Below are 57,493 nucleotides of genomic sequence, written 5' to 3'. Positions count from 1 at the left end.
AGGCGGAGCGGAGCTGCGTCCTGCGGGAGAAGGGGCAGCGGTGCGGGAAGCCGGTGCGGCCGGTGCAGGCGCAGCAGCGCGCGCAACCGGCGCCGCGGGCGCAGCAGTTGCAGCGGGAGCAGCCGGCGCAGCAGCAACGGGAGCTGGTGCAGCAGTCTCGACAGGTGCGGGAGCAGCAGTTGCTGGTGCGGCGACAGGCGCAGCCGCGGGCGCATCGCCGGGCATACGGCGCTTGCCGCGCTTCTCGACCACCACCTGCTTGGTGCGGCCATGGCTGAAGCTCTGGCGCACAGTGCCCTGCTCGACGCGCGGCTTGAGCGTCAAGGTCTTGCTGGGAACGCTCAGAGTCTTGTCACCAGGCGTTTTCGTATCAACCATTCAGCAGTCCTAATCTTGTTGCGTTGTGCGCGGTCGCACAGTCGTCGAAGTTTCGATCAGCGAGATCGTTGGCGTCAGCGGCTCCGTCTCCGGCGCAGCAGTTGTCAGCGAAGCTTTGGCGCTTGCGTTGATGTCGTCGTCAGCCAGCCGGTATTGGACCAGAGTCTGGCTGCGCGACAGGAACGTTTTGCCCGCCGGGCCCGTAAGCACGGCAGCATGTATCACATTTGACCGCCCCAATGCCAAATCCAATTCATCGGAGCTTAAAACCGTAATGATCGGCAGTTTCGGCGCGTCGTCGCCGGATTCCGCGTCAAATTCCACGCGTTGCCGGGCAACGCTGTCCAGTTTACGGATTCCGTCGGGGGCGCCGTTGGAGGCGTGGAGAAGAACACCGACCGTTCCGCGGCGCAGGGCGTCTTCGACCTTGGTGAAGCCGGAAACCACCTGACCGGCCTTGGCAGTTATGGCCAGCGCCTCGATGACGCCGCGCACCATGAGCTTGTCGGTGTCGTCGGCCAGGGTCGGCGACGCCTTGACCGCTTTCTTGAAGCCCTTGGCAAAAAGATTGCGCTTCGCCGCCTCGGTCACCGCCTTGCGGGAGGCCGTGACCCAGAGGCCGCGGCCGGGAAGCTTGCGCTTCAGATCCGGGATCGCCTCGCCCGTGGGCGCGACGACGAACCGGATCAGATCATCGATCGGGCGCACGCTCCGCGTGACCACGCACATCCGCTCGGTCCCGGGCTTGGTGCTCCGGGGGCCGTTATCCAGATCTGCTTGGTCAGCAATGGCGAGCATGCGCGTGGCATTGTCCTTACGCTTCTTCGGTGGCGTCGAGCGGCGCACCCTTGTCGAGATCGGCCTGGGTGATCCAGCCGGCCACGACGCGGGCCTGCATGATCAGATGCTCGGCGTCCTCACGCGAAATTTCGCTGGCATCGAGAATGCCCGGGTGCTTGGTCGGCTCGGAGCCTTCCTTGCGTTCGGTCCAGCCCACCAGATCGTCAGTGGCGCAGCCGGCAAGATCCTCGACGGTCTTGATGTCGTTTTCGCCGAACTTGACCATCATCTTGAGGGTCACGCCCGGAACGTCCTTCAAAGCGTCTTCCACACCCAGTTCCTTACGTTTGCCTTCGAGTTCAGCTTCGAGCTGCTCAAGGTATTCACGTGCACGGCTCTGCAATTCAGCCGCTGTTTCGTCGTCGAAGCCCTCGATGCCCGACAATTCCTTGGCATCGACCATCGAAAGTTCTTCCACCGAGGTGAAACCTTCCGACGCGAGCAGCTGACCGACGACTTCGTCGACGTTCAGCGCTTCCATGAAGACGCGCGTGGAATTTTCGAAATCGGCCTGGCGACGTTCGGATTCTTCCTGCTCGGTCAGGATGTCGATATCCCAGCCGGTCAGCTGCGAAGCCAGGCGCACATTCTGGCCGCGACGACCGATCGCAAGGGATAGCTGGTTATTCGTGTCGGGAACGACAACCTCGATGCGCTCACGATCTTCATCGATCACGACTTTCGAGACTTCCGCCGGCGCCAGCGCGTTCACCACGAAAGTGGCGATATCCGGCGACCATGGAATGATGTCGATCTTCTCGCCCTGCAGCTCGTTGACCACGGCCTGCACGCGGGAACCACGCATACCGACGCAGGCGCCGACCGGATCCACCGACGAGTCGCGCGAGATCACGCCAATTTTCGCACGCGAACCGGGATCGCGGGCCACGGCCTTGATTTCAACGATACCGTCATAGATTTCAGGCACTTCCTGCGCGAACAACTTGGCCATGAACTGCGGATGGGTGCGCGACAGGAAGATCTGCGGACCGCGTGTTTCGCGGCGCACATCAAAGACATAGGCGCGAACGCGGTCGCCGTTGCGGAACACTTCGCGCGGCAGCATCTCGTCGCGGCGCACGATGGCTTCGCTGCGGCCAAGATCGACGATCACTGAACCGTATTCGACGCGCTTGACGATGCCGTTGACGATCTCGCCGATGCGATCCTTGAATTCCTGGTACTGCCGGTCACGCTCGGCTTCGCGCACCTTCTGCACGATGACCTGCTTGGCGGACTGCGCGGCGATACGGCCGTATTCCAGCGGCGGAAGCGTGTCGGCGATGGTGTCGCCGATCTGCGCTCCCGGATTGGCGCGCTGCGCGTCAAACAGCGAGGTCTGGAAAGACGAATTCTCGACGTCCTCTACCACCAGCATGTGGCGGGTCAGAGAGAGCTGGCCGGTCTTGGGATGAATCTCGGCATGCACATCGGTCTCGGAACCGTAACGCGCGCGGGCCGCTTTCGCGATCGCCTCTTCCATCGCCTGGATGACGATGTTGCGGTCGATCGATTTTTCGCGCGCGACGGCGTCGGCGATCTGCAGCAGTTCGAGTTTATTGGCGCTGACAGCGGCCATAGCTCATTCTCCTTCGATGGGATCGATTTCGCCTCGGCGCGCACGATCGGCGGCCAGACGATGTTCTTTGGTATTCTTCGGCAAAGGCTTCTTGGCAGCTTTCGCGACCTTGAGTTTCGGCTTCGGCGCAAAGCTCTTTTTCGGATCGCTGCGCTTGGCATGCGGTGCCGGCGGCGGCGCGAGACCGAGCTCCCGCTTGAGATCAAGCTCGGCGTGCTTGCCGCGGCGCATGGACTCGGCGATCAGCTCGTCGGTCAACACCAGGCTGGCATTGGAGATATCTTCCAGCGGCAACCGCGTGATGGGGTCCTCGCCGTCGCGGGCGCCTTCGCGGTCGATCAGGACGACATCGCCTTCGATAGCGCCGAGCAGGCCACGGAAGCGTTTGCGGCCGCCGACGGCGACAGCCATCTCGATCTTAACCAGATAGCCATGATAGCGCTCGAAATCGGAGCGTCGGACCAGCGGACGATCGATGCCGGGCGAGGAAATTTCGAGGCGATAGGCGCGCTGGATCGGATCGGCGACGTCCATCACCGGCGACAGCGCGTGTGAGATCGCCTCGCAGTCCTCGACCAGCATGGTGCCATCCGGCCGCTCCGCCATGATCTGCACGGTGCAGCCGAGCTCGCCGGAAATTTTGATCCGCACCAGCCGGTAACCGAGGTTTTCAAGCACGGGCGTGGCGACTGCCGATACCCGCGCCGCAGCACCCGGCTCGATCACCAGGCGCGGCTCGGAAAGCAGCTCGGTATCAACGGTTTCTGGGTTTTGGTCGGTCATGTCCAGGATCGAAGTATTCCGGTTGAAGGATGTCTGAATGCGCGTGCAGCCTGCAGAAGTGTATCGCGTCGGGCTTTCGGCCCTTTTGGACCCGGGCGAGCCCCGCCGGATTATGGCCAAGGTCCGTTCAGGTAATAAAAAAGAGCGGGTCCCGAGGGGCCCACTCTCAAACGCGATCGTATGAGAACACCTAATAAGTTGTGGGCGATATAGCCCTTTTCGGGCGCCCCGGCAAGGCCGCAGTGGCTGCCCCGCAATATTTCTGCAACCCGCGGTAGCCCAATCCTGCGGACTAACCGTTCCTTCATCAACCCCATCTAGGGTGCCCCAGCCTTTCCGTATGGTGGTGTTGAGTATTTTTTGATGGCTGAGGCGAAATCGCTCATTCCCGGGCTGGAGAACATCGTCAGAGATGGCGATCCCAAGCGGCGCGGCGAAGCGGTGCGTAAGATTTCCGAGCTTTTCCTAAGGGGCGCATCCCGTTTTCAACCGGCACATGTCGATCTGTTCGACGGCGTTCTGACGAGTCTGGTTCCACAAACCGAGGTCGAAGCACGCACAGAGCTGGCCGAACGGCTGTCCGATCTCGTCAACGCACCGCCGCAACTGGTGGCCTTGCTCGTCCGCGATGACGAGATCCTGATCGCCGGGCCGCTGTTGCGCCGCTCACCCTTGATCGACGAACCGACACTGGTCGACATCGCCAAGGCCCAGGGCCAGTCGCATCTGCTGGCGATCTCCGATCGCTCGACGCTGACCCCGCGCATTACCGACGTGATCGTCCGCCGCGGCGACCGCGACGTGATCCGCCGCGTGGCCGGCAACGCCGGTGCGGCTTTCTCGCAGCTCGGCTATACCGGCCTCATTCGCCGCGCCAGCGATGATGGCGCCCTCGCCGTCACGGTCGGGCAACGCGACGATCTCGCGCCGGAACAGCTCAAACACCTGTTGGCGCAGTCGGTCGAGGTGGTTCGCCGCCGGCTGTTCGATGCCGCCGCCCCCCAACTGCGCAACGCGATCAACCGCGCGATGCAAGACATCACCGGTACGCCGACGCATCTGGCCGTCACCCGCGACTTCGCCACCGCGCAGCGTGCCATTCGCAAGCTCCACCAGGCCGACGAGCTGGACGAAGGCGCTTTGTTGCGCTTTGCCCGCGCCCATCAATATGAGGAAACCGCCGCCGCCCTCGCCGCTCTGTCGGGCGTGCGGATCGGGACCATCGACCAGCTCCTCAAGGGCGACCGCGACGATCCGATGCTGATCCTCGGCAAATCGATCGGGATTTCCTGGGCCACCGTCCGCGCCCTGATGACGCTACGTCTCGGCCCCGGCCGTTCGCCTGCCGCCGCCGATGTCGAGGAAGCCCGACAGAATTTCGAGCGCCTGGTGCCTGCCACGGCACAGCGCGTGCTGACCTTCTGGCAGACCCGCGAGACCGCCTCAGCGATCCCCCTGCCGCTCTGATCCGCTGGGGTTCCCCGGGGCGGCTGCCCGTCGCTCCCGTTTGCGCCACTCCGCCACAAAACTCACGAACGCCGCCAAAGCCGGCGGTGGCTGCCGACGGCTTGGATAATACAGGAACGGGCCCGGGAATGGCGGCAACCAGTCCTCCAGAACGCTGACCAACCTCCCGGTCGCGAGGTCGTCCCGCACATAGCCCTCAAACACCGCGTAAAAGCCGAGCCCATCCCGTGCCGCTTCCAGCCCGAGCCGGGAATAGCTCGCCAGCAGAGGCCCCCGGGGCGGTATCCGGACCACCTGGCCGTCCTTTTCGAACTCCCATTCCGGGATAGAACCGTTGTCGAAACGCGTTCTGATGCAGCAATGCTGCAGCAATTGCTGCGGTGCAATAGGTCGTCCATGCTGCGCAATATATTGCGAAGAAGCCACCATCACGAAGCGTTGCGGCGGCCCCAGCGAGACCGCGATCATGTCCTGCGCGAGATCCTCGCCATAGCGAATGCCGGCGTCGAAACCCTTGGCGACGATGTCGATCAATGACGTCTCGGCAACGATCTCAAGCTCAACCTGCGGATATTGCTGCAAAAATGGCGTAACCATCGGCGCCACCACGATATCGATGGCTGGTGCTGGACCGTTGATCCTCAGTCGGCCAGACGGCACATCACCGAAATCGCGAACTTGCTGCAGCGCAGCATGGACATCACCCATGGCCGGAGCGATTTTGCGCTGCAGCAATTCTCCTGCCTCGGTAAGCGCAACACTACGCGTTGTGCGATGCAGCAAACGAACGCCAAGCCGCTCTTCCATGTCGCGCAACCGCTGACTCAGGCTGGACACCGACACATGGGTCTCCACCGCCGCCCGCCGGAAATTCCGGGTCCGTGCCACTGCCAGAAAGGCCGCCAGATCGCGCAGATCGAGATCGCTCATTGTTCGACAGAGTGAACAAGCCTTTCGGGATTGTCCAGCTTATCGGATCAATGGAGCGGGCTCATATCGGGGCGGCAGCGGCGGAGGATCGGTCCGGCCGCCTTCTGGGAGAACCACCATGAACCACCTTCAACTCGGAAAGACTGGCCCCACAGTGGCCGCGCTCGGCCTCGGCTGCATGGGCATGTCGGATGTCTACGGCCCGGCCGACCGAGGCGAAAGCATCGCCACCATCCACGCCGCGCTGGAGGCCGGCGTCACCCTGATCGACACCGGTGACTTCTACGCCATGGGCCACAACGAACTCCTGATCGCCGAAGCCCTGCGCGGCCGCAGCCGCGACAGCCTGCAGCTTTCGGTCAAATTCGGCGGTATGCGCGATCCCGCCGGTGCCTTCATGGGCTTCGACAACCGCCCGATAGCGATCAAGAATTTCGTGGCCTATTCGCTGGTGCGGCTCGGCGTCGAGGTCATCGACATCTACCGCCCCGCGCGGCTCGACCCCAATGTGCCCATCGAGGACACCGTCGGCGCCATCGCCGACCTGATCAAGGCCGGCTACGTCAAACATATCGGCCTCTCCGAAGTCGGCTCCGAGACCATCCGCCGTGCCCACAAGGTGCATCCCATCACCGACCTGCAGATCGAATATTCGCTGATCTCGCGCGGTATCGAGGATGACATCCTGCCGACCTGCCGCGAACTTGGCATCGGCATCACGGCTTACGGTGTGCTCTCGCGCGGCCTGATCGGTGGCCACTTCACCAAGAGCGGGATGAACGCAAAGGACTATCGCAGCCACAGCCCGCGCTTCAGCGCTGCGAATATCGATCAGAATCTGGCTCTGGTTGAAAAAATCCGCGCCATCGCCAACGAGATCGGCGCCTCGGTCGCACAGGTCGCGATCGCCTGGGTGGCCGCACAGGGCCACGACATCCTGCCCGTGGTCGGCGCCCGGCGACGGGATCGGCTCACTGAAGCGCTGGGATCGCTGGAGGTGAAACTCACGCCCGCGCATCTCAGGGCGCTGGCGGAGGCGATCCCGGCCGATGCGGCAGCCGGCGGCCGTTATCCGGACGAGCATCTCGCGCATATGGACAGTGAAAAGAAGCGGGCGTGAGACGCGAAGACGCTAGTGGCCTCCCTCCCCCAAGCGCAGCGCAGTGGGGAGGGACAAGAAGCGCCTCACAAATACGCGCTCAAATCCCTGATGCTCGGTGCATCCCCGTTCAGCGGATTCGCCGGATCGCGCCCGTAACGCAGCGTCTCGAAGCGCATGTTGCGGGCGTCGATCATCAGCAGACGCCCGACCAGCCCTTCACCAAAGCCCACGATCTCGCGGATCGCTTCCAGCGCCATCATCGAGCCAACCATACCGGCCAGCGCACCCATGACGCCGGCTTCCTGGCAGCTCGGCACAGTGCCCGGCGGCGGCGCTTCGGAAAACAGACAGCGATAGGTCGGGTTCAATGCGCCCGATGCATTGGCCTCATGGGCACGGATCGTGGTCAGCGAGGCATCGAAAGTGCCGAGAGCCGCGGAGATCAACGGCTTCTTTGCAAGATAGCAAGCATCCGACAGCAGATAGCGCGTGGTGAAATTGTCGGAACCATCGAGCACGATGTCGTAGCCCGACAACAGCGTCATCGCATTAGCTGCATTGAGCCTGACGGCATGGCCGATAAATCTGACATGCGGATTGAGCGCATGGATTTTTGCTGCGGCGCTGTCGGTCTTCAATGCGCCGATATCCGGCGTTGCGTGAATGACCTGCCGCTGCAGGTTCGACAGCGACACCGTGTCGTCATCGACCACACCGAGCGTGCCGATGCCCGCGGCCGCGAGATACATCAGTGCCGGTGCGCCGAGCCCGCCGGCGCCGATCACAAGCACTTTCGCGCCCTGCAGCGCGGTCTGGCCGGGACCGCCGACCTCGCGCAACACGATATGGCGCGCATAGCGCTCGAGTTCATCGGCATTCAGCATCGCAATAGTCGCTCCAAACTCCGACCTTCATGGTGAGGAGCGCGCTTCTTGCGCGCGTCTCGAACCATGAGATGAACAGCTCATCCTTCGAGACGGCGCTGAAGAAGCGCCTCCTCAGGATGAGGCCACAGATCAGGTCCCGCATTGTCGTGAACCCTTCCCGCGCTGTCACCGACCCACGAGATGTGCTTAATTCCACCGAAATCAATCACCAGCTTCAAGACCGGACATGTCATGAGATCGATGCTTTCAGCAACATTGATGATCGTGGCAGCCTCTGCGGCTCACGCACAGGTGCAGGCGACGCCTCCCGCGGTGCAAGGCATCAAGCCGAAGCCGGTCACCACCACACCGATCCGCCCGGCGCTGCAGACCCCTGCCGACACCGCCAATGCCATGGCGCAGGCCGAGCGGCTCGGCATTCAATCGGATCTGGCGTGGACCGGACAGTATAACGGCGCCATTACCGGCGAGGTCTCGGATCGCATGGTCAATGCGATCAAGACGTTCCAGAAGGACAACGGCGCCAAGCAGACAGGCGTTCTGAACCCGCAGGAGCGCGATCTGCTGCGCGCGGCCGCGAGGAAACTTCAGGACAATGTCGGCTGGAAAATGGTCACCGACATGGTGACCGGCGCACGGCTTGGCATTCCCGGCAAGCTGGTGCCGCAGCAGGCCTCCGACGCGAACGGCAGCAAATGGTCGTCCCCCACCGGCACGGTCCAGATCACGCTGGCGCGCCGCAAGGAGGACACGCCCTCCACCGCGAAACTCGCCGAGGCCGAGCGCAAGGAGCCCGGCCGCAAGATCGACTATCAGGTCGTCAAGCCGGATTTCTTCGTGCTGTCCGGCCTGCAGAACCAGAAGAAGTTCTACATCCGCGGCCAGTTCAAGGACTCGGAAGTCCGCATCCTCTCGATCTTCTATGATCAGGCTACCGAAGGCACGATGGAGCCAGTGGTGATCGCGATGTCGTCGGCCTTCAACGCATTCCCCGCGGGTTCGCAGGCCATGGGCCCGCCGCCCCGCAAGAAGGTCGAATATGCCAGCGGCATCGTGGTGAGCGATGACGGCGCCATCGTCACTGATCGCCAGGCCGTCGATGGCTGCATGTCCATTGTCGTCGCTGGTTACGGCAATGCCGACAAAGTCGCCGAAGATAAAGTGCGCGATCTCGCATTGCTGCGCATCTATGGCGCGCGCGAGCTGAAGCCGCTGTCGCTTGGCGCTGGCGCAGCGAAGCCCAATCTCGATCTCGTAGGGATCGCCGATCCGCAAAACCAGGGCGGCGGCGCAGCCGTCACCAGCGTGAAGGCGTCCACCACGCCGGTCGGCACCGGCAGCGAACTGGCCCTCTCACCCGCACCGGGGTTCGGTTTTTCCGGCGCAGCCGCCATCGACAGCGACGGCAAATTTGCGGGCCTCGCGCAGTTGAAGCCACTGCTCGTTGCCGGCCCGCCGAATGCGGCACCGCTGGCGGCGCTGGTGCCCGCGGAACTCGTGCTGAATTTCGTGAAAGCGAATGGCGTGAACGCGAACGGCAGCTCGGCCGATGCGAAGGCTGCGATGGTGCGTGTGATCTGCGTGCGGAAGTAGTTTTCGCTGGAAATTAGCTCTCTTTTGGCCTATGCTCAAGCATATGCCACGGAGGTGCCGATGACCGACTCCCGTCACGTCAGGCTGTTTCGTAACGGTCGCAATCAGGCGGTCCGCATTCCCGTTGAATTCGAGTTACCGGGCAACGAAGCCGTCATGCACCGCGACGGCGACAGGCTCGTAATCGAGCCCGTACGCAAGCGCGGCCTGCTGGCATTGCTTGATACGATGGAGCCCTTCACGGAAGAATTTCCGGACGTCGATGCAGGCTTGCGCCCGCTACGGGACATCAAGCTGTGAGCACACCACGCTACATGCTTGATACAAACGTCGTCTCGGATCTGATCCGAAATCCAGCGGGTCGTGTAGCCAAGAGAATTCGTAAACTCGGCGCCGAGGGACTTTGCGTCAGCATCATTACGTCCGCCGAATTGCGGTTCGGATGCGCCAAACGTAATTCACCGCGGCTCACGCAACTCGTAGAGCAGGTGCTGAATGAGCTCGATATCCTGCCACTGGAAAGTCCGGCCGACACCGAATACGCCCGCATTCGCCACGACCTTGAAAAGAAGGGCGTCCCCATCGGCCCGAATGACCTGCTGATCGCGGCTCACGCTTGCGCCGTCGATGCCACGCTGGTGACTGCGAATGCGAAAGAATTCAAACGGGTGAGCGGTCTGAAAGTCGAGAACTGGCTGTCATAGGCAACCGCCTGTCCGATGCTCTAATCCACTTCCTCGTACATCGCATCCATCTGCGCCGCGAACGGCGTTGCGCGCGGCGGCGGCGCGGCAGGGGCGCGGATGATCCGGCGTTCGAGCTGTTCGCGGTTCTGCTGCTCGACGAATTTCACTGCGAAACCGCCCTGGAGATGGCGCACCACGCGGCCGACGCAGGCGCCGACGGCGAGCGGCGTGCCGACCTCCGGCTGCACATCGGCAGAGACTGCAGCGCCGGACACCGACATGTCGATCACAAAGCAGCTTTTCATGCTGCCGTCAGCGAAGGTGAGCATGGAATGCGGGCTCGCGGGAATGAGGCGCGCCTGCTTGCGCTCTTCCCGCACCGTGGGGTCTTTCTGGAATTTCTCCAGCCAGGTCAGCTTGTCGGAGAGCTTCTGACGCATCGGCGGCGTCATGTTGAGTTCGAGCAGGAAGCTGCCGGAGATGGTGTCGCTGATGCGGCCTTCGAGCTGACCGAAGTCGCCGAAATAGGGCGTGATGCGATCGCCGATCCGACCGACCACCGGCACATCGACAATCATCCGGAACGGCGAGACGCGGCTGGTCCGGCAGGCAAAGCTGCGCGGATTGCCTGCGGAATCCAGCCAGTTCGACAGCGTATATTGCCCGCTGACAACGACGTTGACGGCGCGCTGCTTGAGGAATTTTTCGACGGACACAGGTTCATCCTCTACGGTACATTTCCACCACCATAGAAAACCCAACCACGCCAGCATTTGCGCCCGCCTTGGTTATTGCGTTACTTATATACCCTTTCAAGTTGAGGAAATATTACCGGCAAAATCCCGGCGATTGAGGCCAGGGAGGCCGGAGGATGCTCTGCCTCAACCGGGCACCCGCCCCTTGATGGCATTGGCGCGGGCACTGCAGGTGATACGGCCGGTTGCATCCTCCGAAAGTCCCGTCCGGACGCGCGATTTGAGCTGCACAATCTCCTCCGGCGTCATCGCCGTCAGAGCTGCCTTCACCGATGGCCCTGCAGACGAGGCCGACCAGAAGTCGTCGAAATCGGTGAAGGCACGGGTGACATCGATCACGCGGGTTTCGACGTCCACCAGGCCGGCGGAGGTCCACAGCGACTGCATCACGTCGAGGCGCGATGCATCCACGCTCGGCGGAAGCGACGGCATCTGGCCCATCTTCAGCAATTCACCAAGGATCGGCTGCAGCGGAAAGCCGCCGCCATCCATATCCCACGCATAGGCGGCCACCGTGCCGCCGGGTGACACGACACGCACCATCTCCGCAACGCCCTTCGACGGCTCCGGCACGAAGAAGATCACCAGCGCCATCACGGCGACATCGAAGGACTTGTCGGAAAACGGCAGTGCCATTGCGTCGCCCAGATGAAACGCCGCCATCGCGGCGCCCGGCCGTGTCCGCGCATAGGCAAGCTGCGGCTCCGAGGGATCGATGCCGTCGATCACCGAGGGCGCATGACGCTCGGCGATCAGCTGCGTGAAGGCGCCGTTGCCGCAGCCGACATCGACCCAGGCAAGACCCGGCTTTGGCGCCACCCAATCCAGAAAGACCTCGCCGGCGCTGCGACTCCAGACGCCCATCATCCGCTCATAGGACGCGCCGTCATTGAAGCGGATGGAGGGAGACGATGCGTCGGTCATGGGGAGTCCTCAATACGGTGTTGGCAGCAGATCATGGCCGGAAATGCCGGGCGCGCAACCACGTTGCCTTCACGGTGGGATCGGCGCGATGCGCACGCATCGGCACGGTTGTTGCTTGGTTTATCGCAAGCAGAACAGTTCGCGACGTCCCGAGGCGTCACCCTGTTACAGAGGAGAGCGAGATGAAGGTCGGCGTATTCATTCCAATCGGGAACAATGGCTGGTTGCTCTCTGAAAATGCCCCGCAATACATGCCGACTTTCGACCTCAACAAGGAGGTGACGCTAAAGGCCGAACATTACGGACTCGATTTTGTGCTCTCGATGATCAAATTGCGTGGCTTCGGTGGGAAAACCGAATTCTGGGATCACAATCTGGAATCCTTCACCTTGATGGCCGGGTTGGCCGCAGTGACCAAGCGAATAAAACTGTTCGCCACGGCAGCGACGCTCGTGATGCCTCCCGCGATTGCCGCACGCATGGCTGTGACCATCGATTCGATTTCACATGGCCGCTTCGGCCTCAATCTCATCACCGGCTGGCAACGTCCCGAATATTCGCAGATGGGGCTTTGGCCGGGCGATGAATATTTCGCACGCCGTTACGAATATCTTTCGGAATATGTCGAGATCCTCCGCGAGCTTTGGCAGACCGGCGCCTCGGATCGCAAAGGTGAATTTTTCCAGATGGAGGACTGCCGCGTCAGCCCGCGGCCGCAAGCCGATATGAAGATCATTTGCGCCGGCCAGAGCGGCGCCGGAATGGCCTTCTCCGCAAAATACGCCGACTACAATTTCTGCTTCGGCAAAGGCATCAACTCCCCGACCGATTTCGCACCCGCCGCCGAACGGCTGGCCGAGGCTACGCATGACACCGGCCGGCACGTGACGACCTATGTGCTGTTCATGGTGATCGCGGCCGAGACCGATGAAGCCGCGTTCGCAAAGTGGGAGCACTACAAAGCCGGCGTGGATCACGAAGCGGTCGCCTGGCTGGGCGTACAGGGTGCCGTCGACACCAAGTCAGGCAAGGACACCAACATCCGCCAGATGGCGGACCCCACATCAGCGGTCAATATCAATATGGGGACCTTCGTCGGCTCTTTCGCCAATGTCGCCCGCATGCTCGACGACGTCGCCACTGTGCCGGGGACCGAGGGCGTGTTGCTCACCTTCGACGATTTCGTTCAGGGCGTCGAAGACTTCGGACAGCGCATTCAGCCGCTGATGACGTCGCGTGCGGGGGTGGCAGAGGCCGCTGCTGCCGCATTGAAAGACATGTGAGGATCGATATTCAACGACGACGTGCCGGCAAGGCCGCCCGACGCGGTGTCACCTCTGACACTTCGGGCACCAGAAGGTCGACCGCCCGTTCTGCACGAAACGTTTCACGATGCCTGAGCAGCCATCGGTCTGGCACGGTTCGCCTTCGCGGTCATAGACCTGAAACGAATGCTGGAAATAACCGAGCTCGCCGTCGGTCTGGCGATGATCGCGCAGCGACGAGCCGCCGGCCTTGATCGCCTGGTTCAGCACCTCGTGGATCGCGATGACCAGTCGTTTGGAATGATCGGTCGGCTCGCCCTTCTTGGTCGCGAGTGTCGCGGCCAGTCGCCGCGGCGACAGATGCGAGCGAAACAGCGCCTCACAGACATAGATGTTGCCGAGGCCGGCGACGACGCGCTGATCCAGCAGCGCGGCCTTGAGGCTGGTCTTCTTGCCTGCGGTGGCGCCGGCCAGCATCGCCGCATCGAAGGCGTTGCCCAGCGGCTCGGGCCCGATGTCCTTCAGGAACGGCTCGTTCTCGATCTCGCTACGCGCGAAGATCTTCATGAAACCAAAACGGCGCGGATCGTTGTAGATCACCGACGGACCCGACGACATATGGAAGACGACGTGATCATGGGCCCGCTCGTCGCTGCGCGGATGATGGAAGGCGCCTGGCATCACATTTTCTTCATCACCTGCGACAGCAGCGGGCGCATCGGACACCACCCGGAACGAACCGGACATGCCCAGATGCATCAGCAGCACGTCGCCGGAATCCAGATCCGCCAGCAGATATTTGGCGCGGCGGCCGAGACTGGTGATCATTCGGCCCTGCAACCTCCCGGCAAAATCCGGCTGAAACGGAAAACGCAGGTCTTTTCGCCGCAGCTCCAGACGGGTGATCTTCGACCCCTCCATGGCCGGCTGCAGGCCGCGGCGGACGGTCTCGACTTCGGGTAATTCAGGCATGATTCACGTCATTCACCTTGAGGTGCTGACGTGATAGCCCCATTGCCGCAGGCGCGCTATGGTCCGCCGCGATGAGGCTTTTGAGATGAAAACGATGGATCAGCCGGGCGAAACCACCCATTTCGGCTTCAGGGACGTCCCCGTGGGCGACAAGCAGACGCTGGTGAACGATGTGTTCCACAGCGTGGCCCGACGCTACGACTTGATGAACGATCTGATGTCCGGCGGCATGCATCGCGTCTGGAAGGACGTGATGATCAACGCACTCAACCCGCCGCGCTCGGACGCGCCTTTCGCCCTGCTGGACGTTGCCGGTGGCACCGGCGACATTTCCTTCCGCGCTGCCAAGGCGTCGGGCCTCGGCTTCTCGGCGACGGTCTGCGACATCAACACCGGCATGCTCGATGTCGGCCGCGAGCGCGCCATTACCCACCATCTCGAACATCAGGTCTCCTTCGTCGAGGGCAATGCAGAAGAGTTGCCATTCGCCGACAAGAGCTATGACGCCTATACGATCGCCTTCGGCATCCGTAACGTGCCGCGCATCGACCGCGCGCTCGCTGAGGCCTATCGCGTGCTGAAGCCGGGCAGCCGTTTTCTCTGCCTCGAATTCTCGACCGTCGATGTGCCGGGCCTCGACAAGATCTATGACCTGTTCTCGTTCAAGGTGATCCCGCCGCTCGGCAAGGCCGTCACCGGCGATTCCGAATCCTATCAGTATCTCGTCGAATCGATCCGCAAGTTTCCGAAGCCGCCAATTTTCGCCGACATGATCCGCGAGGCCGGCTTCTCCCGCGTGAAGTATGAACTCCTCTCGGGCGGCATCGTCGCGCTGCATTCGGGCTGGCGTTTGTGATCTCGGCACTCAATCATATGGCGCGGCTGGCCCGCGCCGGTTTCGTGTTTGCGCGCGAAGGCGTGTTCGGCGTCGTCGATCCCTCGCTGGTGCCGCCGCCGGGACAGCTCGCTCTGCGCATGGCGCGGCTCATTGAGCGGCCCGGCGCGAAATCGGGCGCGCGGCTGTCGCGCGCGCTGACCCGGCTGGGACCTGCCTATCTCAAGCTCGGCCAGTTTCTCGCGACGCGGCCCGACGTGGTCGGCGTCGCCATGGCGCGCGATCTCGAAAGCCTGCAGGACCGGTTGCCGCCGTTCTCCCTGACCGAAGCCGAAGGCGTCGTCGCCGCTTCGCTGGAACGCCCTGTGGCGCAGCTCTATGCGAGCTTCAGTCCGCCGGTCGCCGCCGCCTCGATCGCACAGGTGCATCGCGCCGAGATAGACAAGGATGGTGTCCGCAAGGTCTACGCCGTGAAAGTGCTGCGCCCGAATGTCGCCGCGCAATTCCGCCGCGACCTCGGCGATTTCGCTTACGTCGCCCACAAGGCCGAAGAGCATTTTTCCGAAGCGCGGCGCCTGCGCTTGATCGAGATCATCACCACCATGTCGCGCTCGGTGGCGATGGAGATGGATCTTCGGCTCGAAGCCGCAGCACTCTCCGAGATGGCGGAGAACACCCGCAACGATTCGGATTTCCGCGTGCCGGAAGTGGACTGGGATCGTACCTCGCACAATGTGCTAACGATGGAATGGATCGACGGCATCGCGCTGAACGATCACAAGGGCCTGGAAGAATCCAATGTCGATCTGCCGGACCTTGGCCGCAAGGTGATCCAGAGCTTCCTGCGCCATGCGCTGCGTGACGGCTTCTTCCATGCCGACATGCATCCGGGCAATCTGTTCCTCGATCCTGACGGCCGCCTCGTCGCCGTCGACTTCGGCATCATGGGCCGGCTCGGTCTGAAGGAGCGCCGCTTCCTCGCGGAGATTCTGCTGGGCTTCATCACCCGCAACTATCGCCGCGTCGCCGAAGTCCACTTCGAGGCCGGCTATGTGCCCGGTCACCATTCAGTAGAAAATTTCGCGCAGGCGATCCGTGCCATCGGCGAGCCGATTCACAATCGCACGGCCGAAGAAATCTCGATGGCCAAGCTGCTGACGCTGCTGCTTGAGGTCACCGGCCTCTTTGATATGCGCACGCGGCCAGAATTGATCCTGCTACAGAAGACCATGGTCGTGGTCGAAGGTGTCGCACGAAGCTTCGATCCCAAGCTCGACATCTGGAAGGTCGCCGATCCCGTTGTCCGCGAATGGATCGAGCGCAATCTCGGCCCATTGGGCAAGATTCAGGGTGCGCTCGCCGGCGCCGGCGAACTCGGCAAGGTCGCTAGCAGTCTGCCGGCCCTGGCAACACGGGCGCTGACGGTGCTGGAACAGTTGGAGACCATGACCCGGGATGGCGTCAGGCTCGACGACGCAACCATCGCCGCCATCGCGCGGGCACGCGCGAAGCAGCTCCGCTGGCGCACGGTTGGCGTCTGGGTGATCGCGTTGTCATTCCTTGGGCTACTGCTGTCGATCCGCTAGAGTGATTGCAATGCTGGCACTTTGTGATAGCATTGCTGTCAAAATAGCGCGAGACGCCTCATGGCCAGCCTGACGATCCGCAAGCTCGACGACGCCATTCGCGACGAATTGCGACTGCGTGCTGCCCGCAACGGACGGTCGGTCGAGGACGAGGTGCGGGTCATTTTGCGTGAGGCGTCGCAAGACGGCCTCAAGACTGACGCAAGATTTCCGCAAGACGCGCCAAACCCGGAAAACCCATCCAAGCCATTGAAATACATCGGCGATCAGCTCCGCGTCACGCTGATCATCGGCGGCGGAATCGCGGCCTATAAAGCGCTCGATCTGATCCGCCGGCTGAAGGAGCGGCAGATCCATGTCCGCGTGGTACTGACCCGCGCCGCGCAGCAATTCGTCACGCCGCTGGCCGCCAGCGCCCTGTCCAACGAGCGCGCCTATACCGACCTGTTCGATCCACAGAGCGAATTCGATGCCGGGCATATTCGCCTTGCGCGTGAATGCGATCTCATTGTTGTGGCACCTGCGACGGCGGACTTGATGGCGAAGATGGCCAATGGCCTTGCCGATGATCTGGCCTCTGCGATTCTACTCGCGGCCGACAAACCGATCCTGATCGCGCCGGCGATGAATCCGCTGATGTGGAATAACGCCGCGACGCGCCGCAATGTCGCGCAGTTGCAGCGTGACGGCATCAGGATGATCGGGCCGAATGCCGGCGAGATGGCCGAACGCAACGAAGCCGGTGTCGGTCGCATGGCCGAACCGACGGAGATTGCGATTGCGGCTCACACATTCCTGCGGCCACCCATGCCGAAGCCACTGGCCGGCAAGCGCGTGCTGATCACTGCGGGCCCGACGCATGAGCCGATTGATCCGGTGCGCTACATCGCCAATCGCTCGTCCGGCAAGCAGGGTTATGCGATTGCCGCGGCGGCACGGGCCGCGGGCGCTGACGTCATTCTCGTCTCGGGTCCTGTCGATCTCGACGAGGTGCCGGACGTGATGATGACGCATGTCGAATCCGCGCGCGACATGCTCGCGGCGGTCCAGTCCGCATTGCCGGTCGACATCGCGATCTTCGCGGCGGCCGTGGCCGATTGGCGCGTCGTCAACGAGGGCGCCCAGAAGCTCAAGAAGACCGCCGGCGCTGCGATGGCGCCGCTGCAGCTCACGGAGAATCCCGATATCCTCGCGACGATCTCAAAACTCCCCGAACATCGTCCACCCCTGGTGATCGGTTTCGCCGCCGAGACCGAACACCTGATCGACAACGCCAAAGCCAAGATCGCGCGCAAGGGCTGCGACTGGATCGTCGCCAATGACGTATCGCCCGCCACCGGCATCATGGGTGGCGACAACAATACCGTGCATCTGCTGACGCGCAGCACGGACAGCGCGGATATCGCCGTTGATTCGTGGGCGCCGATGAGCAAGGAACAGGTCGCGACGACCCTGGTCGCGCGAATCGCCGACGCGGCGACATCAAATAAATGGACGCAATCCACGAAAGACCAATCATGAGCGCTGCCATCCCCGTTCAGGTCGACGTCCAGCAGCTCCCGCATGGCGCTGGCCTCGCGCTACCGGCCTATCAGACCGCGCATGCTGCCGGCCTCGATCTGCTCGCCGCGGTTCCCGAAGACCAACCGATGATTCTCGCCCGCGGCAAATATGCGCTGGTGCCGACCGCGCTGACCATCGCGCTGCCGCCGGGCTATGAGGCGCAGGTGCGCCCACGCTCCGGCCTTGCCGCCAAGCACGGCATCACCGTGCTGAACTCACCAGGCACCATCGACGCCGATTACCGGGGCGAGATTGGCGTGCTGCTGATCAATCACGGCCCCGCGGATTTCACGATCAAGCGCGGTGAGCGAATCGCCCAGATGGTGATCGCGCCGGTCACGCATGCGGAACTTGTGGTAGTCGCGGCGCTCAGCGAGACCGAACGCGGCAGCGGTGGCTTCGGATCCACCGGCCGCTAGCGCGTATTTCGTCACATCGTGCAGCATTTGAATCAAATCCGCCTGCATTTTTTAACCGGGGACTTTGCGTTCACGGTCTGGACTCTTACCCGGCGACTCCCGAAGCGGATATTGTCGAACGATTCGCGATCGGGAGGGGCTGGTCGGGAAGACGTGCGGTTTGGGGCGAATGATGTCAGGCGTGATCGCGGCGATGCGTCGGACCTTGCTGTCGTGCACTTCTATGGTGCGCGACGGGCTTGTCGGCATCAGTGCGTCTGCACTTCTGGCCACCTCCTCGGCGTCGGCCGCTGACGAACCCTTCATTACCCAGACGCTCGCCAATCTGCTCGATCTCGATCGCCAGGAAATCGCCGCGCTGACGACCGCCACAGCGGTGCTCGGCTTCTCCGTCGTTTCCGCCATCCTGTTGATGCACAATCGTATTCGCTCGGCCAAGACCGAGGCGAAGCTGCGCGCGGAGCTGCATACGCTGCAGGTCGAATCCGACCGCTTTCGCGCCTTGCTGTTCACTGAGCCGCAGGTTCTGATCGCCTGGGCCGCAGGCGAAACCCGTCCCGATATCTCCGGCGACACCGCATTGATGATGTCGCAGGACCCGCAGCAGCATCAGCCGCAGCGCATTCTCGCGTTCGGAACATGGCTGCCGCCGGAACCCGCGCTGCGGATGGATCATGCCGTCGACGCACTGCTCGATGCCGGCGAAGGTTTCCTGCTCAATCTGACGACCTCCAGTGGCCGCGCCATCGAGGCGATGGGCCGCGCCATCGGCGGTCAGGCCATTGTCCGGATTCGCGAATTGAGCGGTTTACGCCGCGAGCTCGCCGAAGTCTCGCTGCGTCACAAGGAACTGGCCGAGGAAGCCGAGATTCTCCGCGGCTTCGCCAATGCCGCGCCATGGCCGATCTGGGCCAAGCATGCCGATGGCCGATTGAGCTTTGTCAATGCCGCCTATGCGCGTGCGACTGAAGCGGCTGATACGGGCGATGCGGTCGGTCGCAATCTGGAACTGCTGGACAGCGACGACCGCAGCAGCCTGGCGCGTGCGCTGAACGACAACCAGCCATTTGCCGCGCGCGTGCCGATCGTGATTTCCGGCGAGCGCCGCATCTTCGACGTCCACGCCGCCAAGGTCGCCAGCGGCAGCGCCGGCATGGCGATCGACGCCAGCGAAGCTGCCGCGCTATCAGCCGCCTTGGTGCGGATGGCCGAGGCGCATCGCCGCACGCTCGACCAGCTGTCATCGGGCGTCGCCGTATTCGACGGCCAGCGCCGCCTTGCCTTCTACAACGACTCCTATCGCCGGCTGTGGGATCTCGACCGCACCTTCCTCGACGGCAATCCCGACGATTCCAGTGTGCTCGACCGTCTCCGTGCTGCGCGAAAACTGCCGGAGCAGCCCGACTTCCGCGCCTGGAAGGCCAAGCTGCACGAAGCCTATCGTGCCGTCGAAGCTCATAAGGATGTCTGGTATCTGCCGGATGGCCGCGCGCTCTCGATCGTCACCACGCCGAATCCCGAAGGCGGCGTCACCTATCTGTTCGACGATGTGACCGAGAGCCTCGAACTGGCGCGGCGCTTCGATGGCCTGATCCGCGTTCAGCGCGAGACGCTCGACAATCTTGCCGAGGCCGTCGCGGTGTTTGGCAGCAACGGCCGCGCGCAACTGTTCAATCCGGCTTTCGCCAAGATGTGGAAGCTGTCGGACGAAGCGCTGGAGCAGCGTCCGCATATCGAAATGGTCGAGACCTGGTGCCGGCCATTGTTCGACGACACTCCGACATGGCAGGCGATCCGCAGCGCGATTACCGGGATCGACAATCGCAAGTCTGTTCCGCTCAAGCTCGAGCGCAAGGACGGCAGTGTGCTGGCCTGCATGACCATGCCGCTGCCTGATGGCGCGACCATGCTCACCTTCCAGGACATTTCGGACGCCGAGAATGTCGAGCGCGCGCTGCGCGAGCGCAACGAGGCGCTCGAGACCGCCGACCAGATGAAGGTCGACTTCGTCCACCACGTCTCCTACGAGCTGCGCTCGCCGCTGACCACCATCATCGGCTTCGCGCATCTGCTCAGCGATCCCGTGACCGGCCCGCTGATGCCGAAGCAGGCCGAATATCTCGATTACATCACCACCTCGACCGGCGCGTTGCTGGCGATCATCAATAACATCCTGGATCTCGCCACCATCGATGCCGGCGCGATGACGCTGAATCTCGGCCCGATCGATATCCGCAAGACCATCTCTGCGGCGGCCGAAGGCATTCAGGATCGCCTGGTGCGCGACCGCATCGCACTGCAGATCGACGTTGATCCTGCCATCGGCAGCTTTACCGGCGACGAAAGCCGCGTCGTGCAGGTGCTGTATAATCTGCTCGCCAATGCCGTCGGCTTTTCACCGCATGATGCCGCAATCACGCTGACCGCGCGACGATCCGAGCATACCATCACCTTCACCGTCACTGATCGCGGCCCGGGCATTCCGCCCGAGGTGAAGGACAAGGTGTTCGACTGGTTCGAGAGCCACGCCAATGGCTCGCGTCATCGCGGCGCAGGACTCGGCCTGTCGCTGGTGCGCTCCTTCGTCGAGCTGCACGGCGGCAAGGTCCGCGTCGATTCCGCGGTCGGCAAGGGCACCACCGTCAGCTGCGACTTCCCCATCGACCAGACCGCGCATCGCAACGCTGCCGAATGAGCGAACCCATCATAAACGAGCCCTGCACATTTTCGCTGGCGCTCGCAAATGAGACCGCCACTGCGCAATTGATGGCCGACCTCGCTCTGCTGATCGGACCCGGCGATGTCATCACCCTCTCGGGCGATCTCGGCGCCGGCAAGACGGCCGCGGCACGCGCGATGATCCGCTATCTCGCCAGCGATTCTGAACTCGAAGTGCCGAGCCCGACCTTCACGCTGGCGCAGAACTATGACCTGCCGTCGTTTCCTCTCATCCATGCCGATCTCTATCGTATCAACGACGCGAGCGAACTCGAGGAGATCGGCCTATCGCCGTTGCCGGACGACGTGGTGGCGCTGATCGAATGGCCGGAGCGCGCCGATGGTACGCTGCCGCCGGATCGTATCGATATTGCGCTCAGCCATCGTCCGGCACTGGGCTCCGTGGCGCGTGCTGCGGAGATCACCGGTCACGGCAAGGCCGCATCGGTCGTTCTGCGCCTGAAAGCACTGCGTGAATTTCTCGAAGAGGCGCGCTATCTCGATGCTATCAGACAGCGCATGGCCGGCGATGCGTCGACGCGCTCCTATGCGCGGTTGATCCGCGGTGATGACGTCTTCATCCTGATGAATGCGCCGAAGCGGCCGGATGGTGCGCCGGTCTATGACGGCAAGTCCTACAGCGCGGCGGTGCATCTGGCGGAGGACGTCAGACCGTTCGTCGCCATTGCGAACGGACTACGCGCGCAGGGGATCTCCGCGCCGGCGATTCATCACGCCGATCTCGATGCGGGCTTTCTCATTACCGAGGATTTCGGCACAGCGCCGGTGACCGACGGCGAGCCGCCGACACCGATCGCCGAGCGCTATCAGGTCGCGACCGACATGCTGGCCCTGCTGCACAGCAAGTCGCTGCCGGAAACGCTGCCGCTGTCGCCGCATGTCGATTACGCCATTCCCGTCTTCGACACCGACGCATTGCTGGTCGAGATCGGCCTGATGCCGGAATGGTATCTGCCGGACCGCGACGCGCCGCTCGCAGATGACGCACGCACTGAATTTGTCACGATGTGGCGCGAGCTGCTGGCGAAACCCGCTGCGGCGCCAAAGACCTGGGTACTGCGCGACTTCCATTCGCCGAATATCATCTGGCTCGGTGACCGCGAGGGCATCAATAAGGTCGGCGTAATCGATTTCCAGGACACGGTGCTCGGCCCCGCCGCCTATGATCTCGTCTCGCTGCTGCAGGACGCGCGTATCGACGTGCCCGAGCATCTGGAGCTGACCATGCTGACGCGCTATATCAAGGCGCGGCGCGCGACCGATCCCGCTTTCGATGCCGCGGCTTTTGCCGAACTCTATGCAATCATGTCGGCACAGCGGAATACACGACTGCTTGGCACATTTGCTCGGCTCAACCGCCGCGACGGCAAGCCGCATTATCTCAAGCACCAACCGCGGATCTGGACCTATCTCAACCGCTCGCTGGCGCATCCGACGCTGGCGCCGTTCCAGCAGTGGTATGCAGCGCATGTACCACCGCCCCGCGGTTAGAGGCCCCTCCTTCCGAGACGAATCACGACCTCTGCGTCGTCATTGCGAGGAGCCCTTGCGACGAAGCAATCCAGCCCTCGCTTGTTGCCTTCTGGATTGCTTCGCTCGGCAAAATCGCAAGAGCAATTTTGCCGGCTCGCAATGACGGAGCCGTTGGTCCCGCTGATCGACTCACGCTCTAACACTTCCTTAACTACTTATTAGTCGCACGCGCTCTATCCTGCGCTTGAGCCCTGCACGTGCGGGGCTTGGCGTACTGGACAAGGGACGTGTCATGACGGAGCGGCGTGCCGGAGATCGGGTCGTTTTCGAGCGCGGCTTTCCTGCGCACATGATGGGCATCGACGGCACCTGGCGTCGCTCCTGCATCATGGAAGATATTTCCGAGACCGGCGCCAAGCTCACCGTCGATGGTTCTGTCGAAGGATTGAACCTGAAAGAATTCTTCCTTCTGCTCTCATCAACCGGACTTGCCTATCGCCGCTGCGAACTCGGCTGGGTCAATGGCGACCAGATTGGTGTGAATTTTCTCAAACCAAACGACAAAAAGAAAAAGACGAAACGTTCCGAGACGCAGGAGGCAGAAACGTGACTGTGCAGGCGGGTGTAATTGTCGCATCCGCGTCATCTCGGCCCATTATGGCTCGATAGGTTCATGCATGCGACACGCCGCCGTGCTACCATCATTTCAGCTCAAAAATTCAAGAACGATTCCATCAAGGCCCATCATTCTACCAAGGCCAATGTCGCTATGTCCGTAAAACCCACCAAAGCAATGGTTCTCGCCGCCGGCCTCGGCCTGCGCATGCGACCGCTCACCGATAATCTGCCGAAGCCGCTGGTCCCTGTTGCAGGACAGCCGCTGCTGGATCACGTGCTCGACAAGCTCGCCGCTGCTGGCGTGACCGAAGCCGTCGTCAATGTGCATTACCTGCCCGACCAGATCATCGATCATGTCGCGACGCGCACCGAACCGAGGATCACCATTTCCGATGAGCGCGATCAGGTGCTCGGCACTGGCGGTGCCGTGGTGAAGGCGCTGCCGCTGCTCGGCTCCGAGCCGTTCTATCATCTCAATGCCGACACGATGTGGATCGACGGCGTGCAGCCGAATCTCGCGCGTCTTGCGGAGGCCTTCGATCCCGCACGTATGGACATCCTGCTGCTGATGGCGCCGACCGCCAACAGCATCGGCTATGCCGGCTGCGGCGACTACGCGATGCTCACCGATGGTGCGCTGCGTCGCCGCAAGGAGAATCAGGTGGTGCCGTTCGTCTATGCCGGTGTCGCGATCCTGTCACCGGCGCTGTTCAAGGATGCGCCATCCGGTGAATTTTCGCTGACCAAACTGTTCGATAAGGCCAACGAGCAGGAGCGCCTGTTCGGACTGCGCATGGAAGGCGTCTGGATGCATGTCGGCACGCCCGACGCCGTGCGCGCCGCGGAAGACGCGTTCCTCGCCAGCGTCGCCTGAGTTTCCTGCGACTCCCGTCGCCTTTCCAGCCATGCCATGATGCACCCTGATCACGAATCAGGGTGTTCATGCGCGTCTTCAACATTCCATCCTCTGCGCCGTTCCTGCGCACGCTGATCACCGCGCTTGTCGACGGTGATCTCGTGGAAGAATTCTCTGCGCGCAGAGCGCCGGAGAAACTGGCTGAAGTCACCCTGTATCTGCCGACACGCCGCGCCGGACGCATGGCGCAGGAGATCTTCCTCGACGTGCTCGGGACCGACGCCGTGCTGCTGCCGCGTATCGTTCCGCTCGGAGATGTCGACGAAGAAGAACTGGCCTTCGCACAGGCGGCCTCGCCCGAGGCGCTCGAAAGGCTCGATGCACCTCCCGCGCTCGACGGATTGCAGCGCCGGCTTCTGCTGGCGCAACTGATTGCCGCATGGGCGAAGCAACTCGCACCCGGCGATCCCGGACAGACGCCGCTCGTGGTCGGCGGCCCCGCCTCTACGCTCGCTCTCGCCGACGATCTTGCGCGGCTGATGGACGACATGGCGACTCGCAAGGTCGACTGGAGCGCGCTGGACGGGTTGGTGCCCGATGCGCTCGATCAATACTGGCAACTGACGCTGCAGTTTCTCAGCATCGCCAAGGACGTCTGGCCGGGCATTCTCGCAGCTCACACTGCGATCGAACCTGCAGTGCGCCGCGATCTGCTGATCGAGGCTGAAGCGGCGCGCCTGAAAGCGCACAAAGGCGGTCCGATCATTGCCGCCGGCTCGACCGGCTCGATGCCGACCACCGCAAAATTCCTGCGCGAAGTCGCGCAATTGCCTGATGGCGCCGTCGTGCTGCCGGGCCTCGATACCGACCTCGACGACACCGCATGGAATCTCATCGGCGGCACCAAGGATGCACTCGGCCGGACCGAATCCTCGGCATCGAACCATCCGCAATTCGCGCTCCATGCGCTGCTGGAACGTTTCGGCATCACGCGCCGCGACGTGATGACGTTCGGCACGCCGTCGCCGCAGGGCCGCGAATTGCTGGCCTCGGAGGCGATGCGGCCATCCAATGCCACGGCGCAGTGGCATACGCGTCTCGCTCAGCCGGCCGTCGAACAGAAAATCGCGGCCGGCATGCAGAACCTTGCCGTGATCGCCGCCGCGAATCCGGAAATGGAAGCGCTGGCCATCGCGATCGCCATGCGCGAGGCCCACGAGCTGAAGAAATCCGCCGCACTGGTGACGCCCGACCGCGCACTGGCGCGCCGGGTGATGGCCGCGCTGGGCCGCTGGAATCTCGTCTTCGACGATTCCGGCGGCGATGCGCTGACTGAGACCTCGGCCGGCATCTTCGCGCGCCTCGTCGCCGAGGCCGCAGCGGAGCAGCTCGAACCGGCGACACTGCTGGCGCTGCTGAAACATCCGCTGTTTCGTTTGGGCGCGGCGCCGAACGCCTGGAAAGACGCGATCGAGACGCTCGAACTCGCGCTGCTGCGCGGCACGCGGCCGACGCCCGGCACCGCCGGACTGGCGCAGGACTTCACGCGCTTCCGCGACGAGCTCGGCAAGCTGCGCCGCCGCGAAGCGTCGATGCTGCATGGCGCGGAGCCGCGCGCAAAACTCGACGACGACCGTCTTGACCGCGCGGAAGAACTGATCGCCGGATTGCGCACCGCGCTGGCGCCGCTGGAAGGCATCCACCCCATCAGGCCGATCGACTTCGCTGAAGTTGCCTTACGGCATCGTGAGGCGATCAAGCTGCTGTCGCGCGACGACAGGGGCAACGATGTCGCGCTGGCCGGGCGCGAGGGCACGGCGCTGACCAAGGCATTCGAAGATCTCGTCGTCATGGAGACTGTCGAGACCGAGAGCGGCGGCGAGGATAAGCTCCGCCCGAGCGGGCTGATGATGCAGCTCCGCGATTATCCCGATGTGTTTCAGACCGCCTTCGCTGACCGCATCGTGCGCCGGCCCGAAGTCGCCAATGCCAGCTTGCGCATCTATGGCCAGCTCGAAGCGCGGCTGACGCAATCGGACCGCGTGATCCTCGGCGGCCTCGTCGAAGGCATCTGGCCGCCGTCGCCGCGCATCGATCCCTGGCTGAGCCGCCCGATGCGACATCAGCTCGGGCTCGATCTTCCGGAACGCCGTATCGGCCTCACCGCGCATGACTTCGTGCAATTGCTCGGCACCGAGGACGTCATCCTGAGCCACGCCGCGAAAGTTGGCGGCGCGCCGGCCGTCGCGTCGCGCTTTCTGCACCGGCTCGAAGCTGTTGCCGGCGAGACCCGCTGGGACGCGGCGCTGGTCGCGGGCGAGCACTATGTTCGCTATGCCGAAGAGCTCGATAAACCCGAGACCGTCACGCCGATTGCCCAGCCGGAGCCACGGCCGCCGCGGGACGCGCGACCGCTCAGACTCTCGGTCACCGCCATCGAGGACTGGCTGCGCGATCCCTATACGATCTATGCCAAATATATTCTGGGCCTGGCGCCGCTCGATCCCGTCGACATGCCGCTGTCTGCGGCCGACCGGGGATCGGCGATCCATGCGTCGCTCGGCGACTTCACCATGGAATACAGCAAGGCGCTGCCTGACGATCCCGCCACCGCGCTACGCCGGATCGGACAAGCACATTTTGCGCCCCTGATGACGCGGCCGGAAGCGCGCGCGCTGTGGTGGCCGCGATTTCTGCGCATCGCATCCTGGTTTTCCGCCTGGGAGATCGACCGCCGCATCAATGTCGCCAGCATCGACGCGGAAGTGCGCGGCGAGATCAAGATCCCACTCGATCACGGCCGCGTCTTCCATCTCTCGGCGCGTGCCGACCGTATCGAACATCGCAGCGACCGCACTTTCGCCCTGCTCGACTACAAGACCGGCCAGCCGCCCACCGGCAAGCAGGTCCGCATGGGCCTGTCACCGCAGCTCACGCTGGAAGCCGCGATCCTGCGCGAGGGTGGATTTGCCGGCATTGCCGCGGGATCGTCGGTCAGCGAACTGGTCTATGTCCGGCTCAGCGGCAACAATCCGCCCGGCGAAGAGCGGTTGCTTGAACTGAAGATCGAGCGCAAGGACGAACCGCAGTTGCCCGACGATGCCGCGATCGAAGCGCGCGCCAAGCTGGAAGCGCTGATCCGCAGCTTCGAGGACGAAGCCGCCGCCTATACGTCGCTCAGCCTGTCCATGTGGTCGAACCGCTATGGCAGTTATGACGATCTGGCGCGGATCAAGGAGTGGTCGGCCAATGGTGGCGGCGGGGGAGGCGAGTCATGAGCGGCCCGCGCAATATCCCGCCCGCCGCGAGCGCCAAGCAGCAGCTCGCGTCGGATCCGGCTTCCTCGGTGTTCGTCTCGGCGAATGCCGGCTCCGGCAAGACCTATGTGCTGGTCAACCGCGTGATCCGGTTGCTGCTCGACGGTGTGCCGCCCGAAAAGATCCTCTGCGTCACCTTCACCAAGGCCGCAGCGGCGAATATGGCGGAGCGCGTCTTCACGCGGCTCGGCCATTGGGTGACGCTGGACGACACCGCGCTCGACGCGGAAATCAAAAATGCCGGCGTTCCCGCGTCGAACAGCAGATTGCGGTCGCGGGCGCGCGAATTGTTCGCCAGTGCGCTGGAGACGCCGGGCGGCCTGAAAGTCCAGACGATCCACGCGCTGTGTACGCGGCTGCTGCAACAGTTTCCGTTCGAGGCCAATGTGCCGGCGCGATTCAGCGTGCTCGATGACCGCGACCAGAACGAGATGATGGAGCGCGCCAGCCTGCAGGTGCTGCTGCATGCAGCGGCCGCGCTCGACAGCGCCGAAGGCCGCGCGCTGACAACGGCCATGACCTCGGCCGCCGACGTGACGTTCCGCGACGTGGTGCGCGAGGCGAGCCTGAGCCGTGACCAGTTCCTGGCCTGGATCGAGCGCGCCGGCTCAACAGATGCCGCGATGGCGCAGCTGTCGGCGACGCTGGGCGTGACGGCCGGCGATACCAGAGAGAGCGTCGAGCTGGAGATTATCGACGGGCCGCATCTGCCCCGCGAACGCTGGATCCCCGCCGCCGAAATCTTCGAGACCGGCAGCAAGACCGACAACGATCAGGCAGCGCGGCTGCGTGAGGCTTTGGCGTTGTCGGGCACCGAACAGGTCGAGAAATACTTCGAACTGTTCCTGACCAAGGACCAGAGCTTACGCAAATCGCTGGCGACCAAGAAGATCGCCGACAGCCGACCGGATCTGCTGGCGGCCCTACAGCGCGAGGGCGATCGTGTGATCCCGCTGCTGGAGCGCCGCCGCGCCGTCGCGATGCGCGAACGCACCCAGTCGCTGCTGGTGATCGCCAGCCAGGTCGCGGAGAACTATCGCCGGGAGAAGAACGAACGCGGCTTGCTGGACTATGACGACCTGATTGCGCGTACGCTGGAGATGCTCGACAGGGTGTCGTCGAGCTGGGTGCATTTCAAGCTCGACCGCGGCGTCGATCACGTGCTGATCGACGAAGCGCAGGATACCTCGCCGCGGCAGTGGGACATCATCACCCATCTGATCTCGGAATTCACCTCCGGCGAAGGCGCGCGCGACGGCCTCAAGCGCACGATCTTCGCGGTGGGCGACGAGAAGCAGTCTATCTTTTCGTTCCAGGGGGCCGCACCGCGCGAATTCGACCTGCGGCGCAAGGCGCTGCAGAGCCGGTTCAAGGATGCCGGGATGAAGTTCGATCCCATCGCGTTCAGCCATTCGTTCCGGTCGGGCTCGGCCATTCTGCAATCGGTCGATCAGGTGTTTCGCGAAGAAGCGATCTTCCGGAGCATCCACGCTGTCGAAAACGGCTATCCCATTCATGAAACGCTTGATGATGCCGGACCCAGCCTGATCGATCTGTGGGAGCTGGAGCAGCCCGACGACCGGCCCAGCATCGAAGGCTGGCAGGCGCCGTTCGACAAGCGCTCCGAGACCAGCCCCGAAGTGAAGCTCGCACGCCGTGTCCAGACCGAGATCAAGGACCTGATCGCGGCAAAGACGGAGACCGGCCCGATCGGCAAACGCCGCGCGCTGCGCTATGGCGACATGCTGGTGCTGGTGCGCCGCCGCGGCAAGGCCTTCGACGCGATCATCCAGGCGCTGAAACATGCCGGCATTCCCGTCGCCGGCGCCGACCGGCTGAAGCTCACCGAACATATCGCCATCATCGACCTGATGAACCTGGCCGACGCGCTGCTGCTACCGCAAGACGACCTGGCATTGGCGACCGTATTGAAGAGCCCACTATTCGGCCTCGATGACGATGACCTGTTCAAGCTGGCCTATGAGCGCACGGGATCGCTGCGCGACGCGCTCGGCGAAAAGGCGGCGAGCGATCCCAAGCTCGGCGGCGCTTTCAAGCGGCTCCTCGCTTGCGAGAAGCGCTTTGCCAGCGAGACGCCATTTGCGTTCTATGCCTGGCTGCTCGGCGGTGATCACGGCCGCGCGCGCATTCTGCGTCGGCTCGGCCATGAGGCCAATGACGCGCTCGACGAATTTCTCGAACTCGCGCTGGGCTATGAGCGCAAGGCACCGGCCTCGCTGCAGGGCTTCGTCGCCTGGCTGCGCGCCGCCGACACGGAAGTGAAGCGCGACATGGAGATCACCCGCGACGAAGTCCGCGTGATGACCGTGCATGGCGCCAAAGGCCTGGAAGCGCCGGTCGTATTCCTGGTCGATACCACATCGTCGCCGGCGGATTCGCAGCGACTCAATTTGATCCATCTCCCGCAGGGCAACGCCGCACCGAACAGCCCGGGCGTCGTGGTCTGGGCCGGCAAGAAGGCGGACGATCCGCCAGCAGTCGCGGCGGCGCGCGCCGACATGATCCGCGATACCGAGGACGAATATCGCCGGCTGCTTTATGTGGCGATGACGCGCGCGGCCGATCGCCTGATCGTTGGCGGCTGCATGCCCGGCAACCGCAACGAGGTGCGGCCGCTGTCCTGGTACGACCTGATCCAGAAGGGCCTAGAGAATTCCGGGCTGCAGATGCAGAGCGTGCCGCCGCCGGACGGCGTGGTGAAACGCTATACGCGGGTGGAAGACGTCGTACCCGCGCCGGGCACTGCAACGCCTGTCGCCGCGGCGGCGCCTATCGTGCTGCCGGCGTGGCTGCGCGACAAGGTCGGCGACCAGCCGCGCCGCGAAAGCCTGCTGCGGCCATCGGATGCCGACGACGATGACGACGGCCGCGGACAGCGCTCGGGCGAATCCGAACGGCTGCGCCAACTGGCCTTGCAGCGCGGCAACCTCGTGCATCGCCTGTTGCAATCGCTGCCCGACATCACCGCCGAGAAGCGTCGCGAGACCGCGCTGAATTTCCTCGCCCGCAACGCCCATGACTGGACCGATCTCGACCGGGTGGCGCTGGCCACGCAGGTGCTGTCGCTGATCGGCGATCCGCGCCTCGCGGAACTGTTTGCCCCCGGCAGTCGCGCCGAGGTGGCGGTGGCCGGACGACTGACGCGAAAGGACGGATCGCCTGTGCTCGTCTCGGGCCAGATCGACCGGCTGGTTCTGACCAAGACCGAGATCCGGATCGTCGACTACAAGACCAACCACAACCCGCCGCGCAAGCTGATCGAGGCGCCCAAGGCCTATATCCGGCAGCTGGCGCTGTATCGCGGCGTGCTCGCCAAGTTATACCCAGACCGGCCGATCCGGGCCGCCCTGCTCTGGACGGAAACGCTTGAAATGATGGAGATTTCCGGTGCTGCGCTGGACGCGGAGCTGGCCGCCATCATCTCACTGTGACCAACCTTGACCCGGCAAGGGGGCGTTCATAGGTTGGATGCATCATTCCAGCGCGCGAATCTTCCAGCGCGCCTTTCATTGAACAGGACGAGGATACGACCATGGCCGTTGGCAAGGTGACAGACGCCGATTTCGAAGCGGAAGTGCTCAAGGCGACCGGCCCGGTCGTGATCGATTTCTGGGCCGAGTGGTGCGGTCCCTGCCGCATGATCGCGCCGGCGCTCGACGAAATCTCCGCTGCCATGGGCGAAAAGGTCACCATCCTGAAGCTCAACGTCGACGAGAACCCGAAGACCGCATCGAAGTATGGCGTGATGTCGATCCCGACGCTGATGATCTTCAAGGGCGGCGAAATGGCCTCGCGCCAGGTCGGCGCCGCGCCGAAGGCAAAGCTGCAGCAGTGGATCAGCGCCGCGGTCTGATCGCGCGCTTTATTCGAGAATTTACGGCCGGTGATTTTCACCGGCCGTTTTTGTTTTGTGTACCTAACCTCGCCCCGCTTGCGGGGAGAGGTCGACTTTCACATGCGGAGCATGTGGAAGGCAGGTGAGGGGGAGCCAGTGTTTCACTCGCTGGCTCCCCCCCACCCGCCGCGGACTTCGTCCGCGCCACCCTCTCCCCGCAAGCGGGGCGAGGGAAGCGACGCCGACCGTTTTTCTTTACATCAGCGAATCCACCCGGTCGCCAGCGCGCTCGCCCATTCGGGTCGCTGGTTCTCCAACGCCAGTTCGGCCATCGCGGCGTGATCATACGGCACCTGACGGAACGTCACCTGCCATCGCTCGCCCGCCTTCTCGATAATTGCGTAGCAGGCATCCGGCGTGCCGACTTCCAGCGTGTGCGGATAGGGCGTGACGTCGCGATAGCCGGGGCCGCCGACGCTGCCGGGATTGACGATCATGCGACCGTCGCGAAGCCTGACGGCACGCGCGATGTGGGTGTGTGCGCAGAGAATCAGCGATTGCGTGATACCCTTCGCCTTCTCCTCGATGGCTTCGATCGCAGCCATATGCACGATGCCTTCGGGGGTCACCGCTTCCATCCAGTAGGTGTTGTCGTCATCGGGTGTCGCGTGAACGAGATAGACCTCGCCCTGATAAATCGTGCTGAAGGGCAGCGCGCGCAGCCAGTCCATCTGCTCTGGTTCTAGCTGGCTGTGGGCCAGCCGATCGGACGGCCACATGTCGTCAAGCTTGTAGTCGGTGATGTAACGATCATGATTGCCGCGGACATTGGTGGCATTGAGGCCCATCATGATGTCCACCGCACGGCGCGCATCGAGCGCACCGCTGGCCATATCACCAAGATTGACGATGTCGGTGATGCCTTGGGTACGGATATCGGCGACAACCGCCTCAAGGGCAAAGTGGTTGCCGTGAACATCGGCAATGGCAGCGAAGCGCATCGAACCTCCCTAAAATCAAGCAAAGATCAATCAGAGATCACTTGTATCGATGCCGTTCTATGCAGGGAGCGTGCCGTTCTCCGCAAGTACATGACCGGCCAGATAGAGCGAGCCTGCAATCAGGATCCGCGGAGGCACTTCATAGGCGAGCCGGGTGAGGGATTGCAGCGCATCGGCGACGCTCGGCGCTGTCTCGACGCGCATGCCGAGACTCCGCGCGGCGTCGGCCAACGCATCCGCTGCCATGACGCCGTCGCGGCCGGGGATTTTCACGGCGATGATATGGCGGGTCTGGCCGGCGAAATTCGCCAGAAAGCCCGTCGCATCCTTGTTGGCCATCATGCCGGCGATCACCACCAGCGGCCGCGGCACGCGCTCTTCGAGATCGCCGAGCGCGGCTGCAATGACGCGCCCGCCATCGGCATTGTGACCGCCGTCGAGCCAGACTTCGGAATCGGTGGGCGCCGCCGCGACGAGCTTGCCCGATGTCAGCCGCTGCATCCGCGCCGGCCATTCGGCGCGCGCGACACCGGTTTCATAGGCGGCAGGATCGATCTTGAAGATATCCAGCGCGCGCAATGTCGCAATCGCCAGACCCGCATTGCCGAACTGATGGCGTCCGAACAGCCGCGGCGCGGCAATATCCATCAACCCGCGATCATCCTGATACACGAGGCGGCCGCGCTCGATATTGACGTGCCATTCCTGCCCGGCGCTCACAAGCGGCGCATGCATCCTGCGCGCCTGCTGTTCGATCACATCAGTTACATCAGGCGCTTGCTCGGCCGTGATGACCGGCACGCGGCGCTTGATGATGCCGGCTTTCTCGGCGGCGATCTTCGCGAGCGTGTCGCCCAGAAAATCCGTGTGGTCGATGGCGATCGGGGTCAGCACGCAGGCGATAGGCGCTTCGATCACATTGGTCGCGTCGAGCCGCCCGCCGAGACCGACTTCGAGCAGCACGACGTCGGCGGGATGCTTCGCGAACAGATCGAACGCGACGGCGGTCTCGGCCTCGAACAACGTGATCGGCGCGCCAGCGTTAATCGACTCAACATGCGCGAACGCATCACGCAATGCGTCGTCGCTCACCAAGGTGCCGGCAAGGCGAATGCTCTCATTCATGCGGATGAGATGCGGCGAGGTGTAGACGTGGACGCGCAGGCCTGCGGCTTCACAGATCGCGCGCAGATAGGCGATGGTCGAGCCCTTGCCGTTGGTGCCGGCAACGTGAATCACCGGGGGCAGCTTGCGCTCGGGATTGCCGAGCTGCGCCATGAGCCGCCGCATGCGGTCCAGCGACAGATCTATGGCGTTCGGATGCAGCTTCGAGAGCCGCGCCAGAATCTCGCCGAGTTCGGGCGACGATGGCGGCGCGGAGGTGCTCACGCGTGTGCGGCCGGCACCGCGTCAGGAGCCACGAGGATCTCGGCCGGAATGCTCTCCGCGCGCGGCGGGCTCGCAATGGCCGGCGACTTCGTCAGCAGACGACAGAGGCGCGCCAGCGTCGGCTTCAGATCGTGGCGATGCACGACCATGTCGATCATGCCGTGGTCACGCAGATATTCGGCGCGCTGGAAACCTTCCGGCAGCTTTTCGCGAATGGTCTGTTCGATCACGCGCGCACCGGCAAAGCCGATCAGCGCGCCGGGCTCGGCGATCTGCACGTCGCCCAGCATCGCATAGGACGCAGTGACGCCGCCGGTGGTCGGGTTGGTGAGCACGACAATGTAAGGCAGCTTGGCCTCGCGCAGCATCTGCACGCCGACGGTGGTGCGCGGCAGCTGCATCAGCGACAGGATGCCCTCCTGCATCCGCGCGCCGCCGGAGGCGGCGAACACGATGAAGGGCGACTTCTTCTCGACGGCGAGCTCGAGCCCGCGCACCAGCGCCTCACCTGCAGCCATGCCGAGCGAGCCGCCCATGAAATCGAAATCCTGTACGGCAACGACGACGCCGGAGCCTTCCATCTTGCCGTAACCGACCTTGACCGAGTCGTTCATGCCGGTCTTGGTGCGCGCATCCTTGATGCGGTCGACATATTTGCGCTCGTCGCGAAACTTCAGCGGATCGGCGATCACTTCGGGCAGCGCGACGTCGTACCAGGTCTCGTTGTCGAAGATCGACTTCATGCGGGCGGTGGCGCCCATGCGCATGTGATAGTTCGAGCCGGGAATGACGAACTGGTTGCTCTCGACGTCCTTGTAGAACACGAGCTGTCCGGTATCCGGGCACTTGATCCAGAGGTTCTCGGGCGTATCGCGCTTGAGGATGCTGCGGATCTTGGGCCGGACGACGTTGGTGAGCCAGTTCATATGTGTCTCCGCGTCGCTGAGATGATGCGTCGCTCTGATATCTATATGGCGGCCGGAACGGAGCCCGGCAACCATTGTTCCCGGTTGATGGAGGCCAATTGTGGCTTATTCTGCAGCCTGTTTGGCCCCATGAACGCCCTGGGCGAGGGCCGCAGCCAGATCGGCGACCGCGCTGACAGTCCTGACCGTGGCCTTGCCATCGGCATCCAGCGAGCCTTTCAGCGCATCGATCAGCGCCGTTCCGACCACCGCGCCGTTGGCATGCCGCGCGATGTCATGCGCCGCTTCCGGCGTCCGGATGCCGAAACCGACACAGACCGGCAGCTTGGTATGGCGCTTGATCCGTGCCACGGCCGCGCTCACGGCGGATGAATCCGCGCTGGCGGACCCGGTGATGCCGGTGACCGAGACGTAATAGACGAAGCCCGAGGTGTTCGCGAGCACCGCCGGGAGGCGCTTGTCATCGGTGGTCGGCGTGGCCAGACGGATGAAATTCAATCCGGCTTTGATTGCCGGCAGGCAGAGCTCTGCGTCTTCTTCCGGTGGCAAATCGACGATGATCAGACCATCGACGCCCGCGGCCTTGGCGTCAGGCAGGAATTTATCGACGCCGTAAATATAGATCGGATTGTAGTAGCCCATCAGGACGATGGGCGTTTTGTTGTCGGAGCTGCGGAAGTCGCGCACGAGCTGCAGCGTCTTGCGCAGCGTCATGCCGGCCTGCAGCGCGCGCAGGCCCGCGGCCTGGATCGACGGGCCGTCGGCCATCGGATCGGTGAAGGGCATGCCGATCTCGATGATATCGGCACCGGCTTTCGGCAGCGCCTTGACGATCTCGAGCGCGGTGGCGGGATCGGGATCGCCGGCCATCACGAAGGTGACGAATGCCGCGCGGCCTTCGGCCTTGAGTTCGGCGAAACGGGTATCGATGCGGGTGGTCACGACTGCCTGCCCTTCAGGATATCGCCGACCTGCGGGACGTCCTTGTCGCCGCGGCCGGAGAGGTTGACGACCATCAGGTGATCCTTCGGCAGCGTTGGCGCGAGTTCGCTCACCTTCGCGAGGGCATGCGCCGGCTCCAGTGCCGGGATGATGCCTTCGAGTTTCGACAGCAACTGAAATGCGGTGAGCGCTTCTTCATCCGTCGCCGACAGATACTTCACGCGGCCGATCGTATGCAGCCACGAATGTTCGGGGCCGATGCCAGGATAATCGAGGCCCGCGGAGATCGAATGGCCTTCCTGGATCTGGCCGTCTTCATCCATCAAGAGATAGGTACGGTTGCCATGCAGCACGCCGGGACGGCCGCCAGCAATCGATGCGGCGTGCAGGTTGGTGAGCCCGTGGCCCGCCGCTTCGACGCCGTAGATATCAACCGATGGATCGTCGAGAAACGGATGGAAGAGCCCCATCGCATTGGAGCCGCCGCCTATGCAGGCGATCAGCGAATCCGGCAGGCGACCTTCGATCTCCTGCATCTGCACACGAGTTTCCTCGCCGATGATCGACTGGAAGTCGCGCACCATCATCGGATACGGATGCGGGCCGGCGACGGTGCCGATGCAATAGAACGTGTTATGCACATTGGTGACCCAGTCGCGTAGCGCCTCGTTCATCGCATCCTTCAGCGTGCGCGCACCAACCTGCACCGGCACCACCTTGGCGCCGAGCATTTCCATGCGGATCACATTGGGCTGCTGACGCGCGACGTCCACGGCACCCATATAGACGATGCATTCGAGACCGAAGCGGGCGCAGAGCGTCGCCGTCGCCACGCCATGCTGGCCGGCGCCGGTCTCGGCAATGATGCGCTTCTTGCCCATGCGGCGCGCGACCATGATCTGGCCGAGCACGTTGTTCACCTTGTGCGAGCCGGTATGATTCAGCTCCTCGCGCTTCAGATAGATTTTTGCGCCGCCGAGATGCTCGGTGAGACGTTCCGCGAAATAGAGCGGCGACGGGCGGCCGACATAGGCCTTGAGATAACCATCCATCTCCTTGCGGAAGGCGGGATCGGCTTTGGCGTCCTCATAGGCCTTCTGCAGATCGAGAATCAGCGGCATCAGCGTCTCGGCGACAAAGCGGCCGCCGAAAATGCCGAAGTGACCGGTGTCGTCGGGACCGGACCGATAGGAATTGGGAATGGCTTGAGTCATCAGGTCGTCAACTCTTCCGTTGTGCGCGCCGCGCGGATGAAAGCGCGGATCATGTCGGGATCCTTGATGCCCGGCGCGCTTTCCACGCCGGACGAAATATCGACACCGCCTGCCCGCGTGATGCGCAGGGCCTCGGCGACATTGGCGGCAGTGAGGCCGCCCGATACCATGAAGGGCAGCTTCAGATCGAGGCCTTCGAGCAGATGCCAGTCGAAGACCGCGCCGAGACCACCCGGACGCGTTGCATCCTTCGGCGCCTTGGCATCGAACAGGATGCGATCGCAGACCGCGGCATAGCCGGGCAATGCAGCGAGATCGGCCCGGGTCTCGACAGCGAGCGCTTTCATCACAGGAAGGCCGAACTTCTGTTTGATATCGCGCACCCGCGCCACACTCTCCTTGCCATGGAGCTGCAGGATATCGGGCTTCAAGGCATCGATACTGTTTTCAAGATCCGCGTCATCGGCATCGACCGACAGTGCGACCTTCACGGCACGGCCCTTCGCCTGCCTGCCCAAAGCCCGCGCAACGTCGAGCGTGACGTGACGCGGCGACGGCGGAAAGAACACGAAGCCGACCATATCCGCGCCGCCGACCAGAGCCGCATCGAGCGTCTCGGGAGTGGACAGGCCGCAAATTTTGACGATCAGAGACATGCTTCAAATGGCCGCTGGCAATACCGGGAATGGCAGGAAAAGCCTATGCGCGGGGTTCTACAACGTCGCGCCGGACTTGTCTCGCTCACCGACCATATAGGAGGAACCCGGCGCCGGAAGCCGCTGCACACCGTTCCGTGACGTGGTCGCGGTATGGGCGCGCAGATCGGCCAGTTCTGCACGGGCCCGCCTGATATCGGCCTCATGCTGACGTGCTGCGCGGCGCCAGTGCCCTTGCCTGAACCAGGTCGCCATTCCCCCTGCGATGACGCCTAGGATGGCCGACAGGATGATCACAACGAATAGCGGCAACGTGGCACCGACCGCGGGATCGCTGCTGTTGAACGGATCGAAGGAGACCGTGACCATATGACGGTTGGCGACGGCGAACACGACGAAGACGATCGCGAGGGGGATGATCACCAGGGCTGAGAAGAATTTGCGCATCAACGTCTCTCGCGAAGGCGATGCGGGCGCGCATGCCGCTAATTGGCTCAGACCTGTCGGCCCGAATGCGCGCTACCTCAAAGTTCTTTATGACGCCGCGCTGGCTTCCGGCGCACCATTCTCACGGTTGAGCCGCTCGCGCATTTCCTTGCCGGTCTTGAAGAACGGAACACTCTTCTGGTCTACCGGAACATGCTCGCCAGTCCGCGGATTGCGACCTGCTCGGGCGGGGCGATGCTTCACCGAGAATGCACCGAAGCCGCGGAGTTCGACACGGTCACCGCGTGCCAGTGCAGCCACGATCTCATCGAGAATCGCATTCACGATGTTCTCAACATCCCGCTGGTAGAGGTGCGGGTTATGCTCAGCGATGCGTTGAACGAGTTCGGATTTGATCATCGAGACGTTGGACTCTGAACGGGAGGATGCATTTCCGTGAAAATGCCTTGAACTGTCAAGACGCTAAATGAATTCGGGCACCTTCGAAAATGCGTGACAAATGCCCGAAACCGTTGTTGCAGCCTTCCTTGCAGTGCGGAAAGAACAGGACGAGCAGTTCCCTAGTTGGTGGTGGCCGGCCGCCACAGCGCCAGCATGCCATCGAGACCGAAACCGTCCATGGCCTGCGCGAGGCCCGCCTGCTCGACCTGCCGCGCGATCGCGTTGAGACCCACTGCATCGAGTGTGATCGTCGCAGCAGCGCGCAGGAAGGTGAAATCGCTGAATTTAGGCGTCAGCTTGAAGTCGCGAACCGGCAGATCGCTCTTGATCTTCTTCTCGGCTACCAGCCACGCCACGGCGGCTTTCTCGTCGCCAAGCTGATCAATCAGCTTGAGGTCCACGGCCTGGCGCCCCGTAAAAACACGGCCATCGGCGACTTTCTGTAGTTGCGCGTCATCCATGGCGCGGCGGCTCTGCACAAGCCCACGGAACCAGCCATAGGAGTCCTTCACCAGCGATTCCAGCGCTGCCCGCGCCTCCGGGCTGGTCGGCTCGAAACCATTGGGCGCCGCCTTCAGGGGCGAGGATTTGACCTGCTCGACCTCGACACCGACGGTCTTCATCAACCCCGTGAAATTGGGAAACTGGAACAGAACACCGATGGAGCCGACCAGCGAGCTCTGCTGCGCAACGATATGGTCGGATGCGAGTGCCGCGATGTAGCCGCCCGATGCGGCCAGGCCCTCGACGACAACGACCATCGGTTTCTTGGCCTTGAGGCGCATCAGCGCGTCATAGAGCTGCTCGGAGCCAGCCGTGGTGCCGCCCGGCGAATTGATATGTACCACCACCGCTGCCGCGGATGACTTCTCCAGCCGCTCCAGCGCCTCGACGCGATCATTGTTGCTCTGGATCAGGCCCTCGATCTTGATGCGCGCGATCGCCCCCGACGACGACAGCGCCTCGGACCCCGACCGTGTCACGACGACGCCGACGACGACCACAGCAGCGACCGCGGCCAGCACCGCTGCCACGCGCCAGAACGTCAGCTTGCGACGTATCCTGCGGCGATCGACGATCACATCGGAATCAAGCGACATCGGAAATCTCCTAAGCCCTCGGCGAGGGCTGCGTCTGGCGGATGCTGCATCTGTCGTCCGGGCAGCGTTTACTTGAGGTATCTCAAATACATCAATTGCGAGGCAATATGAAGAAAACATGGTCGAAACAGCAAAAAGGGCCCCGGTGAAACCGGGGCCCCAATTGGTAGCAACAAGTGAGTCGAAACTTACTTGCGCGCTTACTTGTCGGTGCTCTGCTTGAGCGCCTTGCCGAGAATGTCGCCGAGGGTCGCGCCCGAATCCGACGATCCGTACTGCGCGATGGCTTCCTTCTCTTCTGCCACTTCGAGAGCCTTGATCGACACCTGGACCTTGCGGGCCTTCTTGTCGAACTGGATCACGCGGGCATCGACCTTCTCGCCGACGGCGAAACGCTCAGCGCGCTGATCCGAACGCTCACGCGCCAGTTCCGAACGCTTGATGAAGGTCGTGAAGTCGGTGCCGGCGATCTGAACGTCGATGCCGGATTCCTTCACTTCGATCACTTCGCAAGTCACGACAGCGCCCTTCTTGACGTCGCCCGGCTCTGCGAAGGGGTCGCCTTCGAGCTGCTTGACGCCGAGCGAGATGCGCTCCTTCTCGACATCCACGTCGAGGACGATGGCCTTGACCATGTCGCCCTTCTTGAAGTTGTCGATGACCTGCTCGCCCGGCTGCTTCCAGTCGAGGTCGGAGAGATGGACCATGCCGTCCACGTCGCCTTCGAGACCCAGGAACAGACCGAACTCGGTCTTGTTCTTGACTTCGCCTTCGACGGTCGAGCCGACCGGGAACTTCTCGACGAACACTTCCCATGGATTGCGCATGGTCTGCTTGAGACCGAGCGAAATGCGGCGCTTGACGCTGTCGACTTCGAGAACCTGCACTTCGACTTCCTGCGAGGTCGAAACGATCTTGCCGGGGTGCATGTTCTTCTTGGTCCACGACATCTCCGACACGTGGATCAGGCCTTCGATGCCCGGCTCCAGTTCGACGAATGCGCCGTAGTCGGTGATGTTGGTGACGCGACCCGAGAAGCGTGCGTTCAGCGGGTACTTCGCCTCGATGCCCTGCCACGGATCGTCGAGCAGCTGCTTCATGCCGAGCGAGATACGGTGGGTCTCGTGGTTGATCTTGATGATCTTGACCTTGACCGTCTGACCGATGGTGAGCACTTCGGTAGGATGGTTGACGCGGCGCCACGCGATATCGGTGACGTGCAGCAGGCCGTCGATACCGCCGAGGTCAACGAACGCACCGTAATCGGTGATGTTCTTGACGACGCCATCGATGACCTGACCCTCTTCGAGGTTCTGGACCAGTTCCTGACGCTGTTCGGCGCGGGTCTCTTCGAGAACCGTGCGACGCGACACGACGATGTTGCCGCGGCGGCGATCCATCTTGAGGATCTGGAACGGCTGCGAGTTGTTCATCAGCGGGGCGACGTCGCGGATCGGACGAATGTCCACCTGCGAACGCGGCAGGAAGGCCACTGCGCCGTCGAGATCGACGGTGAAGCCACCCTTGACCTGGTTGAAGATGACGCCGTGAACCTTCTCGTTGTTGTTGAAGGCCTTCTCGAGCTTGCCCCAGCTCTCTTCGCGGCGGGCCTTGTCGCGCGACAGAACGGCTTCGCCCAGTGCGTTTTCGATCCGGTCGAGGAACACTTCGACTTCGTCGCCGACCTTGAGTTCGCTGTCACGGCCGGGACCGGCGAATTCGCGCAGTGCCACACGGCCTTCAGTCTTCAGGCCGACGTCGATGACGGCCATGTCCTTTTCAATCGCAACCACGATGCCCTTGATAACAGAGCTTTCCTGAAGGTTGCCGCCCGCGAAGGACTCGTCGAGCATTGCCGCGAAATCATCGCGGGAAGGATTATACGAAGAAGCAGTCGAAGCCATTTGTTCTCCAGATGCGGGTATCGCCGGCCGTTCGGGTTAATGGGCGTCTCAAATGTGAAGTGTCAGGGGTCCGCAACCTCTAACGACCGCCTTGCAGGAGGATGCAAGAACGGGCCGGCAGCATGCCTTCACGATCGAAACGTGGGTAGGGTCTTGATGGTGTCCGGAGCCTGAAGCGCGTATCGCAGCTCGAGATCGGGAGCGGGCTTTCCTCCAATGACGGCAACGGTTTTGTCTGAGGTCTTTCAGAAAGAAAGAAAAATCAGACCCGTTGCCGGCCCGCTCGGACGGCCTCGACAATGTCGATGGCGGCCCGGACGCCGCCTTCTATATCCAAATTGGAGTTATCCAGCAAGTATGCATCCGTGGCCGGCTTCAGAGGCGCAATCAGGCGGTTCTGGTCGCGTTCGTCGCGCCTGATGATATCCGCCAGCACGGCGGCCTCATCGGCCACCTCGCCCCGTCCGAGAGCCTCCAGGGTGCGCCGGCGGGCGCGGACCCTGGCATCGGCGACGACGAAGATCTTCACGTCGGCATGGGGGCAGATCACGGTTCCAATGTCCCGGCCGTCGAGCACCGCACCCGGCGGATCCTCGGCAAAACGCCGCTGGAAGTTCAAAAGGACCTCCCGCACCCGCGGGATGGCCGAGACCACAGAGGCCGCATCACCGACTTCCTGGGTCTTCAGCGCCGGATTGCCGAATTTCTCGGGATCGAGCTCACTGGCGACAGCCACGGCCTGCGCCTCATCGGTCAGGTCCGCGCCAAGATCGAGCATCGCCTTGGCGACCGCGCGATAGATCACGCCGGTATCGAGGTGCCGGTAACCGTAATGGTGCGCAAGCCGTTTGCCCAGCGTGCCTTTTCCGGATGCGGCGGGACCGTCGATAGCAATAATCATGCGTTGCGCGTGCTCGTCTTGTCACGATGAATGGCGGTGGATCGGGAGTCAGGCTCGCGCGACCTGCGCGGGCTTAGCACCCGTCTCCGGAAATATCCACGCCGGCAACCTCAGGAGAAATCAGCACCCAGCCGACGCATCATCGGGATGAAATCGGGGAAGCTGGTGGCGATGAATGTCGTGTCGTCGATGGTCACCGGTCTGTCGGAAGCGAGGCCCATGGCCAGCGCCGACATGGCGATGCGGTGATCCATATGGGTGGCGACGAGGCCGCCACCGGCAACACGGCCGTTGCCGTGCACGATGAGGTCATCGCCGACGATTTCGACATTGACGCCGTTGACCCGCAGCATCGCCGCGGTGGCTTCCAGACGGTCGGATTCCTTCACGCGCAGCTCCTGCAGCCCGCGCATGATGGTCGTGCCTTCGGCAAACGCCGCAGCCACGGCCAGCACCAGATATTCATCGATCATCGACGGCGCGCGCTCCGGCGGCACTTCGACGCCGTGCAGCTTCGACGCAGTGATCCGGAACTGCGCCATCGGTTCGCCGGCATCGCCGCGGATATCGCTTTCCTCGATGGATGCGCCCATCTCGCGCAACGTCGTGAACAGCCCGGTGCGCAGCGGATTGGTCATCACATCGGTGAGCACGATCTCGGAGCCCGGCACGATCAATGCCGCAACCATCGGGAATGCTGCGGAGGACGGATCTGCCGGCACCACGACATCGGCACCCTTCAATTCGGGCTGACCGGTGAGCGTGATCTTGCGGCCGTGCGCGCCTTCTTTTTCGGAAGTAATCTCGGCGCCAAAATGCTTGAGCATCAGCTCGGTGTGATCCCGGCTGGCCTCGGTCTCGATGACCGTGGTGGTGCCAGGGGCCGACAGGCCGGCCAGCAGCACGGCCGACTTGATCTGGGCGGAGGCTACCTGGGTACGATAGACGATCGGCAGCGGATCACGCGCGCCTTTGAGCGTCAGCGGTAGACGCCCGCCGTCCTGGCTCGCGGTGACTTTGGCGCCCATCAATTCCAGCGGATCAACGATCCGGCGCATCGGCCGGCTGCGCAGCGACGCATCGCCATCGAATGTCGCCTCGATCGGGCAGCCTGCGACAGCCCCCATCACCAGCCGGCACCCGGTACCCGAATTGCCAAAATCCAGCGGCGCCTTGGGCGCGGCGAAGCCGGCAACGCCGACGCCGTTGACCTTCCACGCAAAATCGCCGGTTCGTTCGACGCTGGCGCCCAGCGCCTGCATCGATTTGGCGGTATTCAGGACGTCCTCACCCTCCAGCAGCCCCGTGATTCGGGTCTCGCCGACCGCCAGGGCACCCAGAATGAGGGCCCGGTGCGAGATCGACTTGTCACCGGGCACGCGGGCGCTACCGCGCAGGGCGCCGGATTTTCGCGCTGTCAGCGGGGTCGGCTGGGCGGCGGCTGTGTCTGATTGGGTCAAGATTGTGTTCCTTCGCGCAGGCGGCTCGTAGCATATGAGCCACGCTGCGTCACGCAGCGGTCATTCTCACGCAAACCGCTATTGACAGGGGCGCGTCAACTAGCCAAGTGAAGCACCGTTTTTCAAAAAATCCCCAGGACCCTTCACGTGGCCAAATCCGATCTCGGAACCAAACGCATTTGCCCCACGACGGGCAAGAAGTTCTACGACCTCAACAAGAGCCCGGTGATTTCGCCTTATACGGGCGAGGTTGTGCCGATTGCGCCGATTGCGCCGCCGCGGACCCGCGCGGATGCAGCCGCACGCGCAGCTGCAGCATCTGCCGCCGCGGAAACTCCGGAAGCCGCCGAGAGCGAAGAATTGGTCTCGCTGGAGGAAGCCGACGCCGAGGAGAATACCGGCAAGAAGGCTGCCGTGCTGGAATCCGAGGACGATATCGAAGTCGATGACACCATCGATGACGATGAAGACGATGATTCGACCTTCATTGCCGACGAAGAAGAAGGCGATGAGGACGTGACCGACATCATCGGCGACGTCTCAGGCGACGAAGAAAGTTAAGCTCAGAAGAGACTTGAGATCACTCCTGATATGTGATCTTGGTTTGCCGCGCGACGCCCCACCCAGTGCGTCGCAGGTATTGGGGCCATAGCTCAGCTGGGAGAGCGCTTGCATGGCATGCAAGAGGTCGGCGGTTCGATCCCGCCTGGCTCCACCATCCTTCGCTCGCTTCGCGAGCTTCGGCTCGGCAAGCCGCACCAACCCATTCTCGTAGAGATTGACCGCGCTAATCCCCGAGCGCTGCGTTCAGCCGATCACGTAGCGCCACGAGTTCATTTTTCATCGCGGCCATTTCACCGACCGTGCAGGCTGACGCCGCGAGAATTCCCTGCGGCACGGCCTTGGCTTTTTCACGCAGCGCCTGACCTTGCGCCGTCAATGCGATCAGCATCTGCCGCTCGTCCTCTGCGCTGCGGGTGCGCTTGATCAGGCCAGCGGCTTCCAGGCGCTTCAACAGCGGCGTCAGCGTGCCGGAATCGAGAAACAGTCGCTCGCCGATGTCCTTGACCGGCACATTGTCGTGCTCCCACAGCACCAGCATCGCCAGATATTGCGGATAGGTCAGCTTCAGCCGCTCCAGCAGCGGCTTGTAGACGCGGTTGAACGCGTGGCCGGTCGAATAGACGGCAAAGCAGAGCTGGTTATCGAGCTGCAGCAGCGGAACAGGTGCGGGTTTCTTGGCCATGATTATCTCCGGAGCTTATTTGGCCACAGCTGACGCCAGACCCCAACCCCTTCACGATCAGTTGAGCACAATTCGATTGCGTCGCGCATTTTATGTATTGTGCACAATCTAATTGTGCGCAATTATAACGGGACAAGACACAAACAACGAGGAGACCAACCATGTCTGTCAACGTGCTCTACAAGACCAGCGCCAAGGCAACCGGCGGCCGCGATGGCCACGCCGCTACGCTTGATGGCGCGCTCGACGTCAAACTCACCACGCCGAAGGAACTCGGCGGCGCAGGCGGCGCCGGCAATAATCCCGAGCAGCTGTTCGCGGCCGGCTATGCTGCCTGTTTCATCGGCGCGATGAAGTTCGTGGGCTCGCAGGGCGGCCCGAAGGTACCCGCCGATGTGACGGTCACTTCCACCGTGGGCATCGGCCCGCGTTCGGCCGGTGGTTTCGGCCTCGATGTCGAACTCGCGGTCTCCTTGCCGGGCCTGCCGCGCGCGGAAGCCGAAGCGCTGGTCGAGAAAGCGCATCAGGTCTGCCCGTATTCCAACGCCACACGCGGCAATATCGACGTCCGCACCGTGATCGTCTGAGTCACAGCGGCGCAAACGAATTAACTCTCGATACGAACGGGCTCGGCCATCGGCCGAGCCCGTTCGCGTTCGTCTGGCGGTTGCGCCATACCCTCGCTCTGGCCATAGCCGCTGCCCGGACAAGGCCATTGCTGACCAGCCGGAAGCCCGCTAGCTCTGACAGCCCTTACATGCTCTCTGGCATAAAAATATCCCAACGACACTTGAGAGAAGGCTGATTGAATGAGCTTGCCCATAGCTCCCGGCGCGATTGCCGGCCTGCGCGTGATCGATCTGTCGCGCGTTCTTGGCGGACCCTATTGCACCCAGATCCTGGCCGACCACGGCGCTGACGTCGTCAAGGTCGAGCCGCCGGCCGGCGACGAGACTCGCGACTGGGGCCCCCCCTTCCACGACGACGACGCGGCCTATTTCATCGGCACCAACCGCAACAAGCGCTCGATCGGTCTCGACCTCGCCTCCGAGGGTGGTCGTACAGTGCTGATGCGGATGCTCGAAAACGCCGACGTGATGATCGAAAACTTCAAGCCCGGCACGCTCGACAAATGGGGCATCGGCAACGATTTCCTGCGCGAGAAATTCCCGCAGCTGATCCATTGCCGCATCTCCGGCTTCGGCGGCGATGGCCCGCATGGCGGCCACCCCGGCTATGACGCGATCATCCAGTCGATGGTCGGCCTGATGGCATCGACCGGCTCACAGGAAAGCGGCCCGACCCGCATCGGCGTCGCGCTTGTCGACATGGCGACCGGTCTCTATGCCTGCGTCGGCATCCTGATGGCGCTCGCCGAGCGCGCCAAATCGGGTCTCGGTCAATTCGTCGAGGCGACATTGTACGAAACCGGTCTCGCGATCATGCACCCGCATACCGCGAACTATTTCTACAACGGTGGCAAGCCGCCGGCACTGACCGGCAACGAGCATCCGAACCTGGTGCCCTATGCCGTGTTCGCTGCTCGCGACGGCAACATCTTCATGGGCGTCGGCAATGACGGCACCTTCCGCAAGCTGTGCCGCGAACTTGGCAAGCCGGAACTCGGCACGGACGTGCGCTTCGCACGCAACCGTGACCGCGTACAGAATCGCGATGCGCTGCGGGCCGAACTGGAAGCGATCCTGAAGGATCACGACAGCGCGCCGCTGTGCGAGCGTCTGCTTGGCGCCGGCCTCCCCGCCGGTCCGGTACAGTCGATCGACAAGGCGCTCGCCAATGCCCACACGAAGCATCGCGGCGATATCATCGAGAAGGACTGGTACAAGGGCGTCGCCTCGCCGGTCCGCTTCGACCGCACCAAAGCGAGCCTGCGCCACGTGCCGCCGAAGTTCAACGAGCACTTCAACGAGATCCTCACCGAGTTCGGCTACTCCGGTGATGAGATCAAGGAGCTGGTCGCCAAAGGAACCGTGAGCGGCTCCGAGCGCAAGCGATAAGAACAACACGGGGCTGCGCGATCCGCAGCCCCGTTCGTCTTCGACTTTTTGCGGCTTCCCAACGCCGCCATTTCCCGCCTAGCATCCGCGCTGTCAAAATGTCGCATGTACGTCATCCGGCGCAGCTTTGTTGCAGCGAGACGATGACGGCTAACGGGAGAAACTGGATGATCCGCCCCCAATTCGCACTCGCCACTCTGTTCGCATGCACGCTGGCGCTCGCTTCGCCCGCGCAAGCGGTGACCGAGATCCAGTGGTGGCACGCGATGACCGGCGGCAACAACGACATCGTCAACAAGCTCGCGGCTGACTTCAATGCCAGCCAACCGGACTACAAGGTGGTCCCGACCTTCAAGGGCAGCTATCCCGACACCATGAATGCCGGCATCGCAGCATTCCGCGCCGGCACCGCACCGCACATCCTACAGGTCTTCGAGGTCGGTACCGCGACCATGATGAGCGCCAAGGGCGCCGTCAAACCTGTCTACCAGCTGATGAAGGATGCGGGCGAGCCGTTCGATCCAAACAACTATCTGCCCGCGATCACCGGTTACTACTCGACATCGAAGGGCGAGATGCTGTCGTTTCCCTTCAACTCATCGTCGATGGTGATGTGGGTCAATCTGGATGCGCTGAAGAAGGCCAATATTGCCGAAATTCCCAAGACCTGGCCCGAAGTGTTCGAGGGCGCCAAGAAGCTCAAGGCGGCCGGCTATGCGACCTGCGGTTTCTCCAATGCCTGGGCGACCTGGGCCAATATCGAGCAGTTCTCGGCATGGCACAACGTGCCGATCGGTACCAAGGCGAATGGACTCGACGGCTTCGACACCGAACTGAAATTCAACTCGCCACTGCATGTCAAACATCTGCAGACGCTGATCGAATTGCAGAAGGACAAGACCTACGATTATTCCGGTCGCGCCAATGCCAGCGAGAGTCGCTTCGGCTCCGGCGAATGCCCGCTCTTCATGACCTCGTCCGGCTATTATGCGACAGCGAAGGGTACCGCCAAATTCGCCTTTACCTCGGTGCCGATGCCTTACTACCCCGAAGCTGCCGGCGCGCCGCAGAACTCGATCATCGGCGGCGCTTCGCTATGGGTGATGGGCGGCAAGAAGCCTGAGGAAAACAAGGGCATCGCAAAATTCTTCAGCTTCCTGTCCGACACAGATCGGCAGGCCAAGCTGCATCAGGAGTCCGGTTATCTGCCGATCACCAAGGCCGCTTATGAAAAGACCAAGGCCGACGGCTTCTATGACAAGAACCCGATCCTGCAGACCCCGCTGAAGGAGCTGACCAACAAGGAGCCGACCGAAAATTCGCGCGGCCTGCGGTTCGGCAACATGGTGCAGTTGCGAGACATCTGGTCCGAAGAGATCGAGGCTGCGCTGGGTGGCCAGAAGACGGCACAACAGGCACTCGACACCGCCGTGAGCCGTGGCAACGCCATGTTGCGGACCTTCGAAAAGACTGCGAAGTAGTATTCAAGCGGACGCTGTCGTTGCCCGGCCTCGCGCGCAATTGCGCGCTTGGACGGGCGATGACATGAGCAGAATGAGGCTGCTTTCTGGGGCACGACGAACTGCATGGAAAAGTCCGCGGTCTTCAAGGGTAAGCTGCTGCCATATTTGTTGCTCGTGCCGCAGCTGGTCATCACCCTGGTGTTTTTCTACTGGCCGGCCAGCCAGGCTGTCTGGCAATCGTTTTTACGCGAGGACGCGTTCGGCCTGAACTCGGAATTCATCGGGCTGGAGAACTATCAGGCGCTACTGGCCCAGCCGGAATACTACAAGGCAATGGCGACGACCGTGGTGTTCTCGTCGCTGGTCGCGGCGCTCTCGCTGTCGATCGCATTGTTGTTCGCCACCCAGGCCGACAAGAATCTGAAAGCGGCACCGACCTTCAAGGTCATGATGATCTGGCCCTATGCGGTGGCGCCGGCCGTCGCTGGCGTGCTGTGGCTGTTCATCTTCCATCCCTCCCTCGGCACCATGGCACGACCGCTGCGCATGATGGGCTTCAACTGGAATCCGATGTTGAACGGCAACCACGCCATGGCGCTCGTCGTCATGGCCGCGGTGTGGAAGCAGATCGCCTATAATTTCCTGTTCTTCCTGGCCGGCCTGCAGGCGATCCCGCGCAGCGTACTCGAGGCCGGGGCGATTGATGGCGCCGGGCCGTATCGGAGATTCTGGACGATCACGTTCCCGTTGCTGTCGCCGACCACGTTCTTCCTGCTGGTCGTCAACGTCGTCTACGTCTTCTTCGACACTTTCGGCATCATCGACGCGGTCACCGGCGGCGGGCCGGCCGGGGCGACGACCACCATGGTCTACAAGGTCTATGCCGACGGCAGGCTCGGCGGCGACCTCGGCGGATCGGCAGCGCAGTCGGTGATCCTGATGGTGATCGTGATCGCGCTCACGGCGATCCAGTTTCGCTACGTCGAGCGCAAGGTGCAATACTGATGGTCGAGCACCGCCGCTGGAACGACATCCTCGCTTACGCGATCCTGACTTTCGGCGTGTTCATCGTCGTCTTCCCGGTCTATGTCGCGCTGATCGCCTCGACCCATGACGCAGCAACGGTGGTCAACGGCAACATGCCGATGCTGCCGGGCAGTCATACGCTGGAGAACTACTACCGGGCGATCTTCGTCGGCGGATCGCGCGCCAGCCGCGAGCCGGTCGGCCATATGCTGATGAACTCGTTCGTCATGGCAATGGGCATCGCGCTCGGCAAGATCGTGATCTCGATCCTCTCCGCCTATGCCGTGGTGTATTTCCGTTTTCCGTTCCGCCAGACGGCGTTCTGGATCATCTTCGTGACGCTGATGCTGCCGGTCGAGGTCCGTATCTATCCGACCTACAAGGTGATCGCCGATCTGAAGATGCTCGACACCTATGCCGGTCTGATCCTACCGCTGATCGCATCGGCCACCGGCACGCTGCTGTTTCGCCAGTTCTTCATGACCATCCCCGATGAACTGCTCGAAGCCTCGCGCATCGACGGCGCCGGCCCCTTTCGCTTTTTCAAGGATACGTTGCTGCCGCTGTCGGTCACCACAATGGCAGCGCTGTTCGTGATCCAGTTCATCTATGGCTGGAACCAGTATCTGTGGCCGCTGCTGATCACGACGCAGGAATCCATGCAGACCATCGTCACCGGCATCAAGAAGATGCTGACGACGACGGATGAACTCGCCGAATGGCAGCTCGCGATGGCGACGGCGATTCTTGCGATGGTGCCTCCTGTCGCCGTGGTGGTGTTCATGCAGCGGCTGTTCGTGCGCGGCCTGGTCGAGACGGAGAAGTAAATTCAGATGGCCAATGTTTCGCTGCGCAACGTCCGTAAGACCTATCCCGGCGGCTTCGAGGCCATCAAAGGCATCGAGTTCGAAATCGGCGACGGCCAGTTCTGTGTGCTCGTCGGGCCAAGCGGCTGCGGCAAGTCGACCTTGCTGCGCATGGTTGCCGGCCTTGAGACCGTCACCTCCGGCGAGGTCGATATTGGCGGCCGTGTCGTCAACGAGATCGAGCCGGCCGATCGCGACATCGCCATGGTGTTCCAGAACTACGCGCTCTATCCGCATATGAGCGTCTATAACAACATGGCTTACGGCCTGCGCAACAGGGGCATGCCGAAGCCCGAGATCGATACGCGCGTACGCGAAGCCGCTCAGACACTCGAACTCGCCGGCATGCTCGATCGCAAGCCCAGACAATTGTCCGGCGGCCAGCGCCAGCGCGTCGCCATGGGGCGCGCCATCGTCCGCCAGCCGAAAGTGTTCCTGTTCGACGAACCACTGTCCAATCTCGATGCCAAGCTGCGCGTCGCCATGCGTGTCGAAATCCGCAAGCTGCAACGTCGCCTCAAGACAACGTCGATCTACGTCACCCACGATCAGTTGGAGGCGATGACGCTGGCGGATATTCTGGTGGTGATGAATGGTGGCCAGGTCGAGCAGATCGGCAGTCCGCTCGATATCTACCGCAAGCCGGCGACCACTTTCGTCGCCTCCTTCATCGGCGCGCCACCGATGAACCTGATCAAGCTGGGCGGCAATGAGATCCGTGCGCAGTTCGCCGGCGACAGCCGCAGCGCCGCCGACGCCGGTATCCTGGGCGTCCGGCCGGAAGACCTTACGATTTCCGGCGCGGCCGCAACTGACGGCGGCATCACGCTGAACCTGACGGTCGAGGCCATCGAACGGGTCGGCGCGGAAACCTTCGTCTATGGCACCCGTGCGCGGGCCGAGAAGGCCGTCAGCGCCACTCCGGGCGAGCTGCCCGAGGGCGAGGTCATCGTGCGTATCCCCGGCCAGGATGCCCCGGCCATCGGTGCTTCGATCCGCGCCACGGCTCCCCGCGACAAACTGCACCTGTTCAGCGTCGATGGCCGCAATCGGATCGATATCTGATCGGTTTCAAGGCCTTAGTAACGGTTTCCCGGCAATTTAGAGGTGCTTGAACCGGGCTTTGGCATGCCCATATTGTGGATTGACCGGTTGGCAGAGTGCCGATTGGCCAGGGGTGCCGTAAGGGCCCCTCAAAGTCGCTTCGAGAGGGCTTTGTAGGTATGTCTCGTGTTCCTTCGTTATCTAGTCCGTTCCTTTTGGGATTCGACGAGATTGAGCGTGCGCTCGATCGCGTCGTCAAAGGTGCCGACGGTTATCCTCCTTACAACATCGAGCGGTGCGACCGTAACAACGGTCAACCCGAACGCCTGCGGATCACGCTGGCGGTCGCAGGTTTCACCCGCGATCAGCTCGATGTGACCACCGAGGAAAACCAGCTCGTGATCCGGGGCCGCCAGCAGGACGACAAGACCCGGCAATACATCCATCGCGGCATCGCCGCGCGCCACTTCCAGCGCACCTTCGTGCTGGCAGAGGGGATGCTTGTGCTGGGTGCGGATCTGAAGAACGGGCTGTTGTCAATTGATCTGGCCAGGCCTGAGCCTGAAAGGGTCATTAAGACAATCGCTATCAATGAACACGAATAATGCATGATGCGACAAACTGGTTTCCGGTTTTCGATCAGGTCATGCATCTTGAGTATGGAACGAGTAGCGGACTCGACCGCTTGATCTCATAGAAGGAGTCGAGACGATGACTGAAGTTGTTACGATCAATGAAAATGCCGCCGTCACCACCGAAGCATTGGCGCATCTGGGCGAAGGTATGATCGCCTATGTGAAGCCGGTTCGCTCGGAAGACGTGCCGGGACTGTTCCCGCAGGCGCCGGAGATTGCGCCCGGATTGCAGCTGTTCGCGCTGCACGCCGCCGACGGCACGCCGATCATGCTCACCGACAGCCGTGAAGCGGCGATCGCGAATGCATGGAGCCAGGAATTGCAGACCGTCAGCGTTCACTAACGCGAACTGGCCAGCATGCAGACGTCAGGATACGCGGTGACAGCCGCGTATCCCAATGTCGAGTATCCCAGCGTCCAAACGACGATCATCACGCGCAGGCGCTCGGCTTGCATGACACGGTATCTATTTAACCCGTCGTCAATATCGTGAGCACATCATCGGACGCAATCGATCCGCACGCGACCTCATCCGCTGCGCCATTTGAAAAACTGATCCCCCTATCAATCGCAATCTGGATATCCGACGCGATGGCATCATTGCACCTGATCTTTGCTGCCGTTTCACAGAAGAAAATGGTGACCACGCATTCACCATGACTTGAGAAAATCTGGTCATGTTGAGATTCGAGGTCGCCATGAATGGATCGACACAAACCCAGATAGTTCAAGTCGAAGACTTGCTACGGAGCTTCGGTGCAACGATCACCGCTCCGAAATCAGAGGCAGTTTCCCGGACCGGCTCCTGGGATTTTGATAGTCGGCCGGTGATCGCAGCCTGTTTCGCGATCCTCGTCTTTGCACCGGGCTGCGCAGCTGCCACCGTATTCTTGATGCGCGCCGACGGCACCGTCCCTCCCATCATCGCACCCGACAGCAGCCCGCCTTTCGTGACCAAGTCAGACCGCTTGCCGCTCGGGCAATGGAGTATCGAGGCCGTTCAGAGCCTCGGCACTCTAAATAACGCGCGCCTTGCGACGGCTGCTGCACTCGCAGATCCCATATTTCTCTCACCAATCCTGATCCGCGGCAGCCTCGAGGACGGCACGCTCACGACCTTCGCCGAGCCCGCGGCCATGCCTGGGCCGACCATGCTGCTGTCAAAGCTGCGGGTGAAGCGTGACGTCCGGCGCTCCAAGTCACCCAAACTCGTCGCCGAAATCACTCACCCTGAGCCGCCACAACCAACCTTCTTCGAAAAGCTGTTCGGACGACGTTTCAACTAGCTCAGTCACTCACAAGCGAGGAACACAATGCAAAACACTGCCGCGATGAACTCGGACGTCAAAGCTCTCCTCACTTTGCTGTTGCTGAAGACCGGCACCGGTTCGCCGGAGATTCACAATGCTCTGCAGCTTGCTGCCGCATCGCGGGTAATGATGGCGGAAGAATATGCCAATCCGATGCGCATGCAGGGCATAGAAACTTCAGGCAGCAACGTCGCCAAGCTTCGTCCCGTAACCGCCGTCAACGTTCCTGAAACGTCAGCGGCCGTGCGACGCATGAAGCAGAGCGCAGACGCGATGAATTCCGACGTCAAGGCGCTGCTGACGTTGCTGCTGCTCAAGAGCGGCGCGGATTCCAACGAGATCCAGACCGCACTGCGGATGGCAGCATCATCGCGCGCAGTTGCTGCAGCGGATGAAGCAGAATCGATCCGTGCCGAAACGCAGGCCGAAGCTGCCTCTGCAGCCATGAACGAGCTCGCATCGATCACCGCGCGGCAGGCGGTGCGCAACGAGTCGCTCGCTCCAATCTCGGCCAAGGAGTTCGCGGCGTAAACTGGCAAGGCCAACCAGCCTTCCATCTCCGCGCAAGCAGGGATCTGGTTCGGAATAGGAGAATCGCCCGGTCCAACCGGGCGATTCCAGCGTAAGCTGCGGGGGTAAGATAGTTAGGCGGCTGTCGCTGGCGGCAAAGCGAGCACCGAATAGATCGCCTGAGCGTCACGGGAGGCACGCAGCTTTTTGGCGACGTCCTGATCGCGCAGCAGACGTGCGATCCGTGCCAGCGCCTTCAGATGATCGGCGCCCGCACCTTCCGGCGCCAGCAACAGAAACACCAGATCGACCGGCTGGCCGTCCATAGCCTCGAAATCGATCGGACGATCGAGGCGCGCAAACAGGCCGAACAGCTTGTCGAGCTTCGGCAACTTGCCATGCGGAATGGCAACGCCATAGCCCACGGCCGTCGTACCGAGCTTCTCACGCTGCAACAGCACCTCGAAAATGGCGCGGTCGTTCTGACCGGTGAGCGCGGAAGCGCGCGCAGCGAGCTCCTGCAGCGCCTGCTTCTTGCTGTTGACCTTCAACGCCGGGATTATCGCCTCGGGCGCGACCAGATCGGTAATCGTCATTGACCGTTCCGAGGATGTTTGACCGTCAGCGGGTAGTTAGAACCAAAACCGGCAGCGTCAAGAAAGACTGGAAAGGGACATCGTTCCCTGTGATGGAAAACGCGCCGGGCGCGAACGCCCGGACGTACTCTAGCACCGGAACCCCCCATGCGAAATCCATTGACCGGTATAACCCTGTCAAAGGCGGCGGACCATAGGGAGGGGCCGTTTGGGCGTCAATGCCGTCAGGACGGTTTAACCACCGGTGGATCGACCCAACCCACGTTACCGTCGCCTCGGCGGTACACGATATTCACCCGACCGGTACTGCCATGCAGGAATAGCACGACGGCCGCGCCGGTGAAATCAAGTTCCATGACAGCTTCGCTCACCGAGAACCGCTTCAGCGACCTAGTCGATTCGGCAATGATGACCGGATCGTAGCCACTGTCGGCATCGCCCTCATGATCGGGCGCCTCAAGAATGTAGCTCGGCGCGTCCAAAGTCGGGGCCGTGAGTTCGGCCATCGCCTGATTTTCAGCATGCGTCTTGCGCGCGGAACGATCCTTCAGCCGGCTCTTGTAGCGACGCAAACGTTTCTCGATCTGAAGCAGCGCCTGATCGGCGCTGGCGTAAGCATCCGCTGCATTGGAGTCCGCTTCGAGCGTAATTCCGGAATCGAGATGCAACGCACAATCGGTGCGGAAGCCGAAGCCGTCTTTGCTGAGCGTGATGTGACCGGAATAGTTGCCATCGAAATACTTGCGAAGGACCTCATCGGTCCGCTCGCTCACGCGGCCTCGCAAAGCGTCTCCGACATTGATGCTTTTTCCCGAGATACGAAGGGTCATGCTGATGCCTCGATTCTTCTGCCTTGAACCGACAGTATCCCGTTTCCACGGGAGTGCAATCAAGCTGGTGCAGTGTCGCGGGATCGGTCGGGTGCCCTATCGGACGGAGTGGCGGGTGCCGTGAGTGCATTGCCGAGCATACTCTGCTTGTCGCGCCGGCGCTGAACTGAAGACGGGATACGCATGGCTTCACGGTATTTGGCAACGGTACGGCGCGCGATATCAATTCCGGCTTCGCGCAAGCGTTCCACGATCGTGTCGTCCGAAAGAATAAGAGAAGGACTTTCTCCATCAATCAATTGCTTGATGTGATGTCGCACCGCTTCAGCCGAATGCGCTTCGCCACCATCAGCCGACGCTATCGATGCCGTAAAGAAGTATTTCAATTCAAAGCTGCCGCGATTTGTCGCCATGTATTTATTGGCGGTAACGCGCGACACCGTCGATTCATGCATTTGAATGGCATCAGCAACCGCCTTGAGATTCAGCGGCCGAAGATGCGCAACACCCTGCGTGAAGAAGCCATCCTGTTGCCGGACGATCTCGGTCGCAACCTTCAGGATAGTACGCGCGCGCTGATCGAGCGCACGCACCAGCCAGGTCGCATTCTGTAGACAATCCGTGAAGTACGACTTGTCGCCATCCTTGCGGATCGTTTTCGACAATTCGGAATAATAAACCTGGTTCACGAGAACGCGCGGCAGCGTGTCGCTGTTCAACTCAACATGCCAGCCACCATCAGGACCCGGCCGCACATAGACATCAGGTACTACCGTCTGTGTTCGCGCCGAGCCAAACTTCAGACCGGGCTTCGGATCGAGCCTGCGAATCTCGCCGATCATGTCGGTCAGATCTTCGTCGTCGACGCCGCAGATTTTTCTGAGATTGCCGATGTCGCGCTTGGCCAGGAGATCGAGATGCTCGACCAATGCCTGCATCGCGGGGTCGTAACGGTTCTGTTCACGCAACTGGATTGCGAGACATTCGCTGAGACTGCGCGCGCAGACACCCGGCGGATCGAATTTCTGCAACGCACCGAGAACGCTTTGGACATCGTCAACAGAGGCACCCAGCCGCTCATGCACGTCGCCGAGATCTTGCGGCAGGTAGCCGGCCTCATCGACGAGATCGATCAGATACTGACCGATCATGCGCTGCGCGGGCGACGAGAACGCCACCGAGAGCTGTTCGGCGAGATGGCTGCCGAGCGTCACTTCCGCGGCAACGAAGGCCTCGAGATTGTAGCTGTCGTCGTTGGAGGCGCCGCCGCCCCATTCGGTATAGGCGGTCGGAGCAGCGTCTTGTGCGTTGCGTGCGGCGGCTTCGGCCGGCTCTTCGGAAAAGACGTTATCCAGCCCGGTGTCCAGGGTCTGTTCGATCTCGGCGCGGGTGCCGAGTTCGCGGTTCATCCACTCGTCGGGCGCCGGCGCATCGAAGCTGTCGCCGCCTGAACGATCGGAAAAATCGGAATGGTCGCCGCCATCGTCGTGGCCGGAGGCATAGCCCGCCTCATCCTGGCTCGAAAACTCGCTGCGCTCGGGGCTGGCCTCGCCAGCCACCGGCGGCTCAGGACCGTCGCTGGCGCGCTCCAGCAGCGGATTGCGCTCCAGTTCATCTTCGACAAAGGTTGCGAGATCGAGATTCGACAGCTGCAGCAGCTTGATGGCCTGCATCAGCTGCGGCGTCATCACCAGCGACTGGGATTGCCGGAACTCTAGTCTCTGCGTCAGCGCCATGGAGGCAAAAACCGATCCACAAGTTGGTCCGTTTCTTGCTTATCTCTTTCCCGGCCTGATGTACACGGCTTGACGAATTGTAAATTTGGTCTAGAGGCGGAATTCCTCGCCAAGGTAAAGGCGACGCACGTCCGGGTCAGCCACGATCTCCTCAGGAGATCCCTCCGTCAGGATTTCACCAGCATAGACGATGTAGGCGCGGTCTGTCAGCCCCAGCGTTTCGCGCACGTTGTGGTCGGTGATGAGCACGCCGATGCCGCGATTGGTCAAGTGACGGACCAAGTCCTGAATATCCCCCACCGCAATCGGGTCGATGCCGGCAAAGGGCTCGTCGAGCAGCATGTAATTCGGCCGCGTCGCCAGCGCGCGCGCAATTTCAACGCGGCGGCGCTCACCACCGGACAGCGCG

Annotated in this window: 54 protein-coding genes and 1 tRNA gene (2 of these 55 cut by a window edge); 29 read left to right on the top strand and 26 right to left on the bottom strand. The window is 62.4% G+C overall.

The window, feature by feature from the left end; genetic code table 11:
* The 4 genes in view from infB to rimP are tightly spaced (at most 16 nt apart) and all read right to left on the bottom strand, a layout consistent with a single transcriptional unit that may run on beyond the window.
* Window positions 1-378 carry the beginning of a translation initiation factor IF-2 gene (infB, locus tag AB7813_RS20820; RefSeq protein ID WP_089266436.1) on the bottom strand. Its footprint begins 2,406 nt before the window's first position, so 378 of the gene's 2,784 nt are visible here — the first part of the coding sequence; it begins with the start codon at window positions 376-378; its stop codon lies off the left edge, out of view.
* Window positions 379-387: 9 nt separating this feature from the next.
* Window positions 388-1,176 carry an RNA-binding protein gene (locus AB7813_RS20815; protein ID WP_093758215.1) on the bottom strand — a complete coding sequence of 263 codons (789 nt, stop codon included), beginning with the start codon at window positions 1,174-1,176 and terminating at the stop codon, window positions 388-390.
* Between the two features lie 16 nt (window positions 1,177-1,192).
* Window positions 1,193-2,797: a transcription termination factor NusA gene (gene nusA, locus AB7813_RS20810; protein ID WP_068734140.1), complete on the bottom strand. Its 1,605-nt coding sequence runs from the start codon at window positions 2,795-2,797 to the stop codon at window positions 1,193-1,195.
* 3 nt (window positions 2,798-2,800) lie between these two features.
* Window positions 2,801-3,580: a ribosome maturation factor RimP gene (gene rimP / locus AB7813_RS20805; protein WP_120287753.1), complete on the bottom strand. Its 780-nt coding sequence runs from the start codon at window positions 3,578-3,580 to the stop codon at window positions 2,801-2,803.
* Between the two features lie 363 nt (window positions 3,581-3,943).
* Between rimP and AB7813_RS20800 the strand changes: the two genes are divergently transcribed.
* Window positions 3,944-5,047, top strand: coding sequence for a DUF2336 domain-containing protein (locus AB7813_RS20800; protein ID WP_089266433.1), 1,104 nt, complete (start codon window positions 3,944-3,946; stop codon window positions 5,045-5,047).
* On the opposite strand, the gene AB7813_RS20795 is transcribed toward AB7813_RS20800, so the two are convergent.
* Complete coding sequence (locus tag AB7813_RS20795; protein ID WP_439060304.1) at window positions 5,024-5,977, bottom strand: LysR family transcriptional regulator; 954 nt, start codon at window positions 5,975-5,977, stop codon at window positions 5,024-5,026. The two genes, AB7813_RS20800 and AB7813_RS20795, sit on opposite strands and share 24 nt — an antisense overlap.
* 118 nt (window positions 5,978-6,095) lie before the next feature.
* Between AB7813_RS20795 and AB7813_RS20790 the strand changes: the two genes are divergently transcribed.
* Window positions 6,096-7,097 (top strand): aldo/keto reductase, encoded by a 1,002-nt coding sequence (locus AB7813_RS20790; protein ID WP_439065490.1) that lies wholly within the window; start codon window positions 6,096-6,098, stop codon window positions 7,095-7,097.
* Between the two features lie 65 nt (window positions 7,098-7,162).
* Here AB7813_RS20790 and AB7813_RS20785 read toward each other — a convergent pair whose 3' ends face one another.
* Window positions 7,163-7,963, bottom strand: a complete 801-nt coding sequence (locus AB7813_RS20785) for a HesA/MoeB/ThiF family protein (RefSeq protein ID WP_439065489.1) — start codon at window positions 7,961-7,963, stop codon at window positions 7,163-7,165.
* Between the two features lie 234 nt (window positions 7,964-8,197).
* Between AB7813_RS20785 and AB7813_RS20780 the strand changes: the two genes are divergently transcribed.
* Genes AB7813_RS20780 through AB7813_RS20770 form a run of 3 tightly spaced genes read left to right on the top strand, consistent with a single transcriptional unit; the run spans window position 8,198 to window position 10,263 of the window.
* Complete coding sequence (locus tag AB7813_RS20780) at window positions 8,198-9,559, top strand: serine protease (RefSeq protein ID WP_439065488.1); 1,362 nt, start codon at window positions 8,198-8,200, stop codon at window positions 9,557-9,559.
* 60 nt (window positions 9,560-9,619) lie between these two features.
* Window positions 9,620-9,859 carry an antitoxin gene (locus AB7813_RS20775; protein ID WP_439065487.1) on the top strand — a complete coding sequence of 80 codons (240 nt, stop codon included), beginning with the start codon at window positions 9,620-9,622 and terminating at the stop codon, window positions 9,857-9,859.
* Window positions 9,860-9,873: 14 nt separating this feature from the next.
* Complete coding sequence (locus AB7813_RS20770) at window positions 9,874-10,263, top strand: type II toxin-antitoxin system VapC family toxin (protein WP_439065486.1); 390 nt, start codon at window positions 9,874-9,876, stop codon at window positions 10,261-10,263.
* Window positions 10,264-10,283: 20 nt separating this feature from the next.
* Here the strand turns inward: AB7813_RS20770 and AB7813_RS20765 are convergent, their stop codons facing one another.
* Window positions 10,284-10,961: a PilZ domain-containing protein gene (locus AB7813_RS20765; protein ID WP_093757894.1), complete on the bottom strand. Its 678-nt coding sequence runs from the start codon at window positions 10,959-10,961 to the stop codon at window positions 10,284-10,286.
* Window positions 10,962-11,126: 165 nt separating this feature from the next.
* Entirely contained in the window at window positions 11,127-11,924 is a 798-nt protein-coding gene (locus AB7813_RS20760) for a class I SAM-dependent methyltransferase (RefSeq protein ID WP_120287745.1), read from the bottom strand.
* Between the two features lie 182 nt (window positions 11,925-12,106).
* On the opposite strand from AB7813_RS20760, the gene rutA reads away from it, so the two are divergent.
* Complete coding sequence (gene rutA / locus AB7813_RS20755; RefSeq protein ID WP_441228324.1) at window positions 12,107-13,207, top strand: pyrimidine utilization protein A; 1,101 nt, start codon at window positions 12,107-12,109, stop codon at window positions 13,205-13,207.
* 48 nt (window positions 13,208-13,255) lie between these two features.
* Here the strand turns inward: rutA and mutM are convergent, their stop codons facing one another.
* Window positions 13,256-14,161, bottom strand: coding sequence for a bifunctional DNA-formamidopyrimidine glycosylase/DNA-(apurinic or apyrimidinic site) lyase (gene mutM / locus AB7813_RS20750; protein ID WP_441228323.1), 906 nt, complete (start codon window positions 14,159-14,161; stop codon window positions 13,256-13,258).
* Between the two features lie 94 nt (window positions 14,162-14,255).
* Here mutM and ubiE point away from each other — a divergent pair, with 94 nt between their 5' ends.
* From ubiE to trxA, 11 genes are all read left to right on the top strand, one after another.
* A complete protein-coding gene (ubiE, locus tag AB7813_RS20745; protein ID WP_120288096.1) occupies window positions 14,256-15,017 on the top strand; it encodes a bifunctional demethylmenaquinone methyltransferase/2-methoxy-6-polyprenyl-1,4-benzoquinol methylase UbiE in 762 nt (253 codons plus the stop codon).
* On the top strand, window positions 15,014-16,582 hold the full coding sequence (gene ubiB, locus AB7813_RS20740) for a 2-polyprenylphenol 6-hydroxylase (protein WP_320446182.1): 1,569 nt from the start codon (window positions 15,014-15,016) through the stop codon (window positions 16,580-16,582). The genes ubiE and ubiB overlap by 4 nt, the downstream gene beginning before the upstream one ends.
* 60 nt (window positions 16,583-16,642) lie before the next feature.
* Complete coding sequence (gene coaBC / locus AB7813_RS20735) at window positions 16,643-18,103, top strand: bifunctional phosphopantothenoylcysteine decarboxylase/phosphopantothenate--cysteine ligase CoaBC (protein WP_441228322.1); 1,461 nt, start codon at window positions 16,643-16,645, stop codon at window positions 18,101-18,103.
* On the top strand, window positions 18,100-18,564 hold the full coding sequence (dut, locus tag AB7813_RS20730; protein WP_120287740.1) for a dUTP diphosphatase: 465 nt from the start codon (window positions 18,100-18,102) through the stop codon (window positions 18,562-18,564). The genes coaBC and dut overlap by 4 nt, the downstream gene beginning before the upstream one ends.
* 172 nt (window positions 18,565-18,736) lie before the next feature.
* Window positions 18,737-21,259 (top strand): PAS domain-containing sensor histidine kinase, encoded by a 2,523-nt coding sequence (locus AB7813_RS20725; RefSeq protein WP_120288095.1) that lies wholly within the window; start codon window positions 18,737-18,739, stop codon window positions 21,257-21,259.
* Window positions 21,260-21,270: 11 nt separating this feature from the next.
* Window positions 21,271-22,794, top strand: a complete 1,524-nt coding sequence (gene tsaE / locus AB7813_RS20720; protein WP_441228983.1) for a tRNA (adenosine(37)-N6)-threonylcarbamoyltransferase complex ATPase subunit type 1 TsaE — start codon at window positions 21,271-21,273, stop codon at window positions 22,792-22,794.
* Window positions 22,795-23,068: 274 nt separating this feature from the next.
* Window positions 23,069-23,386, top strand: coding sequence for a PilZ domain-containing protein (locus AB7813_RS20715; protein ID WP_068734110.1), 318 nt, complete (start codon window positions 23,069-23,071; stop codon window positions 23,384-23,386).
* Window positions 23,387-23,545: 159 nt separating this feature from the next.
* Window positions 23,546-24,268: a nucleotidyltransferase family protein gene (locus tag AB7813_RS20710; RefSeq protein WP_441228982.1), complete on the top strand. Its 723-nt coding sequence runs from the start codon at window positions 23,546-23,548 to the stop codon at window positions 24,266-24,268.
* Between the two features lie 68 nt (window positions 24,269-24,336).
* Window positions 24,337-27,528, top strand: coding sequence for a double-strand break repair protein AddB (gene addB, locus AB7813_RS20705; RefSeq protein ID WP_441228321.1), 3,192 nt, complete (start codon window positions 24,337-24,339; stop codon window positions 27,526-27,528).
* Window positions 27,525-31,019, top strand: coding sequence for a double-strand break repair helicase AddA (gene addA, locus AB7813_RS20700; protein ID WP_441228320.1), 3,495 nt, complete (start codon window positions 27,525-27,527; stop codon window positions 31,017-31,019). Before addB ends, addA begins: the two co-directional genes overlap by 4 nt.
* Window positions 31,020-31,120: 101 nt before the next feature.
* Complete coding sequence (gene trxA, locus AB7813_RS20695) at window positions 31,121-31,441, top strand: thioredoxin (protein WP_068734104.1); 321 nt, start codon at window positions 31,121-31,123, stop codon at window positions 31,439-31,441.
* 242 nt (window positions 31,442-31,683) lie between these two features.
* Here trxA and AB7813_RS20690 read toward each other — a convergent pair whose 3' ends face one another.
* The 12 genes from AB7813_RS20690 to aroA all read right to left on the bottom strand — a co-directional run bounded on the left by AB7813_RS20690 (window position 31,684) and on the right by aroA (window position 43,804).
* Complete coding sequence (locus AB7813_RS20690; RefSeq protein WP_441228319.1) at window positions 31,684-32,424, bottom strand: metallophosphoesterase family protein; 741 nt, start codon at window positions 32,422-32,424, stop codon at window positions 31,684-31,686.
* Window positions 32,425-32,481: 57 nt separating this feature from the next.
* A complete protein-coding gene (locus AB7813_RS20685) occupies window positions 32,482-33,813 on the bottom strand; it encodes a bifunctional folylpolyglutamate synthase/dihydrofolate synthase (protein ID WP_441228318.1) in 1,332 nt (443 codons plus the stop codon).
* The gene (accD, locus tag AB7813_RS20680) at window positions 33,810-34,739 is read right to left on the bottom strand and encodes an acetyl-CoA carboxylase, carboxyltransferase subunit beta (protein WP_315840009.1); all 930 of its coding nucleotides are present in this window, start codon (window positions 34,737-34,739) and stop codon (window positions 33,810-33,812) included. Before accD ends, AB7813_RS20685 begins: the two co-directional genes overlap by 4 nt.
* A gap of 105 nt (window positions 34,740-34,844) precedes the next feature.
* Complete coding sequence (trpA, locus tag AB7813_RS20675) at window positions 34,845-35,681, bottom strand: tryptophan synthase subunit alpha (RefSeq protein WP_093757881.1); 837 nt, start codon at window positions 35,679-35,681, stop codon at window positions 34,845-34,847.
* Window positions 35,678-36,895, bottom strand: a complete 1,218-nt coding sequence (trpB, locus tag AB7813_RS20670) for a tryptophan synthase subunit beta (RefSeq protein ID WP_093757880.1) — start codon at window positions 36,893-36,895, stop codon at window positions 35,678-35,680. Before trpB ends, trpA begins: the two co-directional genes overlap by 4 nt.
* Complete coding sequence (locus AB7813_RS20665) at window positions 36,895-37,551, bottom strand: phosphoribosylanthranilate isomerase (protein ID WP_441228317.1); 657 nt, start codon at window positions 37,549-37,551, stop codon at window positions 36,895-36,897. Before AB7813_RS20665 ends, trpB begins: the two co-directional genes overlap by 1 nt.
* Before the next feature lie 57 nt (window positions 37,552-37,608).
* Complete coding sequence (locus AB7813_RS20660; RefSeq protein ID WP_441228316.1) at window positions 37,609-37,998, bottom strand: LapA family protein; 390 nt, start codon at window positions 37,996-37,998, stop codon at window positions 37,609-37,611.
* 87 nt (window positions 37,999-38,085) lie between these two features.
* Window positions 38,086-38,397 (bottom strand): integration host factor subunit beta, encoded by a 312-nt coding sequence (locus tag AB7813_RS20655; RefSeq protein ID WP_089266402.1) that lies wholly within the window; start codon window positions 38,395-38,397, stop codon window positions 38,086-38,088.
* Window positions 38,398-38,558: 161 nt separating this feature from the next.
* Complete coding sequence (sppA, locus tag AB7813_RS20650) at window positions 38,559-39,539, bottom strand: signal peptide peptidase SppA (RefSeq protein ID WP_120287731.1); 981 nt, start codon at window positions 39,537-39,539, stop codon at window positions 38,559-38,561.
* 200 nt (window positions 39,540-39,739) lie between these two features.
* On the bottom strand, window positions 39,740-41,443 hold the full coding sequence (gene rpsA, locus AB7813_RS20645) for a 30S ribosomal protein S1 (protein ID WP_068730324.1): 1,704 nt from the start codon (window positions 41,441-41,443) through the stop codon (window positions 39,740-39,742).
* Window positions 41,444-41,705: 262 nt separating this feature from the next.
* A complete protein-coding gene (gene cmk, locus AB7813_RS20640; protein WP_439065469.1) occupies window positions 41,706-42,344 on the bottom strand; it encodes a (d)CMP kinase in 639 nt (212 codons plus the stop codon).
* A 110-nt stretch (window positions 42,345-42,454) separates the two neighbouring features.
* On the bottom strand, window positions 42,455-43,804 hold the full coding sequence (gene aroA, locus AB7813_RS20635; protein ID WP_441228315.1) for a 3-phosphoshikimate 1-carboxyvinyltransferase: 1,350 nt from the start codon (window positions 43,802-43,804) through the stop codon (window positions 42,455-42,457).
* 147 nt (window positions 43,805-43,951) lie between these two features.
* Here aroA and AB7813_RS20630 point away from each other — a divergent pair, with 147 nt between their 5' ends.
* Window positions 43,952-44,365 carry a TIGR02300 family protein gene (locus AB7813_RS20630; protein WP_068730321.1) on the top strand — a complete coding sequence of 138 codons (414 nt, stop codon included), beginning with the start codon at window positions 43,952-43,954 and terminating at the stop codon, window positions 44,363-44,365.
* An 81-nt stretch (window positions 44,366-44,446) separates the two neighbouring features.
* Window positions 44,447-44,522, top strand: a tRNA-Ala gene (locus AB7813_RS20625).
* A 69-nt stretch (window positions 44,523-44,591) separates the two neighbouring features.
* Here the strand turns inward: AB7813_RS20625 and AB7813_RS20620 are convergent.
* The gene (locus AB7813_RS20620; RefSeq protein ID WP_231078586.1) at window positions 44,592-45,050 is read right to left on the bottom strand and encodes a MarR family winged helix-turn-helix transcriptional regulator; all 459 of its coding nucleotides are present in this window, start codon (window positions 45,048-45,050) and stop codon (window positions 44,592-44,594) included.
* Between the two features lie 161 nt (window positions 45,051-45,211).
* Between AB7813_RS20620 and AB7813_RS20615 the strand changes: the two genes are divergently transcribed.
* The 10 genes from AB7813_RS20615 to AB7813_RS20570 all read left to right on the top strand — a co-directional run bounded on the left by AB7813_RS20615 (window position 45,212) and on the right by AB7813_RS20570 (window position 53,943).
* Window positions 45,212-45,637, top strand: coding sequence for an organic hydroperoxide resistance protein (locus AB7813_RS20615; protein WP_439065468.1), 426 nt, complete (start codon window positions 45,212-45,214; stop codon window positions 45,635-45,637).
* A gap of 222 nt (window positions 45,638-45,859) precedes the next feature.
* Window positions 45,860-47,068, top strand: a complete 1,209-nt coding sequence (locus AB7813_RS20610) for a CaiB/BaiF CoA transferase family protein (RefSeq protein ID WP_184512580.1) — start codon at window positions 45,860-45,862, stop codon at window positions 47,066-47,068.
* Window positions 47,069-47,235: 167 nt separating this feature from the next.
* Entirely contained in the window at window positions 47,236-48,549 is a 1,314-nt protein-coding gene (gene ugpB / locus AB7813_RS20605) for a sn-glycerol-3-phosphate ABC transporter substrate-binding protein UgpB (protein ID WP_231078588.1), read from the top strand.
* A gap of 105 nt (window positions 48,550-48,654) precedes the next feature.
* Window positions 48,655-49,536: a sn-glycerol-3-phosphate ABC transporter permease UgpA gene (gene ugpA / locus AB7813_RS20600; protein WP_089266387.1), complete on the top strand. Its 882-nt coding sequence runs from the start codon at window positions 48,655-48,657 to the stop codon at window positions 49,534-49,536.
* Window positions 49,536-50,384, top strand: coding sequence for a sn-glycerol-3-phosphate ABC transporter permease UgpE (ugpE, locus tag AB7813_RS20595; protein ID WP_089266386.1), 849 nt, complete (start codon window positions 49,536-49,538; stop codon window positions 50,382-50,384). The genes ugpA and ugpE overlap by 1 nt, the downstream gene beginning before the upstream one ends.
* 6 nt (window positions 50,385-50,390) lie before the next feature.
* A complete protein-coding gene (locus AB7813_RS20590) occupies window positions 50,391-51,488 on the top strand; it encodes a sn-glycerol-3-phosphate import ATP-binding protein UgpC (RefSeq protein WP_439065467.1) in 1,098 nt (365 codons plus the stop codon).
* Window positions 51,489-51,646: 158 nt separating this feature from the next.
* Window positions 51,647-52,072, top strand: a complete 426-nt coding sequence (locus tag AB7813_RS20585) for an Hsp20 family protein (protein ID WP_068730313.1) — start codon at window positions 51,647-51,649, stop codon at window positions 52,070-52,072.
* A 106-nt stretch (window positions 52,073-52,178) separates the two neighbouring features.
* Window positions 52,179-52,445, top strand: a complete 267-nt coding sequence (locus AB7813_RS20580; RefSeq protein WP_089266380.1) for a DUF1150 family protein — start codon at window positions 52,179-52,181, stop codon at window positions 52,443-52,445.
* Window positions 52,446-52,929: 484 nt separating this feature from the next.
* On the top strand, window positions 52,930-53,388 hold the full coding sequence (locus AB7813_RS20575; RefSeq protein ID WP_441228314.1) for a hypothetical protein: 459 nt from the start codon (window positions 52,930-52,932) through the stop codon (window positions 53,386-53,388).
* 27 nt (window positions 53,389-53,415) lie between these two features.
* Window positions 53,416-53,943: a hypothetical protein gene (locus tag AB7813_RS20570; RefSeq protein ID WP_439060289.1), complete on the top strand. Its 528-nt coding sequence runs from the start codon at window positions 53,416-53,418 to the stop codon at window positions 53,941-53,943.
* A gap of 113 nt (window positions 53,944-54,056) precedes the next feature.
* Here AB7813_RS20570 and ptsN read toward each other — a convergent pair whose 3' ends face one another.
* The 4 genes from ptsN to lptB form a co-directional block, all read right to left on the bottom strand.
* Entirely contained in the window at window positions 54,057-54,518 is a 462-nt protein-coding gene (ptsN, locus tag AB7813_RS20565; RefSeq protein WP_089266376.1) for a PTS IIA-like nitrogen regulatory protein PtsN, read from the bottom strand.
* Window positions 54,519-54,742: 224 nt separating this feature from the next.
* Window positions 54,743-55,348, bottom strand: a complete 606-nt coding sequence (gene hpf, locus AB7813_RS20560; protein WP_089266375.1) for a ribosome hibernation-promoting factor, HPF/YfiA family — start codon at window positions 55,346-55,348, stop codon at window positions 54,743-54,745.
* 59 nt (window positions 55,349-55,407) lie between these two features.
* Window positions 55,408-57,084, bottom strand: coding sequence for an RNA polymerase factor sigma-54 (rpoN, locus tag AB7813_RS20555; RefSeq protein ID WP_175369396.1), 1,677 nt, complete (start codon window positions 57,082-57,084; stop codon window positions 55,408-55,410).
* A 90-nt stretch (window positions 57,085-57,174) separates the two neighbouring features.
* Window positions 57,175-57,493: the 3' portion of an LPS export ABC transporter ATP-binding protein gene (lptB, locus tag AB7813_RS20550; RefSeq protein ID WP_120287721.1), read on the bottom strand. It continues 698 nt past the right edge of the window; 319 of the gene's 1,017 nt are visible here — the last part of the coding sequence; the start codon falls outside the window, past its right edge; its stop codon occupies window positions 57,175-57,177.

The sequence above is a fragment of the Tardiphaga sp. 20_F10_N6_6 genome, from assembly GCF_052076045.1.
In the GTDB taxonomy this organism is placed as follows: domain Bacteria; phylum Pseudomonadota; class Alphaproteobacteria; order Rhizobiales; family Xanthobacteraceae; genus Tardiphaga; species Tardiphaga robiniae.
This window is presented reverse-complemented; position numbering and strand designations above follow the sequence as displayed.

Excerpts from the sequence above, each read along its gene's own strand:
- hpf (WP_089266375.1), bottom strand. The coding sequence starts at position 55,348 with ATGACCCTTCGTATCTCGGGAAAAAGCATCAATGTCGGAGACGCTTTG.
- AB7813_RS20655 (WP_089266402.1), bottom strand. The coding sequence starts at position 38,397 with ATGATCAAATCCGAACTCGTTCAACGCATCGCTGAGCATAACCCGCAC.
- AB7813_RS20610 (WP_184512580.1), top strand. The coding sequence starts at position 45,860 with ATGAGCTTGCCCATAGCTCCCGGCGCGATTGCCGGCCTGCGCGTGATC.
- AB7813_RS20815 (WP_093758215.1), bottom strand. The coding sequence starts at position 1,176 with ATGCTCGCCATTGCTGACCAAGCAGATCTGGATAACGGCCCCCGGAGC.
- AB7813_RS20580 (WP_089266380.1), top strand. The coding sequence starts at position 52,179 with ATGACTGAAGTTGTTACGATCAATGAAAATGCCGCCGTCACCACCGAA.
- accD (WP_315840009.1), bottom strand. The coding sequence starts at position 34,739 with ATGAACTGGCTCACCAACGTCGTCCGGCCCAAGATCCGCAGCATCCTC.
- trxA (WP_068734104.1), top strand. The coding sequence starts at position 31,121 with ATGGCCGTTGGCAAGGTGACAGACGCCGATTTCGAAGCGGAAGTGCTC.
- AB7813_RS20760 (WP_120287745.1), bottom strand. The coding sequence starts at position 11,924 with ATGACCGACGCATCGTCTCCCTCCATCCGCTTCAATGACGGCGCGTCC.
- AB7813_RS20800 (WP_089266433.1), top strand. The coding sequence starts at position 3,944 with ATGGCTGAGGCGAAATCGCTCATTCCCGGGCTGGAGAACATCGTCAGA.
- ugpA (WP_089266387.1), top strand. The coding sequence starts at position 48,655 with ATGGAAAAGTCCGCGGTCTTCAAGGGTAAGCTGCTGCCATATTTGTTG.
- AB7813_RS20790 (WP_439065490.1), top strand. The coding sequence starts at position 6,096 with ATGAACCACCTTCAACTCGGAAAGACTGGCCCCACAGTGGCCGCGCTC.
- mutM (WP_441228323.1), bottom strand. The coding sequence starts at position 14,161 with ATGCCTGAATTACCCGAAGTCGAGACCGTCCGCCGCGGCCTGCAGCCG.
- ugpE (WP_089266386.1), top strand. The coding sequence starts at position 49,536 with ATGGTCGAGCACCGCCGCTGGAACGACATCCTCGCTTACGCGATCCTG.
- AB7813_RS20585 (WP_068730313.1), top strand. The coding sequence starts at position 51,647 with ATGTCTCGTGTTCCTTCGTTATCTAGTCCGTTCCTTTTGGGATTCGAC.
- rpoN (WP_175369396.1), bottom strand. The coding sequence starts at position 57,084 with ATGGCGCTGACGCAGAGACTAGAGTTCCGGCAATCCCAGTCGCTGGTG.
- AB7813_RS20725 (WP_120288095.1), top strand. The coding sequence starts at position 18,737 with ATGTCAGGCGTGATCGCGGCGATGCGTCGGACCTTGCTGTCGTGCACT.
- dut (WP_120287740.1), top strand. The coding sequence starts at position 18,100 with ATGAGCGCTGCCATCCCCGTTCAGGTCGACGTCCAGCAGCTCCCGCAT.
- ptsN (WP_089266376.1), bottom strand. The coding sequence starts at position 54,518 with ATGACGATTACCGATCTGGTCGCGCCCGAGGCGATAATCCCGGCGTTG.
- ugpB (WP_231078588.1), top strand. The coding sequence starts at position 47,236 with ATGATCCGCCCCCAATTCGCACTCGCCACTCTGTTCGCATGCACGCTG.
- AB7813_RS20615 (WP_439065468.1), top strand. The coding sequence starts at position 45,212 with ATGTCTGTCAACGTGCTCTACAAGACCAGCGCCAAGGCAACCGGCGGC.
- AB7813_RS20785 (WP_439065489.1), bottom strand. The coding sequence starts at position 7,963 with ATGCTGAATGCCGATGAACTCGAGCGCTATGCGCGCCATATCGTGTTG.
- sppA (WP_120287731.1), bottom strand. The coding sequence starts at position 39,539 with ATGTCGCTTGATTCCGATGTGATCGTCGATCGCCGCAGGATACGTCGC.
- AB7813_RS20690 (WP_441228319.1), bottom strand. The coding sequence starts at position 32,424 with ATGCGCTTCGCTGCCATTGCCGATGTTCACGGCAACCACTTTGCCCTT.
- AB7813_RS20570 (WP_439060289.1), top strand. The coding sequence starts at position 53,416 with ATGCAAAACACTGCCGCGATGAACTCGGACGTCAAAGCTCTCCTCACT.
- AB7813_RS20710 (WP_441228982.1), top strand. The coding sequence starts at position 23,546 with ATGTCCGTAAAACCCACCAAAGCAATGGTTCTCGCCGCCGGCCTCGGC.
- AB7813_RS20665 (WP_441228317.1), bottom strand. The coding sequence starts at position 37,551 with ATGTCTCTGATCGTCAAAATTTGCGGCCTGTCCACTCCCGAGACGCTC.
- AB7813_RS20775 (WP_439065487.1), top strand. The coding sequence starts at position 9,620 with ATGACCGACTCCCGTCACGTCAGGCTGTTTCGTAACGGTCGCAATCAG.
- addA (WP_441228320.1), top strand. The coding sequence starts at position 27,525 with ATGAGCGGCCCGCGCAATATCCCGCCCGCCGCGAGCGCCAAGCAGCAG.
- AB7813_RS20620 (WP_231078586.1), bottom strand. The coding sequence starts at position 45,050 with ATGGCCAAGAAACCCGCACCTGTTCCGCTGCTGCAGCTCGATAACCAG.
- rutA (WP_441228324.1), top strand. The coding sequence starts at position 12,107 with ATGAAGGTCGGCGTATTCATTCCAATCGGGAACAATGGCTGGTTGCTC.
- AB7813_RS20770 (WP_439065486.1), top strand. The coding sequence starts at position 9,874 with ATGCTTGATACAAACGTCGTCTCGGATCTGATCCGAAATCCAGCGGGT.
- addB (WP_441228321.1), top strand. The coding sequence starts at position 24,337 with ATGCGCGTCTTCAACATTCCATCCTCTGCGCCGTTCCTGCGCACGCTG.
- cmk (WP_439065469.1), bottom strand. The coding sequence starts at position 42,344 with ATGATTATTGCTATCGACGGTCCCGCCGCATCCGGAAAAGGCACGCTG.
- AB7813_RS20590 (WP_439065467.1), top strand. The coding sequence starts at position 50,391 with ATGGCCAATGTTTCGCTGCGCAACGTCCGTAAGACCTATCCCGGCGGC.
- AB7813_RS20780 (WP_439065488.1), top strand. The coding sequence starts at position 8,198 with ATGAGATCGATGCTTTCAGCAACATTGATGATCGTGGCAGCCTCTGCG.
- nusA (WP_068734140.1), bottom strand. The coding sequence starts at position 2,797 with ATGGCCGCTGTCAGCGCCAATAAACTCGAACTGCTGCAGATCGCCGAC.
- rpsA (WP_068730324.1), bottom strand. The coding sequence starts at position 41,443 with ATGGCTTCGACTGCTTCTTCGTATAATCCTTCCCGCGATGATTTCGCG.
- AB7813_RS20795 (WP_439060304.1), bottom strand. The coding sequence starts at position 5,977 with ATGAGCGATCTCGATCTGCGCGATCTGGCGGCCTTTCTGGCAGTGGCA.
- trpB (WP_093757880.1), bottom strand. The coding sequence starts at position 36,895 with ATGACTCAAGCCATTCCCAATTCCTATCGGTCCGGTCCCGACGACACC.
- rimP (WP_120287753.1), bottom strand. The coding sequence starts at position 3,580 with ATGACCGACCAAAACCCAGAAACCGTTGATACCGAGCTGCTTTCCGAG.
- ubiE (WP_120288096.1), top strand. The coding sequence starts at position 14,256 with ATGGATCAGCCGGGCGAAACCACCCATTTCGGCTTCAGGGACGTCCCC.
- AB7813_RS20660 (WP_441228316.1), bottom strand. The coding sequence starts at position 37,998 with ATGCGCAAATTCTTCTCAGCCCTGGTGATCATCCCCCTCGCGATCGTC.
- coaBC (WP_441228322.1), top strand. The coding sequence starts at position 16,643 with ATGGCCAGCCTGACGATCCGCAAGCTCGACGACGCCATTCGCGACGAA.
- AB7813_RS20715 (WP_068734110.1), top strand. The coding sequence starts at position 23,069 with ATGACGGAGCGGCGTGCCGGAGATCGGGTCGTTTTCGAGCGCGGCTTT.